Annotated in this window: 51 protein-coding genes (1 of these 51 cut by a window edge); 27 read left to right on the plus strand and 24 right to left on the minus strand. The window is 63.7% G+C overall.

All coding sequences use genetic code 11. The features are described from left to right. The 4 genes from ptsP to EN804_RS25155 all read left to right on the plus strand — a co-directional run. Positions 1 to 774, plus strand: partial view of a phosphoenolpyruvate--protein phosphotransferase gene (gene ptsP, locus EN804_RS25140; RefSeq protein WP_189524569.1) — the 3' end only. It extends 801 nt beyond the left edge of the window; 774 of the gene's 1,575 nt are visible here — the last part of the coding sequence; its start codon lies off the left edge, out of view; it ends in the stop codon at positions 772 to 774. A 9-nt stretch (positions 775 to 783) separates the two neighbouring features. Beyond that, positions 784 to 1,206: a hypothetical protein gene (locus EN804_RS25145; RefSeq protein ID WP_127278065.1), complete on the plus strand. Its 423-nt coding sequence runs from the start codon at positions 784 to 786 to the stop codon at positions 1,204 to 1,206. A 39-nt stretch (positions 1,207 to 1,245) separates the two neighbouring features. Continuing rightward, positions 1,246 to 2,232, plus strand: coding sequence for a dihydroxyacetone kinase subunit DhaK (gene dhaK / locus EN804_RS25150; protein ID WP_127278064.1), 987 nt, complete (start codon positions 1,246 to 1,248; stop codon positions 2,230 to 2,232). Between the two features lie 70 nt (positions 2,233 to 2,302). Beyond that, positions 2,303 to 3,325, plus strand: a complete 1,023-nt coding sequence (locus EN804_RS25155; RefSeq protein ID WP_135883681.1) for a nucleotidyltransferase family protein — start codon at positions 2,303 to 2,305, stop codon at positions 3,323 to 3,325. 8 nt (positions 3,326 to 3,333) lie between these two features. Here the strand turns inward: EN804_RS25155 and EN804_RS25160 are convergent, their stop codons facing one another. The 4 genes from EN804_RS25160 to EN804_RS38095 all read right to left on the minus strand — a co-directional run bounded on the left by EN804_RS25160 (position 3,334) and on the right by EN804_RS38095 (position 5,601). Continuing rightward, positions 3,334 to 4,317 (minus strand): serine kinase, encoded by a 984-nt coding sequence (locus tag EN804_RS25160; RefSeq protein ID WP_135921608.1) that lies wholly within the window; start codon positions 4,315 to 4,317, stop codon positions 3,334 to 3,336. Continuing rightward, positions 4,314 to 4,748: a lasso peptide biosynthesis B2 protein gene (locus EN804_RS25165; protein WP_127280435.1), complete on the minus strand. Its 435-nt coding sequence runs from the start codon at positions 4,746 to 4,748 to the stop codon at positions 4,314 to 4,316. The genes EN804_RS25160 and EN804_RS25165 overlap by 4 nt, the downstream gene beginning before the upstream one ends. Positions 4,749 to 4,760: 12 nt before the next feature. Then, positions 4,761 to 5,051 carry a PqqD family protein gene (locus EN804_RS25170; protein WP_127280436.1) on the minus strand — a complete coding sequence of 97 codons (291 nt, stop codon included), beginning with the start codon at positions 5,049 to 5,051 and terminating at the stop codon, positions 4,761 to 4,763. A 433-nt stretch (positions 5,052 to 5,484) separates the two neighbouring features. Beyond that, positions 5,485 to 5,601 (minus strand): DUF2259 domain-containing protein, encoded by a 117-nt coding sequence (locus tag EN804_RS38095; RefSeq protein ID WP_245464503.1) that lies wholly within the window; start codon positions 5,599 to 5,601, stop codon positions 5,485 to 5,487. A 249-nt stretch (positions 5,602 to 5,850) separates the two neighbouring features. Between EN804_RS38095 and EN804_RS25175 the strand changes: the two genes are divergently transcribed. Continuing rightward, on the plus strand, positions 5,851 to 7,758 hold the full coding sequence (locus tag EN804_RS25175; protein WP_135862304.1) for a propionyl-CoA synthetase: 1,908 nt from the start codon (positions 5,851 to 5,853) through the stop codon (positions 7,756 to 7,758). A 146-nt stretch (positions 7,759 to 7,904) separates the two neighbouring features. Continuing rightward, entirely contained in the window at positions 7,905 to 8,987 is a 1,083-nt protein-coding gene (locus tag EN804_RS25180; RefSeq protein ID WP_127279768.1) for an acyltransferase, read from the plus strand. A 123-nt stretch (positions 8,988 to 9,110) separates the two neighbouring features. Here the strand turns inward: EN804_RS25180 and EN804_RS25185 are convergent, their stop codons facing one another. From EN804_RS25185 to EN804_RS25210, 6 genes are all read right to left on the minus strand, one after another. Next, positions 9,111 to 11,492 (minus strand): polysaccharide biosynthesis tyrosine autokinase, encoded by a 2,382-nt coding sequence (locus tag EN804_RS25185; protein WP_127279769.1) that lies wholly within the window; start codon positions 11,490 to 11,492, stop codon positions 9,111 to 9,113. A 148-nt stretch (positions 11,493 to 11,640) separates the two neighbouring features. Next, positions 11,641 to 12,537, minus strand: a complete 897-nt coding sequence (locus EN804_RS25190; protein ID WP_127279770.1) for a UTP--glucose-1-phosphate uridylyltransferase — start codon at positions 12,535 to 12,537, stop codon at positions 11,641 to 11,643. Between the two features lie 74 nt (positions 12,538 to 12,611). Further along, on the minus strand, positions 12,612 to 13,580 hold the full coding sequence (locus EN804_RS25195; protein ID WP_135862307.1) for a glycosyltransferase family 2 protein: 969 nt from the start codon (positions 13,578 to 13,580) through the stop codon (positions 12,612 to 12,614). Further along, the gene (locus tag EN804_RS25200; protein WP_127281152.1) at positions 13,570 to 14,520 is read right to left on the minus strand and encodes a glycosyltransferase family 2 protein; all 951 of its coding nucleotides are present in this window, start codon (positions 14,518 to 14,520) and stop codon (positions 13,570 to 13,572) included. Before EN804_RS25200 ends, EN804_RS25195 begins: the two co-directional genes overlap by 11 nt. Further along, positions 14,520 to 15,509 carry a glycosyltransferase family 2 protein gene (locus tag EN804_RS25205; RefSeq protein WP_127872992.1) on the minus strand — a complete coding sequence of 330 codons (990 nt, stop codon included), beginning with the start codon at positions 15,507 to 15,509 and terminating at the stop codon, positions 14,520 to 14,522. Before EN804_RS25205 ends, EN804_RS25200 begins: the two co-directional genes overlap by 1 nt. Positions 15,510 to 15,524: 15 nt before the next feature. Continuing rightward, positions 15,525 to 16,697, minus strand: coding sequence for a glycosyl transferase family 1 (locus EN804_RS25210; RefSeq protein WP_127279648.1), 1,173 nt, complete (start codon positions 16,695 to 16,697; stop codon positions 15,525 to 15,527). A gap of 184 nt (positions 16,698 to 16,881) precedes the next feature. On the opposite strand from EN804_RS25210, the gene EN804_RS25215 reads away from it, so the two are divergent. Both EN804_RS25215 and EN804_RS25220 read left to right on the plus strand, forming a co-directional pair. After that, positions 16,882 to 18,378 carry a lipopolysaccharide biosynthesis protein gene (locus tag EN804_RS25215; RefSeq protein ID WP_135862310.1) on the plus strand — a complete coding sequence of 499 codons (1,497 nt, stop codon included), beginning with the start codon at positions 16,882 to 16,884 and terminating at the stop codon, positions 18,376 to 18,378. A gap of 53 nt (positions 18,379 to 18,431) precedes the next feature. After that, the gene (locus EN804_RS25220; RefSeq protein ID WP_127279646.1) at positions 18,432 to 19,454 is read left to right on the plus strand and encodes a phosphoribosyltransferase family protein; all 1,023 of its coding nucleotides are present in this window, start codon (positions 18,432 to 18,434) and stop codon (positions 19,452 to 19,454) included. 26 nt (positions 19,455 to 19,480) lie between these two features. Here the strand turns inward: EN804_RS25220 and EN804_RS25225 are convergent, their stop codons facing one another. From EN804_RS25225 to EN804_RS25260, 8 genes are all read right to left on the minus strand, one after another. After that, positions 19,481 to 20,560, minus strand: a complete 1,080-nt coding sequence (locus tag EN804_RS25225; RefSeq protein WP_135921609.1) for a glycosyltransferase — start codon at positions 20,558 to 20,560, stop codon at positions 19,481 to 19,483. Positions 20,561 to 20,626: 66 nt separating this feature from the next. Beyond that, positions 20,627 to 21,076, minus strand: a complete 450-nt coding sequence (locus EN804_RS25230; protein WP_127872987.1) for a hypothetical protein — start codon at positions 21,074 to 21,076, stop codon at positions 20,627 to 20,629. 13 nt (positions 21,077 to 21,089) lie between these two features. Beyond that, positions 21,090 to 22,532 carry a GMC family oxidoreductase gene (locus EN804_RS25235; RefSeq protein WP_135917298.1) on the minus strand — a complete coding sequence of 481 codons (1,443 nt, stop codon included), beginning with the start codon at positions 22,530 to 22,532 and terminating at the stop codon, positions 21,090 to 21,092. Positions 22,533 to 22,581: 49 nt separating this feature from the next. Continuing rightward, a complete protein-coding gene (locus EN804_RS25240; RefSeq protein WP_127872985.1) occupies positions 22,582 to 23,913 on the minus strand; it encodes a UDP-glucose/GDP-mannose dehydrogenase family protein in 1,332 nt (443 codons plus the stop codon). A 49-nt stretch (positions 23,914 to 23,962) separates the two neighbouring features. After that, positions 23,963 to 24,829 carry a family 16 glycosylhydrolase gene (locus tag EN804_RS25245; protein WP_135921650.1) on the minus strand — a complete coding sequence of 289 codons (867 nt, stop codon included), beginning with the start codon at positions 24,827 to 24,829 and terminating at the stop codon, positions 23,963 to 23,965. 143 nt (positions 24,830 to 24,972) lie between these two features. After that, the gene (locus EN804_RS25250) at positions 24,973 to 25,374 is read right to left on the minus strand and encodes a hypothetical protein (RefSeq protein WP_127872984.1); all 402 of its coding nucleotides are present in this window, start codon (positions 25,372 to 25,374) and stop codon (positions 24,973 to 24,975) included. A gap of 299 nt (positions 25,375 to 25,673) precedes the next feature. Further along, positions 25,674 to 26,696: a glycosyltransferase family 2 protein gene (locus EN804_RS25255; protein ID WP_127872983.1), complete on the minus strand. Its 1,023-nt coding sequence runs from the start codon at positions 26,694 to 26,696 to the stop codon at positions 25,674 to 25,676. 65 nt (positions 26,697 to 26,761) lie between these two features. Beyond that, entirely contained in the window at positions 26,762 to 27,892 is a 1,131-nt protein-coding gene (locus EN804_RS25260) for a nucleotidyltransferase family protein (RefSeq protein ID WP_135917299.1), read from the minus strand. 509 nt (positions 27,893 to 28,401) lie between these two features. On the opposite strand from EN804_RS25260, the gene EN804_RS25265 reads away from it, so the two are divergent. From EN804_RS25265 to EN804_RS25290, 6 genes are all read left to right on the plus strand, one after another. After that, on the plus strand, positions 28,402 to 28,554 hold the full coding sequence (locus EN804_RS25265; RefSeq protein WP_127279240.1) for a lasso peptide: 153 nt from the start codon (positions 28,402 to 28,404) through the stop codon (positions 28,552 to 28,554). A 132-nt stretch (positions 28,555 to 28,686) separates the two neighbouring features. Then, positions 28,687 to 28,986 (plus strand): PqqD family protein, encoded by a 300-nt coding sequence (locus EN804_RS25270; protein ID WP_127279241.1) that lies wholly within the window; start codon positions 28,687 to 28,689, stop codon positions 28,984 to 28,986. Between the two features lie 106 nt (positions 28,987 to 29,092). Continuing rightward, positions 29,093 to 29,485, plus strand: coding sequence for a lasso peptide biosynthesis B2 protein (locus EN804_RS25275; RefSeq protein WP_245464424.1), 393 nt, complete (start codon positions 29,093 to 29,095; stop codon positions 29,483 to 29,485). Beyond that, positions 29,482 to 31,425 (plus strand): lasso peptide isopeptide bond-forming cyclase, encoded by a 1,944-nt coding sequence (locus EN804_RS25280; RefSeq protein ID WP_135921610.1) that lies wholly within the window; start codon positions 29,482 to 29,484, stop codon positions 31,423 to 31,425. The genes EN804_RS25275 and EN804_RS25280 overlap by 4 nt, the downstream gene beginning before the upstream one ends. Continuing rightward, positions 31,422 to 32,399, plus strand: a complete 978-nt coding sequence (locus tag EN804_RS25285) for a serine kinase (RefSeq protein ID WP_135921611.1) — start codon at positions 31,422 to 31,424, stop codon at positions 32,397 to 32,399. The genes EN804_RS25280 and EN804_RS25285 overlap by 4 nt, the downstream gene beginning before the upstream one ends. Beyond that, complete coding sequence (locus EN804_RS25290; protein ID WP_135921612.1) at positions 32,392 to 34,236, plus strand: ABC transporter ATP-binding protein; 1,845 nt, start codon at positions 32,392 to 32,394, stop codon at positions 34,234 to 34,236. The genes EN804_RS25285 and EN804_RS25290 overlap by 8 nt, the downstream gene beginning before the upstream one ends. 19 nt (positions 34,237 to 34,255) lie before the next feature. On the opposite strand, the gene EN804_RS25295 is transcribed toward EN804_RS25290, so the two are convergent. Then, complete coding sequence (locus EN804_RS25295; protein WP_135862324.1) at positions 34,256 to 34,531, minus strand: exopolysaccharide production repressor exox; 276 nt, start codon at positions 34,529 to 34,531, stop codon at positions 34,256 to 34,258. A 600-nt stretch (positions 34,532 to 35,131) separates the two neighbouring features. On the opposite strand from EN804_RS25295, the gene EN804_RS25300 reads away from it, so the two are divergent. Together EN804_RS25300 and EN804_RS25305 are read left to right on the plus strand one after the other, a co-directional pair. After that, a complete protein-coding gene (locus EN804_RS25300) occupies positions 35,132 to 35,809 on the plus strand; it encodes a sugar transferase (RefSeq protein WP_127275990.1) in 678 nt (225 codons plus the stop codon). An 84-nt stretch (positions 35,810 to 35,893) separates the two neighbouring features. Continuing rightward, positions 35,894 to 37,150: a polysaccharide biosynthesis/export family protein gene (locus tag EN804_RS25305; protein WP_189524572.1), complete on the plus strand. Its 1,257-nt coding sequence runs from the start codon at positions 35,894 to 35,896 to the stop codon at positions 37,148 to 37,150. Positions 37,151 to 37,328: 178 nt separating this feature from the next. Here the strand turns inward: EN804_RS25305 and EN804_RS25310 are convergent, their stop codons facing one another. Next, positions 37,329 to 38,627 carry an O-antigen ligase gene (locus tag EN804_RS25310; protein ID WP_127872978.1) on the minus strand — a complete coding sequence of 433 codons (1,299 nt, stop codon included), beginning with the start codon at positions 38,625 to 38,627 and terminating at the stop codon, positions 37,329 to 37,331. A gap of 289 nt (positions 38,628 to 38,916) precedes the next feature. Here EN804_RS25310 and EN804_RS25315 point away from each other — a divergent pair, with 289 nt between their 5' ends. The 6 genes from EN804_RS25315 to EN804_RS25340 all read left to right on the plus strand — a co-directional run bounded on the left by EN804_RS25315 (position 38,917) and on the right by EN804_RS25340 (position 47,316). Continuing rightward, the gene (locus EN804_RS25315) at positions 38,917 to 39,687 is read left to right on the plus strand and encodes an SDR family NAD(P)-dependent oxidoreductase (RefSeq protein ID WP_135921614.1); all 771 of its coding nucleotides are present in this window, start codon (positions 38,917 to 38,919) and stop codon (positions 39,685 to 39,687) included. A 244-nt stretch (positions 39,688 to 39,931) separates the two neighbouring features. Beyond that, positions 39,932 to 41,281: a glucoamylase family protein gene (locus tag EN804_RS25320; protein ID WP_135862332.1), complete on the plus strand. Its 1,350-nt coding sequence runs from the start codon at positions 39,932 to 39,934 to the stop codon at positions 41,279 to 41,281. Beyond that, the gene (locus EN804_RS25325; RefSeq protein WP_135921615.1) at positions 41,271 to 42,800 is read left to right on the plus strand and encodes a mercuric reductase; all 1,530 of its coding nucleotides are present in this window, start codon (positions 41,271 to 41,273) and stop codon (positions 42,798 to 42,800) included. Before EN804_RS25320 ends, EN804_RS25325 begins: the two co-directional genes overlap by 11 nt. 124 nt (positions 42,801 to 42,924) lie before the next feature. After that, positions 42,925 to 43,575 carry a bifunctional DNA primase/polymerase gene (locus tag EN804_RS25330; protein ID WP_246693485.1) on the plus strand — a complete coding sequence of 217 codons (651 nt, stop codon included), beginning with the start codon at positions 42,925 to 42,927 and terminating at the stop codon, positions 43,573 to 43,575. Next, entirely contained in the window at positions 43,572 to 45,707 is a 2,136-nt protein-coding gene (locus EN804_RS25335) for a glycosyltransferase (RefSeq protein ID WP_135921616.1), read from the plus strand. Before EN804_RS25330 ends, EN804_RS25335 begins: the two co-directional genes overlap by 4 nt. 34 nt (positions 45,708 to 45,741) lie before the next feature. Further along, complete coding sequence (locus EN804_RS25340) at positions 45,742 to 47,316, plus strand: glycosyltransferase (RefSeq protein WP_135921617.1); 1,575 nt, start codon at positions 45,742 to 45,744, stop codon at positions 47,314 to 47,316. Here the strand turns inward: EN804_RS25340 and EN804_RS25345 are convergent. From EN804_RS25345 to EN804_RS25355, 3 genes are all read right to left on the minus strand, one after another. Beyond that, complete coding sequence (locus EN804_RS25345; protein WP_245464259.1) at positions 47,299 to 48,081, minus strand: hypothetical protein; 783 nt, start codon at positions 48,079 to 48,081, stop codon at positions 47,299 to 47,301. The two genes, EN804_RS25340 and EN804_RS25345, sit on opposite strands and share 18 nt — an antisense overlap. A 293-nt stretch (positions 48,082 to 48,374) precedes the next feature. After that, positions 48,375 to 48,950 (minus strand): DUF1349 domain-containing protein, encoded by a 576-nt coding sequence (locus EN804_RS25350; protein ID WP_135921618.1) that lies wholly within the window; start codon positions 48,948 to 48,950, stop codon positions 48,375 to 48,377. A 62-nt stretch (positions 48,951 to 49,012) separates the two neighbouring features. Beyond that, positions 49,013 to 50,452, minus strand: a complete 1,440-nt coding sequence (locus EN804_RS25355) for an aldehyde dehydrogenase family protein (RefSeq protein ID WP_135921619.1) — start codon at positions 50,450 to 50,452, stop codon at positions 49,013 to 49,015. Positions 50,453 to 50,713: 261 nt separating this feature from the next. On the opposite strand from EN804_RS25355, the gene EN804_RS25360 reads away from it, so the two are divergent. The 5 genes from EN804_RS25360 (at position 50,714) to EN804_RS25380 (ending at position 56,429) form a co-directional block, all read left to right on the plus strand. Further along, on the plus strand, positions 50,714 to 51,373 hold the full coding sequence (locus EN804_RS25360) for a TetR/AcrR family transcriptional regulator (protein ID WP_189343543.1): 660 nt from the start codon (positions 50,714 to 50,716) through the stop codon (positions 51,371 to 51,373). Positions 51,374 to 51,467: 94 nt separating this feature from the next. Continuing rightward, positions 51,468 to 52,721: a sarcosine oxidase subunit beta gene (locus EN804_RS25365; protein ID WP_135921620.1), complete on the plus strand. Its 1,254-nt coding sequence runs from the start codon at positions 51,468 to 51,470 to the stop codon at positions 52,719 to 52,721. Positions 52,722 to 52,748: 27 nt separating this feature from the next. Next, on the plus strand, positions 52,749 to 53,015 hold the full coding sequence (locus EN804_RS25370; RefSeq protein ID WP_135862346.1) for a sarcosine oxidase subunit delta: 267 nt from the start codon (positions 52,749 to 52,751) through the stop codon (positions 53,013 to 53,015). After that, positions 53,012 to 55,897: a sarcosine oxidase subunit alpha family protein gene (locus tag EN804_RS25375; protein WP_135921621.1), complete on the plus strand. Its 2,886-nt coding sequence runs from the start codon at positions 53,012 to 53,014 to the stop codon at positions 55,895 to 55,897. The genes EN804_RS25370 and EN804_RS25375 overlap by 4 nt, the downstream gene beginning before the upstream one ends. Further along, a complete protein-coding gene (locus tag EN804_RS25380) occupies positions 55,890 to 56,429 on the plus strand; it encodes a hypothetical protein (RefSeq protein ID WP_135921622.1) in 540 nt (179 codons plus the stop codon). The genes EN804_RS25375 and EN804_RS25380 overlap by 8 nt, the downstream gene beginning before the upstream one ends. Positions 56,430 to 56,449: 20 nt before the next feature. On the opposite strand, the gene EN804_RS25385 is transcribed toward EN804_RS25380, so the two are convergent. After that, complete coding sequence (locus tag EN804_RS25385) at positions 56,450 to 56,935, minus strand: hypothetical protein (RefSeq protein ID WP_135921623.1); 486 nt, start codon at positions 56,933 to 56,935, stop codon at positions 56,450 to 56,452. Positions 56,936 to 56,952: the final 17 nt, after the last annotated feature.

Genomic DNA, 56,952 nt, shown 5'->3' on the forward strand with positions numbered 1-56,952 from the left:
GTCGATGCCATCGACATCGCGACCTGCGATGGTGTCGGCCTGATGCGTACGGAATTCCTGTTCGGCAAGACGCTGCCGGATGAAGAGACGCAGTATCGCGCCTATCGCAAGGTGCTGGAATGGGCCGGCGAAAAACCGGTGACGATCCGCACCGTCGATGCCGGAGGCGACAAGCCGGTGCCGGGCTTCACCGTCGAGGAAGGAAATCCGTTCCTCGGCCTGCGCGGCATCAGGCTGTCGCTGGCCAGGCTGGATATATTCCGTGTTCAAATCAGGGCATTGCTGCGCGCCGCACCACACGGCAATCTCAAAGTCATGTTTCCGATGATCGCCACATCAGAAGAGTATGAACGCGCCGCCGCCCTGTTCGCCGAGGAGCGGGCGGCGCTCGCCGCGCGCGGCGTCGCGCACAAAATGCCGCCGCTCGGCATCATGGTCGAGGTGCCCTCGGTGGCCATCGCGCCGGAGGCGTTCGCCGGCGTCGCCTTCTTCTCGATCGGCTCCAACGACCTCACGCAATATGTGATGGCGGCTGCCCGCGACAATGCCGCGGTCGCGCATCTCAACTCCGTGCGCCATCCGGCCGTCCTGCGGTTGATCGGTGCGGTCGCGGCCTTCGGACAGGAAAACGGTATCCCCGTCAGCCTGTGCGGCGACGCCGGCGGCGACCCCGCTTCGATCCCGTCGCTGCTCGAGGCCGGCCTGCGCGATCTCTCGGTCGCGCCGGCGCAACTCGCCATGGCCAAGGCGGCCATCGCGGACGTCCCGGTCTAGGCGGCTGGCATGATCGACAACGCATACCAACCCGGCTCCGAGGAGGCGATCCGCGCCTACAAGACGATCCTGTCGCAGGTCATCGACCAGCGCCCGTCGGGCATGCGCCAGCGCCTCGCCGACGCGCTCGGCAAGCACCGCAGCTTCGTCACGCAGATTTCGAGCCCCGCCTATTCGATCCCGATCCCGTCAAAGCATCTGCCCGCCATCTTTTCCGTCTGCCATTTCAGCCCAGCCGAGCGCGACCAGTTTCTCGCCGCCTATCACCAGGCACATCCCGGGAAGATCTCGGTCGCCGCGGGCGCACGCAAGACAAGGCACGTTTCGCTCATCGTGCCGGATTTCGGCGATGACAAGCAGAATGCAGCGCTCGACCGCGCGATCAACGAATTCATCCAGAAGGTCACCAGCATCACCGGCAAGAGTGGCTGATCGACCCTTGATGCCAGGCTATTTCGGGAGGAGACGGCCGTGAAGAAATTCATGAACTCGGTGGACACGGTGCTGACCGAGAGCCTCGACGGTTTCGTGGCCGCCCATGCCGACATCCTCGTGCTTGGCGAGGAGCACAAATTCATCCGCCGCAAGGCCCTCGAGCCGGGCAAGGTGGCGCTGATCTCCGGCGGCGGCTCCGGCCACGAGCCGCTGCATGGCGGCTTTGTCGGCCATGGCATGCTGGACGCCGCCTGTCCCGGCCAGGTGTTCACCTCGCCGACGCCGGACCAGATGCTGGCAGCCGCGCAAGCTGTCGACACCGGCGCCGGCTGCCTGTTCATCGTCAAGAACTATGAGGGCGACGTGATGAATTTCGACATGGCGGCGGAGATGTCGGAAGGCGTCCTGCAGGTGGTGACCAATGACGACGTCGCCGTCGAGAATTCGTCCTATACGACCGGACGGCGTGGCGTCGCCGGCACATTGGTGGTGGAAAAGATCGTCGGCGCTGCCGCCGAGCACGGCCTGGCGTTGCCGGCGTTGAAGGCGCTGGGCGACCGCGTCAACGAGGCGACCCGCTCGATGGGCGTGGCGCTGACCAGCGGCACCGTGCCGGCGGCCGGCAAACCGACCTTCGACATCGGCGATGGCGAGATGGAATTCGGCGTCGGCATCCATGGCGAGCCCGGCCGCCGCCGCGACACCTTGAGGAGCGCCGATGCGATCGCGCACGAGATCTGCGCCGCGATCCTGGGCGATCTCGGCGACAGGGCGAACGGCCCGGCGCTGCTGTTCGTCAACGGCTTCGGCGGCACGCCGCTGATGGAGCTCTATTTGATGTACAACAGCGCCCGCCGGATTTTCGAGCAGCATGGCGTGACGATTGCCCGCTCGCTGGTTGGCACCTATGTCACCTCGCTCGACATGGCCGGCTGCTCGGTCACGCTGACCCTGCTTGACGACGAATTGACGGGCTGGTGGGACGCACCTGTCCACACGGCGGCGCTGCGCTGGGGCATGTAACGCTGGCTTCCCCTTGGCTTTTCTGCGACCATCCGGGCGATCCCGCTATCGGTAACACCTGTCCGGATTGATGCTGCCACCCCTTACGCCCGCCGAGGAAAAGTTGCTGCTGCGCTTCGCCGACCCGGAGGTCGCGGCGGTCGAGGACAATTTGTCGGCAAAGGCGCTGTCGGCTCTGCTCGACAATGCCGAATTCCACGGCGTCCTGCCGATCATGCTGCGCAAGCTCAGGGAGCGCGGCGACGCGCACCTTCCGTCGAACGCTGGCTTGCAGGACAAACTCGACGATCTGCGCCAGAAGGCGACGATCGCTACCGGCCAGTCGATGCTGCTGCAGTATCATGGCGACCGCATCATGAAGGGGATGGCGGCGGAAGGCATTCCAGCGCGGATCGTCAAGGGGCCGGTGTTCGCGCGAAAACTCTACCGTAACGCATCCGACCGGCCGTTCACCGACATCGACATCCTCGTCGAGCCCGCCAACCTTGCACGGGCAAACCAGGTGATCGCGGCGTCAGGCTTCGAGCTTGGCAGCAACGAGGCGGAATCCTACCAGCTGCAGGAATTCAAATGGCTGGAAAAGGAGAATTCCAGCCTGCTGGTCGAGCTGCATGGCGACCTTGTGCACGACACCGGCATGCGTCGCCGCCTGTCGCTGGGGTTTCGCGAGCTGGGCATCATCGACGGCGAGGCTATGGACACGCCGGCAGCCCTTTTGACGATCGCCATCGTGCATGCCGCCGGCGGGCATAAATTCCACCGGCTGCAGCTTTGTGTCGACGTGCTGCAAGGCGTACGCGCGCTGCGATCACCCGAATCGGAAGCCCGCCTGCTCGACGCCGCCCGCATGACCGGCATCGAACTCGAACTGGCGATCGTGCTCAACGTGACCGGCCGCCTGTTCGGCGAACCGCATGCGCTCGAACTTGCCGGGCGGATCAAACCCGACCTGTCGATACGGTTGGCCAAGAAGCTGATCACGACGAACACGCTGCTCAGAGTCAATTCCAGGGAGAAGATCGGCTCGCGCCTGCGCCGCGATGCCTTTCGCTGGATCCAGCGCCTGGCCAAGGCCAGGCCATACGCCGCTTGAAGTGGCCGTCAGTCCCGTGATGTCAACGTGGCGCTTATCAGCGCCGCCGCATCGGCCGGGCGCGCGCCTACTTCCAGCGTGAAGGTCGGCACCGACGAGACCAGTCTGCCGATCGTCGCCAGCCGGCGCTTCTGCAGCGGCAGCAGGCCGGTCGCGCCGGTTCGGACGTTGTCCATCGCCAGCGCCACCATGGCGTCGGTCCTGGCCATCGGCACGAGCCGGGTCTCTTCGTCGGCGGATCGCGCGAGATGCAGGAGCGCGGCCACCGGACGGGCGGTCGGGGTTCCGATTTTCACGATCCCGCCCAGCTTTTCCAGCGAAACAGCCTGTTCGCCATTGCGATCCCAGGATGGCCCGAGGCATGGCGCCACCTGCGGGATCATTCGCGCGGTCTTCTCATGGATCTTGACGTGGCGTGGCAAACCCCAGGCAACCGGCGTGGCGCCAGCGACGTCCAGGATCATGGCGTCGTCGGAGCACAGGCCGAAACCTTGCGTTGCCAGGGCCAGCGAGGTCGTGGTCTTGCCGGTACCGCTCGGGGCATGGATCAGCACGACGGCATCCCGGCCCGGCAGCGTCAGGCCCGCGGTATGCAGCATATGCTGGCCGCCGGCATCGAGCGCGGCGTCCAGCATCAGCATCGACGGCGTCCAGGCGGCCTTGCTGTCGGGCACGATGCAAAGCCGAGCCCAGCCCTTCTCGCTGATCTCGACGGTCTGGCGTCCTGGCAAGACCAGATGGACGCTGGCGCCGTGGGTGATCATCCGGCAGTAGCCGTCGTCCGGTATCTCGCCCTCGAAAACCAGGGATCCGGCGGGTGTCTCGTCCAATGCTTCCGCGTCGGCGATGTCGAAACGAAAATCCGCTTCGGTCGAACCTTCGACGCGCAGGCCGGCGAGCATCCTGTCGAAGTCTAGCCATAGTTCGGCCCGTTCGGCCGAAATGCCGAGCACCTGGCCGTTGAGATCATAGAAGACGCAAGGTCTGGTCAAGCGGGGCGCACCTTCGTGGCGCGGTCATGGTGGCGATAGATTTCGACCATGCCGGGAAGGCTGTGGCTGACCACCGGCCTGCCGTCGAGGCAGACCCAGCAATGCGCCGACAGCCGGGACGCTTGCAGCGACTTCGGATCGACGCCGAAACGCAACTCCGGATCGAAGCCGGCAAGGCGCAGGAAACGGTGGCCGAGCAGCCCTTCCCGCAGGCATCTGCGGTCACGCATCAGCCAGGGATGGCGGACAATGCGGTTGACGCGAGCGACAATGTAGGCGGCTGGCAAGCCACGATAGGGCGTCGGCGAGGCAAGCGGCGCCCATTCCAGCACCTCCTCGAAGCTGCGGTTGGCAATAAGGACCGGCATCAGCCGCGCGCTTGCCCAGAGATGGCAGCGGAACAAGGCGCGCAGGAGAGGACTGTCCGCCATCAAACAGTACCTTCAGCTATCAAGTCCCGGAGCGGCCAGAATGCCTTCCGAGACCAGATCGGCGGCCAGTGCCGCCATGTCCTCGTCAAGCGTGCCCTTGTCGACTTCGAACTCCTCGCAAAGCAGGCCGACGATCTGGCCGAGGCTGCGCGCGCCATCCACCTTGTCGAGAAAGGCTTCGGTCGTGCCGTTGCAGGTATAGAGCTGGCCGCTCCGGGCCAAAAGCACGACCGCGCCGTCGCCGACATGCTGGACCGAGGCATCTTCCGCCAATCTCAGAACCGTTCCAGAGGCAATTTCCATCACGAACCCCAAAAGCCATGCGAAACCCCGGAATGAGATAGCGCGGTGGTGGGGCTCTGTCTATCGACCGGCTGGGGGATGGCCCGCGCAGCTCTGTGTGAGCGACAGATCCTTGTCAGTCGCAACATCCATCCACAGCTGAAATCCTCCCAGAAATAGCCGCCGGAATGACACGCTAGGCAAGCGCGTGGACCGGCAGGACCGTTGCTTTTCTTCCCTTAGGTAAGGTAAGAACTCCCCGTATGTTGGGGAGATAGGGTATGCGTTACAATTGGGAGCGGGCTCCGACGACTTTCGAACGTCATCGAAAAGCGCTTGCGACAGCCATTTTGATCTTCGGCGGCGTCGGCCTCATGCTGGTGGCCTTGCCGATCTAGCGTGATCGACTTTTGTCCAGCAAATACGGTTCTTTAGACGGCTATCGACGGGTTGCTCAGCGGGGTTGTCCGGTCACCGCGATGAAGCGGCGATCGCGCCCCTCAAAGCCCTGGCTGAAGCGCTGCACCAGCACAACGATCACCGCCGGCTTGCCGGCCGGTCTGTTTTTCATAGGATTCCGACAGGCTGTAGCCCGGCACGGCCTTGTCCTCATGCAGGGTCTTGAACCAGCACAATCGCGGGCCCTGCCGCGATACGCCACCGATGGTGCATTCGTTCACCCCTCGATGGCGCGCTTCACGACACCGCGCCTATCAGCTCAAGACGCGGCCAACTGAGACGAAAATGCAGGGAGACAACGCCCGAAGAAACAACATAGGCTACTGGCGAGGACGGCAGATGGTTCCTGGGGAGGATATGGATGGCTTCACGCTATCACGAGGTCTATGACGGCTGGAAACGCGACCCGGAAAAATTCTGGGCCGACGCGGCCGAGGCCATCGACTGGTATTCGCCCTGGGACAAGGTGTTCGATGCAGCAGCCGGCGTCTATGGCCGCTGGTTCACCGGCGCGACCTGCAACACCTGCTACAACGCCCTAGACAGGCATGTCGCCGGCGGGCGGGCCGATCAGATCGCACTGATCCATGACAGCGCCATCACCGGAACGGTGAAGAAGTTCACCTATGCCGAACTCAAACGCGAAGTGGTGGCGCTGACCTCGGTGCTGAAGAACCGCGGTATCGGCAAGGGCGACCGCGTCATCATCTACATGCCGATGGTGGCGGAGGCGGCCATCGCCATGCTCGCCTGCGCCCGCATCGGCGCCGTGCATTCGGTCGTGTTCGGTGGCTTTGCCTCACATGAGCTTGCCACCCGCATCGACGACGCGAAGCCGAAACTGATAATCTCGGCCTCCTGCGGCCTGGAGCCGGGCCGGGTCGTCGCCTACAAGCCGCTGCTCGACAAGGCGATCGAGATGTCCCGCCATAAGCCGGACGCCTGCCTGATCCTGCAGCGCGACCAGTTGCGCTGCGATTTGAAGGACCATTTCGACATCGACTATGCCGACGCGGTCGCCCGCGAACGGGCGGCCGGCGCCAATGTCGACTGCGTGCCGGTGCTGGCCACCGACCCGCTCTACATCATCTACACCTCGGGCACGACCGGCCAGCCCAAGGGCATCGTGCGCGACAATGGCGGCCACATGGTCGCGCTGAAATGGACGATGGACAACGAGTTCGGCGTCAAGCCGGGAGAAGTATTCTGGGCAGCGTCCGATGTCGGCTGGGTGGTCGGGCATTCCTACATCGTCTACGGACCGCTGCTGCATGGCTGCACCAGCGTGCTCTTCGAAGGCAAGCCGATCGGCACGCCAGATGCCGGCACCTACTGGCGGGTGATCTCGGAGCACGGCGTGGTCGCGCTGTTCACCGCGCCGACCGCCTTCCGCGCCATCAAGGGACAGGACCCCAAGGGCGAGTTCGTGCCGAAATACGATCTGTCGAAATTCCGCACGCTGTTCCTCGCCGGCGAACGCGCCGACCCCGAAACCATCAAATGGGCGGAGCAAAAGCTCAACGTGCCGGTGGTCGACCATTGGTGGCAGACCGAGACCGGCTCGCCGATGACGATCAACCCCGCCGGGCTCGGCCTCTTGCCGGTAAAATACGGCTCGCCCGGGGTGCCGATGCCGGGCTACGACATCCGCGTGCTCGACGATGCCGGCCATGAAGTGCCCCGCGGGACGCTGGGCAATGTCGTGGTCAAGCTGCCGCTGCCGGCCGGCTGCCTGCCAAGGCTATGGAATGCCGACGACCGCTTCCGCCAAGCCTATCTCGATGAGTTCCCCGGCTTCTACAAGACGGCCGATGCCGGCATGGTCGACGAGGACGGCTATCTCTACGTGATGGCCCGCACCGACGACATCATCAACGTCGCCGGCCACCGGCTGTCGACCGGCGCGATGGAAGAGGTGCTGGCCGCCCATCCCGACGTCGCCGAATGTGCCGTCGTCGGCATCGCCGACGCGATGAAGGGGCAAATTCCGCTCGGCTTGGTGGTGCTGAACGCCGGTGTCGCGCGCGACGGCGGCGCCATCGAGAAGGAGGTCGTCGCGCTGGTGCGCGAGCGCATCGGCCCGGTCGCCGCCTTCAAGACGGTGATAACGATCAAGCGGCTGCCCAAGACACGGTCGGGCAAGATCCTGCGCGGCACCATTCAGAAGATCGCCGACAAGGAAGCGTGGACGATGCCGGCGACCATCGACGACCCCGCCATCCTCGAGGAAATCACGGCGGCTCTGAAGGCGCGCGGTATCGGCGTCTGAGGAGCACTGCCGGCAGATGAGTGGAGATTCAGTTCCGCGATGTTGCGGCGCGGCGAACTTTGTGATGGACGCATCGCACAATCGTTGATTGTGCGATGCAACATTCCGACTTACAGTTCGCGTGGGGGGCCATTCGATGGGATCGCATGGCTCAGCAGAAAACAACGTTCGGCGGCATCGACATCCTGCGGTTTCTCGCCGCCGTGCTGGTCATGGTCTACCACTACGGCTTCTGGGTGTGGGCCTATCCCGACGGCATCTCGGCGCAAGCGACCGGCGGCGTTCCGGCGCAACCTGGTATCGGCGCCTGGGTCGAATCCGGCTGGGTCGGCGTCGAGATCTTCTTCGTCATCAGTGGTTTCGTCATTGCCTTCAGCGCCGAGAATTCGACGCCGCTGCGGTTCTTCGAGGCAAGGGTCAAAAGGCTGGCGCCGGCGGTGTGGATCTGTGCGCCGATCACCGCGGCGCTGCTGTTGCTCATCGGCTTGAGCTGGCCGACCGACGCGGTGGTAAGGCTCGCCCGGACGGCCCTGTTCGCGCCCTATGGTCCGTGGGTGGACAGCGTCTACTGGACGCTCGGCATCGAGATCGCCTTCTACGCCGTCGTCTGGGTGCTGTTGCGGCTCGGCCGCTTCCATCTGATGGAAGCGGTTGCCATCGTCATCGGCCTGGTCAGCACGCTGTTCTGGTGCCTGTACTATCCGCTCGGCTGGTCGGACTTCGCCGAGACGCGCTGGCTGCAGCTCATCCTGGTGCATCATGGCTGTTTCTTCGCGGTCGGCGTGCTCATCTGGCTGATGCGGTTCAAGGCGGTGACGCCTTCGCGCCTTGGCTTCTGCCTGCTGTTCCTCGGCGGCGGCGTGCTGCAGATCGCCAGTTCCGTCGACGTCCACAGCATCAAGGTCGGAGCCATGATGCCCTACGCACCGCCAATCCTGATCTTCCTCGTGGCCATCGCGCTGATGGCATGGTCCCTCAGGCTCGACCTCAGCTGGAGCGGCTGGCGCCGGATAGGCCTGATGACCTATCCGCTCTATCTGATCCACGACGTCATCGGCGCGGCGATGCTCGGCGCCATGGTCCGCGCCGGGCTGCCATATCTCTTCTCGATGGCGATGGTCGCCGCGACCATGATCGCGGCGAGCTGGCTGGTGGCGACCGAAGCCGAGCCGCGCATCCGGCTACTGCTCGACCACACGGTTTTCCGCTACCGGCTTAAGGCAGCGTAGCCGTCCAGCTTCGCCGCCGCGCTTCTTGTCCAGCCGCATAAAGGCGGCGACAGACGGAACTTTGCGTAGTCTCGAAACAAGAAGCGCAGCGCGCTCTCAGGAGATGGTAGGCAACGGCCTATCTCAGACCGCTGTCTTCGACCGCACTTCCGACTTGTCGAGATAGTAGCTCGAGTACTTGTCGAAGAATTTCTCCGATGCGCCGAACGATCCGTATTTGGCCAGCTTCTTCAGGTCGACCTTGTTCAGCACCGCGCCGACGATCTTGTTGGCGACATAGGGTTCGGATTCCAGCATCGAGCGCACCATGGCGCGCGGCGTGCGGCCCCATTCGGTGACCAGCACGAAGCCGTCGACGAGCGGCGCGAAGGCCTTCGCGTCGACCACCGGCCCGAGCGGCGGCAGATCGACGACGATGTATTCGAACGTCTCCTTGGCGTTCTCGATGAAGCGCCGCATGCCGGCCGAGGAGAGAAGCTCGCTGGTGTGCGAGAAATGCCCACGCGACACGGCCGGGATGATGGCCAGCTTGGTCTGCCTGTCGATCTTGCCAACGGACTGCCATGTCTGGCCGCTCACCACCGCTTCCATCAACCCTTGCTCGGCTTCCATGCCGAGGCTGCGGCTGAGGCCCGGATTGCGCAGGTCGCCGTCGATGAGCAGCGTCCTGGCGCCATTGGCGGCGAGCAACCCGGCGAGATTGGCCGCGACCGTCGACTTGCCTTCGCCGGGCAGGACCGAGATCACGCCGATGACGCGGCTGCCTTGCCCTTCCATGACGACATCGAAGGCGATCTTGGCACTGCGCAGCGTTTCGGAGAACATCGATGCCGGAGCGTCGATACTCACCCGCATTCGCGCCCGCCTTTCGATGGCGGCCGGCGATCTGGCGACCTTGAGATCGGGCTCGGCCGGCTTGTCTTCCTTCGTCGGTTTGCTACCGATGGTGGGCAGGTAACCGAGGAATTTGAGGCCGACGCGGTCGCGCACCTCCTCGCCGGTCCTGAAGAACCGTTCGTTGAACTCGTTGAGGCCGCCGAAGCCCGCGCCCATGAGAACGCCGAGCACCAGCGAAAGACCGAGCACGATGATGGTGCGCGGGCTCGAGGCGGCAAGCGGGGTCGACGCATCCGAGATGATGCGGATCTTGCCGACCGGGAAGGACTGCTGCTGGGCGGCTTCCTCGTAGCGGCCGAGGAACGTCTGGTAGAGCGTGGTCAGCGCCGTCGCCTTCTGGTCGAGATCACGCAACTGGACCTGCGACTGGTTGTCGATGGAGCTCTTGCCCTGCGCGGCGGCGACATTGGCCCTGAGCGCGGTTTCGCGCGCCAGCGCCACCTCATACTCGTTGCGGTAGCTTTCGGTCAGCTGCTTCAGTTCGCCGAAGATCTGCGCCGATATGTCGGCCTTCTCCTTGGCGAGCGCCACCGCTTGCGGATGCTGCGGGCCGAAATTCGCCTCGACATCCTGCTGCCGTTTGGCGACGGTGAGGTAGCGTGTCTTCAGCGCCGCGATGACGGAGCTGCTTGGCTGGTCGCTGGATATTGCGGCGTCCTTGAAAGCGTTCTCCGAACCGCTGTCGACGATCGACTTGTATTGCTGGTAACGGGCGCTGGCACGCGCGGTGTCGGCCTGCGCCACGATGAGCTGGGCATTCAGGTCGGCGAGTTGCTTGGCGCTCATCAGCTGGCCGTCGCTGCTGGCGGACAGGCCATGTTCGGCCCTGAATTTCTCGACCGCCAGCGATGCCTGCTGCGAGCTTTCGCGCAGTTCGGTCAGCCGGCCCTGCAGCCAGACCGCCGCGCGCTCGGTGGCGTCGAAGCTGGCATCGAGCTGGTCGGCGAGATAGGCGTCGGCATAGGCCTTCGTGATGGCCTTCGCCAGCGCCGGATCCGTCGCCTGGTAGCCAAGCGCGATGACGTAGCTTCGTCCGACGCGATCCGCCTGGATCTCGTTCTGCAGCTTGAGGATGGCGTAGTCACGGCCGGATGCGGCAATCAACGCGTCGCGCGCGGCGGGGTCGAGCTTGCTGATATCGCCGACGCCCGGCATGACCGGGCTTGGCCGGACATATTGGATCAGTCCGCGGATCAAGCCGATGCCCTGGGCAAGCGCCGATTGCGGCGGGTTCATGAACGCTTCGTTCTGATCGAGCTTGAGCTTGTCGACGACCACGGCGGCGAGCCGCGTCGAGGTCAGGATCTCGATCTGGCTGAGAATCGCCGAATCGGTCTGCATGGTCGTCGACGCCGCCGAAATGTCGTCGACGATCTTGTTCAGCCCCTCATCGATCAGCACGCTGGAGACCGACACGAATTTTGGCGGCGTGGTCTGCAGATAGAGCATGCCCAGGAAAAGGCCGATGACGGCGCACACGCCAACCACCTTGGCCTGCCGTGCGGCCATGCCAAGCAGCCGCTCGATATCGATGAAGTCGTCGCCGTCTCCTGCGTCCGAATTCGGCAATGGCATCCTCTTGTCGAGAGGAAAGTTGGCATAATTCATCTTCGGTCCAATTCTGGCTTGTCTCGCTCGCAGGCCCCAGAAAGATCGGGAGCATTGGCGGACGCGACACACGCTTGGTGCCGGACAGCGCGGAGCCGGCCGGCCCTTCCGCCGTCAGCCACCCGACAATACTCCCGAAAGATGGGCATTATGCGGCTTCTTCCTGGCGTTCATGCGTCCGGACGAACTCCCGGAGCATCTCGAAAACCGGGCCCTTCATGTCGTCGCGCGCCAGCGCGAAGGCGATATTGGCCTGGATGAACCCTTCCTTGGAACCGCAGTCGAACATGCGGCCCTTGAAAGGCTGGGCAAAGAATGGCTGCTCCTGCGACAGGCGGACCATGGCGTCGGTCAGCTGGATTTCATTGCCGGCGCCGCGTTGCTGGTTGCCCAGAAGCTGGAAAATCTCGGGCTGCAGGATGTAGCGGCCGTTGATGTAGAAGTTCGACGGCGCGTTGGCCGGCGCGGGCTTTTCGACCATGGCCGTCACCTCGAAGCCGCCGCCAATGTCGGCGCCACGGCCGACGATGCCATATTTGTTGGTCTCGGTGGGATCGCAGCGCTCGACGGCGATGACGTTGCCGCCGGTCTCGGCATAGAGGTCGGTGATCTCGGCCAGGCATCCGCGACCGCCGAAGGAGACCATGTCAGGCAAAAGCAGGGCGAAGGGCTCGTTGCCGATGACCTCGCGCGCGCACCAGACGGCATGGCCGAGGCCTTGCGGCGATTGCTGCCGGATGAAAGAGGTGGCGCCGGCCACCGGCAGCATGCTTTCGAGCGCTTCCAGCTGTGTCTTCTTGCCGGTCTGCTCCAGGGTTCCGATCAGTTCCGGATGAAGGTCGAAATAATCCTCGATGACCGCCTTGTTGCGGCCGGTGACGAAGACGATGTGCTCGATCCCGGCCTCGAAGGCCTCGTCCACCGCATATTGCACGACGGGCCTGTCGACCACCGGAAGCATTTCCTTCGGCATCGACTTGGTCGCCGGCAGAAACCTTGTTCCAAGCCCCGCCACCGGTATCACGGCCTTCCTGATTTTCTTCATCGCAAATTCCTTCTGAGGAGATCGACTTCAGTCCATTCACAGGCCACGAAAAATCCCTCCATGTGCCTGCATCTTCACCTCCCCACCCCCACGGCAAACTGTGCCGCTACTCGTCGCAACCGCACGGCGATCGGCATGCCCATGTGCCTGACCGCCGCCGGGTCGCTGAGCGCCGTCCGGATCGCCTTGAGCGGGGACCGCGCCTTGATGTGCTGGACCATCGCCAGGAACGAGGCCGCCTTGCGCAAGCTGCGGCCGCGCCGGGCGAAGGCTGCCTGGGCCTCCTCGTCCATCCGATGGGTTTGCGCGAATTCGGCATCCGCCTTGCGCATCGCCTCGACATGATGAGGCTCGAGCACGCGCGAGATCGAACCACTGCGGATATGATAGGCATAGCCGATATCAGGCTCGACCACGCATCTGCCGCCCATGGCCAGGGCTTCGGCAAAAAGGATGTAGTCTTCGCCGATCCTCAGTTCCTCGTCATAACGCAGCCGGTTTTCGTCGAGGAAACTGCGCAGGAAGATCGGCTTGAGGTAGCCGAGATTGAATTTCGATTCGAAGACGACATTGCCGGCGATGTAGGTGGCCAACGAAATCTCGCCCAGGCCTTCCAGATACTGGCGCGGGAACATCGCGTCCTCGACCACGCCGTCCTCACGGACGACCTCGAGATTGTCGACGGCGATCTCGGCGTTCGCCCTTTCGGCGCGGCCGATCATGGCGGCGATACGGCCGGGAAAGACGGCGTCGTCGGAATCGAGAACCGCGATCCACCTGCCCCGGGCGGCGTCGAGCCCGGCATTCCTGGCCCCGCCGGGGCCCCTGTTCTTGTCCAGCGCCAGGACGCGCACGATGTGCTCGGGATAGGCCCGCGCCGCATCGAGCGTGCCGTCACGCGACTTGTCGTCGACGACGATGATCTCGAGGCTGACACCCTTCTGGGCGATGGCGCTGGCGATCGCCCGATCGAGGGTTGCCTCGGCGTTGTAGGCGGCAATCACAAAAGAAACATCGGGAACGGAGGAAACGTCAGGCGGCACGCTTGCCTCCTTCCCCTGGTGAAGGCTGGCCGTAGAGGCGCAGTTCGCGGACACCGACAAGGCCGCTGACGACGCCGACATGCATGATGCCGCGCAGCACGCTGCGGTTCCTGCGTATCGGGCTGGCGACAACCGGAAGGGCGGCGGCAAAGCAATAAGCGGCCTTTGCCGCGGCAAGGGCGGCCTGCTTCACCCGTGCAATGCCGCCGGCGTCGCGGCCCAGGAGATGGCCGTGCGTCTGGCCGACCCGGAAACGGCGGCGGCTGAGCCAGTCGAATGCCGCCCTGGCCCGTGGCACGGCCTCATCCACCCATGCCTCCGGCGCAAACGCGATCCGGCCGCCTGCCTTGTGCATCTGGTCGAAGAATTCGGTGTCCTCGCCGCCGGTCTGGCCGCGCGCCAGGCTGAAGCGGCGGCCGCGCAGGCTGTCCGACCCCATGCGCAGCAGGACGTTGCAGGTGTAGCCGGTGCGGATTTCGCCGCGCACTCGTACCGGCAAGGTGGAATGGAAATCGCCGCGGCGCATCCAGTCCGGCGCATCCGGACGGTAAAGCGCGCGCACCGGGCCGAGCACGGCTGTTGCACCGCTTTCCTCAGCTGTCGCGACCAGCTCGGCCAGCCAGCGGGCGGTGGCGGTTTCGTCGTCGTCGATGAAGGCCAGGAAATCCGCTTCGCTGGCATCGAGGCAAGCGTTGCGGGCAATCGAGATGTTGCGCGCCGGGCAATGCCGGTAGCGGACCGTCAGCTTCAAGTCCCGTGACAGCGTCGCCACCAACTCCCTGGCGCTTGGCGTGTCGTCATTGTCGGCGACGATGACGCCGACCTCGAAGCCGTCAGGCATGGCAAGCGCCGCAAGCGAGCGCAGCGTCTCGGCCAGTTCCGGCCGCCGGAACGTGCACACGCCGATGTCGATGCGGCGGTTCCTGGTCTCAACCGCCATCACACCGCCCTCCGCCGTGCGCCGAGGCCGAGAAGCTGCAGCCAGAAGCCGACGGACCAGCCGAAATGCATGACCATCGCCGAGACGCCGGCAAGCGCGATATCGGCATTGCGCTGGCCGATGGCCGTCACCAGGCCGTAGCCCAGGCACACCGCCACCCACAGCAGCAGCGGCAGCGCCGCAATCCAGTGCACGAACGAGAAGGCCGCGAGAAGGACCACCGGGAAGACCGCCAGCGGCACCATCTGCCTGACCTTCGGGATCACCCGATGTTTCAGCACGTTCTTGGCCCGACCGCGGCCATAGCCGAGATACTGGAAATAGAGGCCGCGCAGCGAGGTGCGCGGATAATAGACCATCTGCGTCCTGCCGCTCATCCAGATCCTGTAGCCGGCCTGCCTCAGCCGATAGTCGAGTTCCGCATCCTCGTTGTGGCTGAACGTCTCGTCATAGCCACCGACGGCCTGGAAGGCCGATATCCGCATCAGCGCGTGATGGCCGTGGTCGACCCATTCTCCGGCGGAGAGGTGGCGGTGCTTCGAGCCACCGGTGCCGAGCTTGGAATTCTGCGCCGCCGCCGCCGCTTTCTGCACGGTGCCGCTGCCGCTGGTCAGCATCGAAACCACGACCGAATCGGCACCGGTGGCCTGCGCCTCCTCGACCAGCCGGTCGCAATAGTCTTCCGGATAGCCGCCATGGGCATCGATGCGGATCAGATAGTGCGCGCCCTCGCCAAATCTGGCCACCGCCAGGTTGATCGCGGCGCTCTGGATGCGCTTTTCATTGTGAAGCAGCACGATGCGCGGATCGTTCTTCTGGCGCTCGCCGACAATGGCGAGCGTGCCGTCGGTGCTGCCGCCATCGGCAACGACGATCCGCGCGCCAAGCCGTTCCGCCGCCGGGCAGAGCTGGTCGAGCAGCGCACCGATATGTGTTGCCTCGTTGAGACATGGGATCACGATCAGGCTGGGGGCAAGCGCTTGCGTCATCGGGCGATGTCCATCCTATGCCAAGGCTTCGGCTGCGAGGGGCTCGCGCATGGTGGTCAGGCGGCGCAGTTTTTCGACCAGGGCGCTGCAGTCGCCGCGATCGTAGCTCCACATCCTCGGATTGTGGGCCAGCACGCGCATCTTCAGCCTGCCGAAACGGTGCTGCTCCATCCCGCCAAGCGCGGTTTCCAACGCCTCGGGCGTGGCCTGCGGCAACAAAACGCCGATATCGCGCTGCCGCAGGAACCGTCCGGTCTCGGTGTTGTCCATCGAGATCGGCACCGCGCCGAAGCGGCAGCCTTCATAAAGGCGGTTGGGCAGCAGCCATTCGGAGTTCTGTCCCTCCTCGAAGAAATCGATCGCCCAGGAGAAATGGACGTCCTGATAGATCGCCGCCATGTCCTCCGGATTGCGATACGGCCCGCCAAACGACAGGTAAGGTTCGGCCTCAACGAAGGCATGGAAATCCGGGAATTCGGAAAGTGCCGGACGGCCGCGCAGCACGATCTCGAACCGGCCCTCCATGCGGCGCGTGAACCCGGCAAGCAGTTCGAGCGAGCGGCGGCAGCGCAGCGCCCCGAACCAGCCGATCCGCCATGGCGGGGCTACGGGTCCTTCGACCGCCTCAGGCTCGCCAGGCAGAACAGCCGCTGCCTCGAAATATTTGTTCTCGACCAGTTCCACCGGTGCCGCGACCTGGCGGAAGGGCCTGAAATAATTGGCGATGAAGGCGGGCGAACTGGTCACCAGCAGCTTCACGTCGCGCGCCAGATGGCGCTCGGTGGCGCGCAGCGCCTTGCCCAGAGCATCATCGCGGAGCACCAGGCGGTGAATGTCGAGGCATTCATAGACGATCGGGACCGCGGCGCCGAAAGCCGACCTTGCCCGGCGCGCCAGCGCCAGCATTTCCAGATTGCGCGCGATGATGAGATCCGGCTTCGGCATGCGCTTGAGCTTCGAACCTATCGATACCGCTGCTTTCGCCACCGCCGTCAGGCGCTGCGCGAATCGGCCATCACGCGTCGCGCCAAGGTCGATGGGCCGCAATCCTTCGATATCGGCGACAGGGGCGGCGGTACGGCGGAAGCCCGCCAGGGTGACCCGGGCGCCACCTGTCCGGAGCATCGTGATCCGTCGGCGAACCGCCGGGTCGGAAATATCGTGCACCAGGTACAAGACATGCAGCATGAAAACTCGACCGCTGTTTGACCCACCCAGGGAAAGCCTAGTACAGCTCTTGCTGCATCGCAACATTTTTGGCACGGCGATCCACGTTTTCTGTTGCACTGCAAAATTATTGCCGTAGTTTGTGGTCGGCGGCGGTTGTGGATTTCGGGCCCCGGAATCCGCGCAAAGATCAGGAATCCTGAATTTGGAAGCCAATCCATTCGATCCGCCGGAAGGCTCTCTGCGCAAATCGGTCGGCCGCGGCGCCGTCGTGACCGCCATGGCGCAGTCGGTGCGGGTCGCCACGCAGATCATATCCGTCATCGTGCTGTCGCGGCTCTTGTCGCCGCAGGATTTCGGTGTCGTGGCCATGTGTGCGCCGGTGCTCGCCTTCATCGCCCTGTTCCAGGATTTCGGCCTGACCCAGGCGACGATCCAGAAGACAGGCATCCGGCACGAGGAGGTGAACTACCTCTTCTGGATCAACGTCGCCGTCAGCGCCATCCTGGCCTGCGTGCTCGCGGGCGCGGCACCCCTGGTCGCTGCCTTCTACGGCGAGCCGCGTGTCGCTGGCCTGGTGGCGGCATTGGGGCTGCAGATCCTGGCTTACGGCCTGGGCGCACAGCATCTGGCGCTGCTGACGCGCCGCATGCAGTTCGGCCGCCTGGCGATCATCGACGTCGCCGGGGCCGTGGCGGGTCTGGCGGTATCGATTGCCTGGACCTTCATCGACCGCTCCTACTGGGCGCTGTTTGCCGGCACGCTGACCGGGGCGGTGCTTCCGACGCTCTGTTACTGGGCAAGCTCGCGCTGGCGCCCGGGCATGCCGCGCAAGGTCGCGGGCATCAGCGAGCTGATCAATTTCGGCGCCGGCATCACCGGTTTCAATTTCGCCAATTTCTTTGCCCGCAATCTCGACAACGTGCTGATCGGCAAATACTGGGGCGAGGCCCAGCTCGGCCTTTACGACCGTGCCTACAAGCTGCTCCTGTTCCCGCTCAGCCAGATCACCAATCCGCTGTCGAAGGTGATGGTGCCGGCGCTGTCGCGGCTGAAGGACGAGCCGGACCGCTATCGCAGCGCCTATCTGCGCGTCATGCCGCTGATCCTTTTGGTAGCGCTGCCCGGCGTCGCTTTCGCCACCGCCATGTCCGATGTGCTGATTCCCTTCGTGCTCGGCGAGCAGTGGCGCGCCAGCGCCTCGATCTTCCTGGCGCTCGGCTTTGCCGGCCTGCTGCAGCCGCTCAACAATCCGGCGGGCTGGCTTTTCGTCAGCCAGGGCCGCTCCGGAGACTTCATGCGCTGGGGCATCATCACGGCGGTGACCTCGGTGCTTGCCTTCGCGCTCGGCCTACCCTACGGCGCGCTCGGCGTGGCGGTCGCCTATGCGGTTAGCGAGTATCTGCGCACGCCCTTCCTGTGGCTCTATGTCGGCAGGAGCGGACCGCTGCAAGCCGGCCATGTGCTGCGCGCGGCAACGCCGTTCGTGCTTGGCGCGCATCTGGCGCTGGGCGCGGTCTGGCTGGTCAAGCCGATGCTGCCGCAGCAGCATGTCGTTGCCCTGGCCAGCGGCGCCATCCTGGCCTACGCGATCACCATCGTCGTCGCGCTGGCATTCGCGGCCGGACGCGAAGCCTTGCGGGAGGCCTTGAAGATGCTGCCTGCAAGAACGCCGGCGGCGACGCCGCGTGAGGCGCAATAATTTCGGCGCCTTTGTCGTCTAACCCTATCCCACCCGAGCATCAGGCCTGATCCATGCACTACCGATCGATCTCCGACATGAACGACGCGATTGTGAGTAACCTTCACCGGCTGCCGCGCGACATCGACCTGGTGGTCGGCGTCCCCAGAAGCGGCGTGCTGGCCGCGACGCTGGTCAGCCTTGCGGCGAACATTCCGATGACCGACCTGGATAGCTTCCTGGAAGGCCGGGTCTACACGTCAGGCATCACCAAGCGCAGGGCCGCACTCGACCGCAAAGTCTCGGAAATGCGCAAGGTGCTGGTGATCGACGACAGCGTTTCCGGCGGCAATGCCATGCGCGACGCCCGTGCCCGCATCAAGGGCGCCGGCATCGAGGCCGACTACACCTTTGCCGCCGTCTTCGGTCTGGAGCCCGAGCATCAGGAGACCGATCTGGTGTTCGAGGTCGTTCCGCATCCGCGCATGTTCCAGTGGAACTTCATGCATCACAAATTCCTGGCGCAATGCTGCGTCGACATAGACGGGGTGCTGTGTCTCGATCCGACCGAGGCCGAGAACGACGACGGGCCGGCCTATGAAAAATTCCTGAGCGAGGCGCGGCCGCTTCATGCCGTGACCCAAAAGATCGGCTGGTTGGTCACCAGCCGGCTCGAGAAATACCGTGCGTTGACCGAGGCGTGGTTGGCCAAGCACGAGATCCAGTACGACAAGCTCATCATGCTCGATCTGCCGAGCAAGGCGGAGCGCCAGCGGCTTGGCGCGCATGGCAGTTTCAAGGCCGATTTCTATCGCAAATCCGATGCCATCCTGTTCATCGAAAGCGAGCATGCCCAGGCGCTGAGGATCACGGAACTGTCGGGCAAACCGGTCCTGTGTGTCGAAACGCACATGGTCAGTTTTCCCGATGCGCTGTCGCTTCCGGCCCTGGGCCAAGCCGCGCGGAACCTGCCGGCAAGGCTGCGCCAGGTCAACTCGCAAGAGGGCCGCAAGAGCGCCGCCAAGACCATCGCCCGCGCCCTGCTTGGCGCGCGCGGCTATGAAACGCTGAAGAACCGGGTCAAGCGCCCAGCCTGACGCGGCGCGATCGGGTCGCTGTTTGACTAAGCGGCCTGGCGCGCGCTCTGCTGTGCCGCCCTGTCCAATATCGAGAAGAAGGTGACGAACTGACGGTCGGGGTCGAGCTCCGGCCGCCCGGCGAAGCTGCGCGCGAGGGCCGAGACCCGCTCATATTCCTTGTTGTCATTCCACAAAAGCCTGACGGCGGCGACCCAGTCGGCGAGCGGAGCATCATAGTCGAGCACCGCGCCGCCAGGGCCGATCGCTTCGGGCAGGCCGCCGCGGCGGGAGCCGACGACGGGAATGCCGCTGCAATGGGCCTCCGAGGCCACCCGCCCCCAGGCCTCTTCCCATTTGCTGGGCGCCAGCAGGATCCGGGTGCGGCCATAGACCGTCTTCATGTCGCTGGTGCGGCTTTCCAGCGTGACATTGCCGAGCGGCGCGATCGTCTGCTCGATGCGTGCCCGGTGATCGTCCGCCAGTTTCCAGCTTTCGACGAACAGGAAAGGGATTTCGGGGCACGCGCCGGCGATGCGCACCGCAAGCTCGAAGCCCTTTTCCTCATATGGGTTGATCAGGGTGACGAACTGGCCCGACGTCGGCGTGCTGTAGTGCGTCGGATTGATGGTCGGCGGGATTACGGTTGTCTCGATGCCGAACTCCCTGGCGTAGGTGCGCGCGGTGAACTCGGAATTGGCGATATAGAGCGCCGAGCCCAATTCGCGCAGGTCGCCTCCCAGTTCGTGAAACTCGACATTGCGGAGATAGACGACCAGCGGCACGCCCTTGGCCTGCAACGCCTTGCCGAGCGGAACCGATTTGTGACACTGGACCACCGCGACATCCGGCTTCACCCTGTTGACGGCGAAGGCCGCCGCCTCCCAGGGGAACCATGCCCGGATCACCGGGTAGCCGGGAAAACTGTCGACGACCGCGGGCTGGCGCAACAGCTTCATCTTTGCACGCGCCTTGAAGCCGAAGACACCATCGCCAAACAGGGCGGCGAGCACCGCGGCCTCATGCCCATGCTCGATCAACTGCTCTGCCAGATGGTGAGTGCTCGACTGGACGCCGCCGCTGAACTCCGGTGGGTAGCCATTGCCGCCTGCAAAGAGAACTTTCATGATCCCGGCTCCTCGTCTATCCATTTCAATGCCTCGGCCCGATGAAGGCCCGCGTCCAGGGCCGCTTCAGGCAGTCTTTGGCGGATCAAGCGTCGCGAACGGATTTGTGCATGACTGCCATCCGGTGAACCGGATGGGATCATTGGGCGAACCGCGCCAGGCGTAGTCCGTCAGCATGTGGAATTCGGCAACAACCCAGCGGTCGAAATGCCCGAGGTCGCGCTGCTTCTGTTTTGGCAACAACTGGCGTGCCTGACCGAGCTTCGCCTTCTCGAGCAAGGTGACGGCATCGCTCAGTTTTTCGCTGGGAAACATTCCCGGATTGCGGTTGCGGAACTCGAGCACGAACTGCTGCAGGTGCTCGATGCGCATGTTCAGCCTGCCGAGGTATTTTTCGAGCGTGACGCGAACCAGGTCCTCGTCCGAGAACGAGGACACGGCCGCGTAGGCCACGCCCGTCGATGCAACTCCGCCTGCCATGATGGCCAGTGCCGAACGCCGCGTGATTTCGATCATCGCATACCTCCCCTCACGCCATCCGGCTCGCTGCCCGCAAGGACAGAGCTGCCGCGGTCAGGCTCGGATTGGCGCAGGAACAGCTGGGATAGGTACTGGTGCCGACGACAACCAGGTTTCTCAACCGGTGATGGATCATGTTGCTGTCGATTACCGAATCGGCCGGGCCGGTGCCCATCCGCAACGTGCCCTGGACATGCGATTCCGTTGGCCGGATCCCGCGGTCGAACAACCGCTCCACCGGTAGCGGGGCAAGCAGTCCAGGCAATTTCTCAAGCGCCCGGGCCATGCCTTTGACCGCGTAGTCCGACGGTGCCTTGAAGCTGACGAAAGCATTGTCGTCCTCGTCGAGAGTGACGAAATTCTCGTGGTCGAGCAGGTTTTCGGTGACCACGACCAGCGGCAGCGCCTGGCGCAGCCGCCCCTTCTCGGCGCGCATCCCGTGCTGCCAGCGGTTCTCGAAATAGACCAGGGCCGCCGCATGCTCGGACCGGTGCGGACCGTCATAGAGGCCGAAATTCAGGCCGGTGGTGATGGTGCTGCCGTCGAAATTGTCGACGCCGTCGAGATAGACCTCGAAATTCCAGCCATAGGATTCATGCAGGCCGCGCCCGACGAATTCATCTCCGAGGCCGGAGCGCAGCATGATCGCCGCGCTCTGGATGGCATTGGCGCCGAGAACGAAGAGGTCGCCGCTGGCCTGATATTCCTTGCCCTCATGGACGAAGGCGACCGAACGCACCGTGCCGCCGACATGGTCGAGCCGCCGCACCTCGGAGCCGAGGCAGACCGATACGTCGGGATGCTCGAAGACATGCATCAGGCCATTATTGGCGGTGAACTTGGCATCGGCCGGGCACAGCCAGCAACGCAGATTGGCGCAGCAGGAGCTGCGTTGCGCGGTCGGCACGCGGGCCCGCGCGGTCGGCATGACGAAATGCTGGTCGGGCTGGGCCGCCTTCATCATCCTGTCCGGCGTCGACATGCGATGCGGCGGCTGCGGAAACGGCCTTGAGCGCGGCAGCATCGCCGCCATGTCCGGATCGCCCGAGATCGACATGATGTCTTCGGCGTCGCAATAGAACGGCTCGACATCGTCGTAGCTGATCGGCCAGTCATTGCCGATGCCGTAGGTGCTTTTCAGCCTGAAGTCGTTGGGATGGAAGCGTGGCGTCTGCGCGAACCAGCAATTGGTCCCGCCGCCCAGCCCGATCGTGTAATTCCACGGCTTGTCGGAATTGGTCTTGTAGGTCGTCTCGTCGTCGATGTCGGTGTTGACGTTCTGGTCGAGCTGCCATTGATGCGTGTTGTGACGGCCCCATTCGAGGACGAGTATGCGCGCCTTACGCCGCCTGGCGAATTCATGCAGGAAGAAAGCCGAACCGAAGCCGGAACCGATCACGACAACATCGAAATGATCCTTGGTGACTTGCTCGGGCTTGACGTCCAGCACCATCAGTTGCAACTCCTTTCCGCGCCGGGCGCAGCCGTAGGGTCGAGCGGTCTCATGCCGCCATTCTGCCGATCGAGTGATATTCGATGCCGTGGCGCGCCACGACCTTGGGATCGTAGAGGTTGCGGCCGTCGAAGATGACCGGCGTGGTCAGTGCATCCTTCAGCGCATCGAAGGACGGTGCGCGAAAACTCTTCCATTCGGTGGCAATCAACAGCGCATCGGCGCCGCGCAGGGCCGCTTCCTTGGTACCGCACAGCATCAGGTCGTCGCGCAGCCCGTAGATGGCCTGGCATTCCTGCATGGCCTCGGGGTCATAGGCCTGCACGTTCGCGCCGGCCTTCCAGAGCGCTTCCATCAGCACACGCGCTGGCGCCTCGCGCATGTCATCGGTGTTGGGCTTGAAGGCCAGGCCCCACAGCGCGAAGGTCTTGCCCTTGAGGCTACCCTTGAAATAGCGATGCACCTTGTCGAACAGGATGGATTTCTGGTCGTTGTTGCGCTCCTCGACGGCGCGCAGCAGCTTGGCGTCGAACTTGACGCCCTCGGCGGTCTTGATCAGGGCGCGTACGTCCTTGGGGAAACACGAGCCGCCATAGCCGAGACCCGGATAGATGAAGTGATAGCCGATGCGCGGATCGCTGCCGATGCCCTTGCGCACCTCCTCGATGTCGGCGCCGAGCTGTTCGGCGAGGTTCGCCATCTCGTTCATGAAGCTGATCTTGGTCGCCAGCATGCAGTTGGCGGCGTACTTCGTGAATTCGGCGCTGCGCACGTCCATCACGATCATCTTCTCGTGGTTGCGGTTGAAGGGCGCGTAGAGTTCGCGCATCACCGCCTCGGTTTCCTCGCTGTCGGTGCCGACGATAATGCGATCCGGCCTCATGCAGTCGGCGACGGCAGAGCCCTCCTTGAGGAATTCAGGATTCGAGGCGACGTCGAAGCTCAAATCGTCGCGGCCTCTTTTCTTCAGCGTCTCGGCGATCCTGGCCTTCACCTTTTCACAGGTACCGACCGGTACGGTCGACTTGCCGACGACGATCTTGGCGGCATCCATCTCGCGGCCGATGGTCTCGGCGACCGCCAGCACATATTTGAGGTCGGCCGAACCGTCCTCGCCGGGCGGCGTACCGACCGCGATCATCTGGATTTCGCCGTGCCTGACGGCAGCCGCCGCATCGGTGGTGAACTTGATGCGGCCAGCGGCATGGTTCTCCCTGACGATGCTTTCAAGGCCTGGCTCGAAGATCGGGACGAAGCCCTGGTTGAGCCGCTCCACCTTGCTAGCGTCAATGTCGACGCAGACAACCTGGTGACCAACCTCGGCAAGCACCGCCGCCTGTACGAGGCCGACATAGCCAATTCCAAACACCGTCAAGTTCATTCGGTTTCATTCCCATCCAGGGCCTGGAGCCGTTTTCGGTCCGGCCGGTTCAATTCGTCTTTCCCAACTCTTTTAGGCTGCAGACCAGCGATTCCGGAAACTGGCAGGGCTGGCCGAGCGCGGTGAAGGCAACGCGCTCTACCTGCAGCGAAAGCTTGCGGCCCGGATCGGCGAACGCTCCCATCCAGCCCTTCATCGTCTCGCTGCCCCAAAGGCTGAAGAAAATCTTCTGCGCATGGCTGGGCAGCTTGGCGGGATCGGTGATGGTGTTCACCAACTGACCGTTGAGGTACCAGCGCAGACTATCCTTCTCCCATACGAAGGCATAGTCGTTGAAGGCACTGTCGGTGCCGCCGGCCACGTCGACCAGTTTCTCGTTCTTGCCCTTGCCGTTGATGTAGGCGTTGACCTGCACCTTGGACGTGTCCTTGGTCAGGATCTCGAAATCGATCTCATCCCAAGGCTGCTTGTCGGACGGGCCGATATAGGAGAAGAAAGCCGCGTTGAGGCCGGGGCCCGTATCGGTTTTCATCCGTGCCTCATAGGTACCATAGCCGAAGCGCTGCTTGGTCTGGATCTCGCCGCAAGCGAACTCGCGATCCTTGGTCTTCTGCTTCGCGAAACCGAGCGAAAGAACACCGTCGGAAAGCTCGACCAAGCCTTTCGACCAAGTGCAATTTTGATGGCTGCCGTTTGTCCAGCCGTCTGAAACGTACCAGCGCTCACGGTCTAAACTTTTGAAATCGTCGACGAAAGAGGGCGCGGACTGGATATCCTGCGCATGAGACGGGGTTGCCGGCAGGCTGCCAAGAGCGGCGAGCAGCAAAGCGGCCGCCAGACCGGACCGGCAGCCGAAATGCCGGATTGAAGGGGCGTCGATTGCTGTCGTGGACATGGTTTTTGGTTCCGAACTCATGACAAACTCACCTTTGCGCTGTGTCCCCAACCCAAAGTCGACGTTTGAACCGCTTCCAAACGGGCCAACCTTGACCTCTTCAATCACCCTCCCGACTGCCAAACTTGCATTACCTCCGTCGTAACGGTCCCGTGCCGCCACCTTCACCCTCGGCCGGCTCCCGTCTGCCTGGCCGATTCGACCGCAGCCGGCGAATCGGCGTCCGCATTCTCGTCGAAGACCGCATCCAGCGAATGACGGAGCTCGCGCATCATGCCGCCCTGGCGCGCCAATGCCGCGATGCGGCGCTCGCTGTTCAAGATCGACTGCGTCAACGCGCTGACCTCGGACGAGCGGCGGTCGGAGGCGGAACCATTTTCCATGGCTTCAACGAGGAAAGCCGCGTTGGTCGCCTCCTTCTGATAGCGGCTCTCCAGGCCGGTTTTCTCGGCATCGATTTCGGCCGCGATCTGCTCGAACAGCTTCGCCAGCCGGTCGAGACGCGCAACATCGGTCTGCCTGTCGCGGACCGGATCCCTTGATCTGAAGCCGAATATCGAGGCCATGAACTTAAATTCCCGTCATCGCTGGCTTTTTGGGCCGGCTTTCTGGCCGGGCCACTGGCCAATCCCCGCAACCGGGGCTGAAAACTCGTACCGCGTCGTCCACTCCTCCGCCGAAGAGAGACTTCGGACCAGTCCGATCGGGGGCCAGTTCGGCTGGTCGTTCAGTTTGCTGCACCGCAACATAGACTGCCATCCCCGGAGCCGCGAGGCAACCACCCAATTCGTAAACTCATAAATCCGATCGAAATGGTTGCGTGGTGGGCGGGCGGCGGGCCGGCAAGAGCCAACGCTCCCGCACCTTACCGTGCCTTGCCCGTGCTGGTTCCGGCCATCAGGAAACGCAGCGGCGGCACGTGTTTGTTCCTGGACACGAGGCCAACGCTGCGAAACAGCGCCTCGAGTTTGTCGGATGCCACGCCCTGGACGATGGGAAAGAAGTTGGATTGGCTTGCGAAGGCATAGGCCGCGGCCGAAGCCAGGCCCCGCTCGGCCTTCACGTCGAGGAAATTGCGCAGCCGATATTTGTCGCGCACATGCCTCTCGTGCCGCCGCAATACCGCCTTGGACCCTTCCGGCAGGCTGTCGATGGCCAGCAGCGCCAGATCGGCATCGGCCAGTCGCTTCAGATCCTGCGTCTCGTGGCGGCCGCTGAGCGAATCGGCTCGCACGATAGCGCCGTAGCCACAGGAACGGATGACCTTGAACCGGGCCCCGTGGGCGACCGCCCGCGCGTAAAGCTCATAGTCCTCACCCAGTCGCAGGCTTTCGTCGTAGCGCAATCCATGGCCGTCGAGGAAGGCACGGCTGATCACGGGCTTCAAGAAACCGAGTTCGCCTCTTTGCACGCGGCGCCTGGAGATGTTGCCTTCCACGAACCGTTCGAGATTGAGGAATTCGGGATCGGCGGCAAAATCCGGGGCGACGATCTTGGTCGCGTCGCCGGTCGCGTCATCCCTGATGAGCATGATGTTGTCGGCGGCGAAATCCCAATCGGCGCCGGCAAACAGGTTGCGAAACCGGCCATTGAGGAAGAAATCGTCGGCGTCCAGAATGCTGACGAACGGCGCTCGTGAGCGGGCGATCGCGGCGTTGCGGGCAAAGGATGGACCGCGATTGACGTCGAGGCGCATCACCGAGAGCCGGCCGCTGCCGTCGTCGGCCGAGCGGGCGACCTCGGCGGTATTGTCGGTAGAGCCATCGTCGACGACGACGACCTCCGCCACTTCCGGTTCGCGCAGCGCGGATGCGATGGCAACCGCGATCGTGCGCGCCGCGTTTTTGGCCGCGATGATCACGCAAACCTCGGATTTCGTCATCGACATGGAATTTGCCTCTTGCACAGGTTTCGTTCTGCCCTCGCCCTGTACACGTTCGATATCCATTGCCCTCATGGACTGGCCGGCCGTTCGAAGATGCGGCGGCTGATGTCCGCCGACGCGGCCCAGCCAGCCTCGGCCAGGTAGCGGACGGGAGCCCGGCCGCACAATTCCCACAACACAGTCCGCCGCTGCGGCCAGCGCAGCGACGACAGCCATGGCGCGATGACCATGTTGAGCAGGTCCTCATTGCCGATGCGCGACAGGATCGGCTTGGCCCGCTCCGATAGAAGCGTGCCGGTGCCGCCCAGCAGCACGTCGGCGGCGCGCAGGCCGAGCAGCAAGGTGTCGTCCAGTCCCTGGCCTATCGCGGCATCGAGCACACGCTGCTGATCGGCCTCGCCGAGGCGAGCGGCGCTGGCCCTGATATCGCAGACATAGCCGGCGCAGGGCTCGCGGTTGAACAGGGCCTTGGCGACGCTGATGCACGACAGCATCAGTGTGTCGGCGGCCGAAGTGAAAGGGACCTCGACGCCGGTGATCTCGACCAACCGTTTCCGCCGCAGGAACCCGTCGGCATCGCGCGGGCTGGGCGAGCCGGGCTGCTGGAGCCGGTAATGAAGATCGACCGTGGATGATCTCGGCCCGCTGCCGCGAACCATGTGCTGTTCGCCGAGGAAGCGGATCCACCAGACCGAACGCGACTTACCCGACACCTCGTAGCCAATCAAGCGCAACGCTTCGCGCGTCTTCAGGAACCCGGCCGGCGCGACCAGGATGTCGACATCGCCCGCAGGCTTCATGAAGTGATCGTCGTAAAGCAGATGCTGCTGGAACGGCCCCTTCAGGAAGACGAAATTGATCCGCCGGTCGGACAGCGCCTCGTTGATGGCCATCGAATCCATCAGGCAGGCGGCGTTCATCGAAACCGTCCTTCTGCGATAGGTTTCGAGCCACTGGAAGAGCTCGCCCGGCCTCTCATGCGCCGGCGCACGCGCCAGCGCCTTCAGAACGAAGACACCGACCTTGTTCAGCCTGGCGATATCGGTGACGGCCTCGACCGAAAGGCCCGAGGGCAACGCCTCGGCGGCCGGGGCGGCGGGCGCCGCGAAATACAAACGTAAGCAGGCCCGCACATAGGCGATCTCGTCGGCGCAGTCGGTTGCGCGCAGTCGTTCATAAGAGCTTTCCGGCAAGGCCATTGAGCGCACAGTCTCCAAAAAACGGTTTGCGCGTCGCGTATGCTGCAAGTGCGAAACAAAGCATCCTTAAAAACCGCGGCGCCGTAAAGCCTTTCCTTTCGCGGTGCAAGATTTTGCAACCATAGCGTTTGCCGGCTTCCTCCGAAGGTGACGAGGTGATGGACGGAACACCCCGTCGCGGTGCTATCGGCGGTGGCCAGATGAAAGAGGGATATAGTTTAGCGCTATCTAAAATCAATCGCTTGCGTGAATTTCCCTTCAGGAATTCCCCTTAAAAATGACCAAATCAATGATTTAAAGTGTTGTCACTAGCAAACGCCGAAGTGAAGCAGCTTCCCTTCATAAAGGGCGGATTTCTCACACGGGGAGTGACGTTCGCAACCCATAATTGATTAACGGCGGGTAAATGAGACTTGACTCATAAATGCTGCTATGCAGCTATTGCGCCGCAGCATGAAAGTGCTGACGGTAATCGACAGGCCGTTTCCAGTCCTTGATAGGAGAGTACAATGGAACAGAATGTTGAAAAGCAAGAGTACGAAACGCCAAACCTGACCGTGCATGGTTCGATCGAGACCATCACCCAGGGCGGCGGCGGCAGCACGGCGATCGATGCGTCGTTCCCCGCACATACGCCAATTGGCGACCTCACGTTCTCTTGAGACTATCCTGATCCCGGAGGATGACGTTGGAACCTCCAGTATCCAAAAATCATAAGAAGGAGCCGGGGGTGAAAATCCCCGACTCCTCCAGCCTGTCGATGCGGGGCAACGTGTTGCGAAAGAGGTTTTAGGATGAACTGGAACCCATCCGACCGCGATTGCGTAAGCGCGACCAAGGATGCCGTGGCCTGCGAATTCGGCGAAGGCCTCGCGCTTCTCAACCTGAAATCCAATATCTACTACAGCCTCAACGGTGTCGGCGCTTTCATCTGGGACCTGATCCAGGAGCCCAAGCCGGTCGCCGATATCCGCAGCGCCGTCCTCGCTCGCTACAATGTCGACGCCGAGCGCTGCAAGGGCGACGTCGACGCATTGCTGAAAGGCCTGGCGGAAAACGGGCTTGCGAGGCTTGAGCATGAGGCCGTCGTCTAGGCAGGTGTCGCAGAAGGCCATGGTTGCGCGGCAAAGACCTGTGACGCAGAGACCCCCCGCGCCGATGAAGCGGCCTGGCAGGCGGAGCCTGGCCAGGATTTTGGCCTTGAGCGGTTCGGAAGCGTTTTTCCTGGCCCATTGCCTGCTGGTGGTCGCGACCGTGCGGCTCGGGCTGACAGTGTTCTCCTACAACCGCGTCCGCGGGATGGTGACACGGCTCAACGCGCGCCAATGTGCCAGCATGGGCGAGTTGCGGCTTGTCGCCTGGGGGGTCGCAGCGGCCGCGCGGTTCGTGCCGGGCGCCACATGCCTGACCCAGGCGCTTTCGGGCCAATATCTTCTCGCGCGCAAGGGCAATGCGTCGAATATCCGCATCGGCATCGAGCGCGGCACGGGCGAGCAATTGAAGGCGCATGCCTGGCTGGTCAGCGACAACCACATCGTGCTCGGCGGATCCATTGATGGCTTCGCCCATCTGGTCGACCACGGCAGCCGATGAGCGGCGTGGCCGGAATCCTGTTGCGGCAGGGCCACGCCGTAGCGGTCCGAGGCCCAGCGCCGGCTGAGGCGGCGAGCGGCATCCAGCAGATGCTGGCGCGCATGCGCCATCGTGGTCCCGACGGAAGTTCATGGTGGCTGGACAGCGGCATCGCGCTTGGCCACGCCTGGCTGAACACGACCGACGAAGCCGGCCCCGGCCCGCTGACCATGGCCGGCGGCAAGCTCGCCATCACCGCCGACTGCCGGCTCGACAACCGCGACGAGCTGCTCGCCAGGCTCGGCATCAGGGACAGCTCAGTCGCCGATGCTGCATTGCTGATGCGGGCCTATCTGCGTTGGGGTGAAGCCTGCCCCGTGCATCTGCAAGGCGATTTTGCCTTTGCCGTCTGGGATGCCGAGCGGCAGCTTCTGTTCTGCGCGCGAGACCATTTCGGGGTCAAGCCATTCTATTACCACGCGGCGGAACGACGCTTTGCCTTTGCCTCCGAGATCGGACCAATGCTCGGCCTCGACGGGGTTGGTGCGCACCTCAGCGAGCACCGGATTTCGGGCTTCCTGGCCGGGTTGCCCGACGACCCGCAGTCCACGCCCTACCGCGACATCTTCGCCCTGCCGGCGCGTCACAGCCTTACCGTCACCGCGCAACGCCTGGTGCTGCGCCGGTATTGGCAGATCGAGCCATCGCAGCGAGTGCCGCGGTCGGATGCCGCGGAGGAATTCGCCCATCTGTTCTCGCAATCGGTCCGCAATCGCATGCGGGGAAGTCCGTCGGTCGGCGCGATGCTGAGCGGCGGCCTCGATTCCTCCTCGATCGCCTGCGTTGCCGGGCTGCAAAATGCGGCCGGGCGCAAACCGAAGCTGCCGACCTTCTCCCTAGTTTTCGAGAAGGGGTCGTCGATGGACGAGCGCTCCTTCATCGATGCCGTGCTGGATCAGCAGAAGACCGACCCGACCTTGATCCCTGTCGGCAATTATGCGCCTTTCGCCGAATTCGAACGGGTGCTGGAGGAACAGGAAGGCACCTTCCTGGCGCCGGGCCTGACGCTGACACGCGGTATCTACCGGACGGCGGGCGCCAAGGGCATCAAGGTGCTGCTCGATGGCCATGGCGGCGACGAGGTCGTTTCGCAGGGACATGGCCATCTGCACGAGCTTGCCAATGGCGGCAGATGGCTGGACCTCTGGCGCGAGGTCCGCAGCGCCTCCAACACCTATGGCGACAGCACGCTCGGCCTCTATTTCCAGTTCCTCACTATTTACGGGCCGGCCTGGCGCATCGCCAGGCTGCGGCAGTTGGGGAACCGAGCCCTGAACAAAATACGCAAACCTGCCCAATCGCGGCGTGGCCGGAGCTGGCGCGACCTGATCAATCCGGACCTTGCCAGGCGAACCGAGCTCATCGACCGGTTCCACCGAGCCGGCTATATGCCACCCGGCGTCCAGGCCAGCGATGCTCTCAGTCACCGCTGGATCCTGTCCAACGGTTATGTCCCGCACTCTTTCGAGGTTCTGGACAAGGCCGCCGCCAATTTCGGCGTCGAGCCGCGTTATCCGTTCTGGGACAAGCCGCTGGTCGAATTCTGCCTGGGGCTGCCGGGCGAGCAGAAGCTCAGTCACGGCTTTGGCCGCTACGTGTTGCGCCGGGCCATGGAGGGCATCCTGCCGGCGGCGGTCCAGTGGCGGCGCGACAAGATCGATTTCACCGCCAATCTCGTCAACGGCATGGTGCGCAACCATCGCGACCTGCTGGACCAGTTGCTGGTTTGCGACGCGGGTCGCATCGCGCCCTATGTCAACCTGCCGGAAGTAACCGCTGCCTATGCGCGGCTGTTGCGCCAGCCGGACCAGGTGGCGCCGCTCGATGTCCAGTATGTCTGGCGCTCGGCGTCATTGTCGCTGTGGCTGCGGCAGGTCCAGCATGGCGGGAGCCCGGCATGATGTCCCGCCGAGAGCCGTTCGCCGGCGATCTCGACCATCTTCCCCGGCGCGGCGGGATCGCGGGAGAACGACGTTACTACCGCGCCTACGGCCTGATCATCGCATCCGGCGTGTCCCTGCCCGAACTGGAGCCGGCGGACCCGGCGTCGGCCGACATCGAGATCGCCATCGGCCCGATCGATATGCCCAAGCCTTCGGCGGAGGCCGCGACCGTCTTCCGCTTCGAGCCCGGCCGGCAGTATTTGGCCTGGGAGGCCGTCGGCGCATTCCTGATCAGCGACGCCCGCCGCATCGATGTCCAGCCGGCGCCCGGCGTCGACGACGCCTTGCTTGCCTTTCCGTTGCTGGGGCCGGTGCTGGCGCTGCTTCTGCACCAGCGCGGCCTGCTGGTTCTTCATGCCAGCGCCATTGCGGTAACCGGCAGGGGCGCCATCTTCATGGGCGACAAGGGCGCCGGCAAATCGACGACGGCAAGCGCGCTGATCCGGGCCGGACACGATCTGCTTACCGACGATGTCGTCGCGCTCGACCTGGCAAACCCGAACCAGCCGATGATCGTTCCGGGGTTTCCGCAGATCAAGCTTGCCGCCGATGCCGCGGCGGCAATCTCGCTTGGGCAGGCGCAAGTGCGGCCGCAAGTGCATCCCGCGATCGAGAAGATGCAGCATCGCCTGCACGGCGCCTTCTCCGGCAACAGGGTGCCGGCGGCCAGGATCTACATACTCGAGCGTGGCGAAAGGGCTGGGATCACCCCCTTGCCTTCCATTGCCGCCTTGCCGGCCATCATCAAATTCTCCTACGTGACGCGTTTCGGCCGCGCGGCGCTCTCCGGCGATTTCGCCGCGATGCACCTTCGTCACTGTTCAGCAATCGCTAACCATGTCGGCGTGTGCCGGCTGGACGTTCCGACGGGCATCGACAGGATCGGCGAGGCTGTGGCGCTGATCGAAAAGGAACTGGCAGGAGATGCCTAGGTCATCGGTCTTCAGCCTGTCGCTGTTTCGCGATGTCGCGGCATTTGGCGCCGTCATTGCCCAGATCGGCGGGCGGCGGACCTGGACGGCGCTGTTGTTCCTGATCCTCGGCAGCCTGACCGAGGGCATCTCGATCCTGCTGCTGATTCCGCTGCTGCACCTGGTTGGGCGCGCCGACCAGGATTTCGCGGTCAGGCTGCCGAATATCGATCTCGTCCGCTGGCTGGTGCCCGGCGGAACGCTGCAACTGACGACGGTGCTTTGCGCGCTGGTCGGGCTTGTTGCCGTGCAGGCAGCCTTCAACCGCTTCAAGTCGGTCTATATGGCAAGGCTGCTCTTCGATTTCATCAACCGCCTGCGCATGAACCTGTTCGAGAGCATCGGCAAGGCGCGGTGGGGCGTGTTCACGCGCATGCGCGGCTCCGATCTCGACCATGCCCTGACCGGTGACATCGACCGCGTCCAGGGGGCCGCCTTTTCCCTGCTGATGTTGGTGCAGATCGCCGTGCTGCTGGCGGGCTATCTCGTGATTTCCATGTTCATCTCCCCGGTTATGACGGCGTTTGCCGTCGTCATCGGCATCGTGATGTTCATAGCGCTGCAGCCGTTTCGCTCGCGGGCCACGGCCTTCGGCCGCATCCTGACGAGCAATCGCCAGAACCAGTACCGCACGGTCTCGGAATTTCTCGGCGGCATCAAGGTGGCCAAGAGCCTGAATGTCGAGGCCAGCTATTTCGCGCAGTTGCAGGCCACGCTCGAAAAGATGAAGGCCGATAACATCGCTTATGTGCGGAACAGCTCGATCGGCACCGCCGTGTTCCAGGTGGCGAGCGTCGTGGGCCTGAGCGTCTTCATCTATGTGGCGCTGGTCCGCTTCAACCTGTCGCTGGCCGAGATTGTCGTGCTGCTCCTGGTCTTCATGCGCATCGCGCCGCGCTTCATGGACATGCAGACGCAGGCCCAGCAGGTGCTGATCAACCTGCCCGCCTATACGGCAATGCGCAGCCTGCAGGCACGTTTCGACGCCGAGCGCGAGCCGGGCCATGTCGAATCCGGGGATGACCGCAAGCTGGCCCTCGATACGGGGCTGAACATTCGCGACGTCTCCTTTGCCTATGACGGCGGCGCCGGCAAGGCGGTGGTGAGCGACGTCACCTTCGGCCTTCCGGCCGGCAAGGTCACCGCCCTGATTGGCCCGTCCGGATCAGGTAAGAGTACGATCGCCGACATGCTGCTCGGGCTGCTCGAGCCGACCGCGGGCAAGATCCTCGTCGATGGCGTCGAGGTCGATGCCGGCAACCGCCGCCGTTGGCGCGATCAGGTGGCCTATGTGCCGCAGGACGTATTCCTGCTGCATGACACGATCGCGGCGAACCTGCGGCTTGCCGCACCGCAGGCCAGCAACGACGAATTGTGGACGGCACTGCGCGCCGCGCATGCCGGCGAATTCGTGGAACGGCTTGACCTCAGACTGGAGACGGTGGTCGGCGACCGCGGCGTGCGCATGTCGGGCGGCGAGCGTCAGCGCATCGCGCTGGCGCGCGCGCTGCTGCGCAAGCCTTCACTGCTCATCCTGGATGAGGCAACAAGCGCGCTCGACTGGCAGAACCAGTCACTTATCGCCAAGTCGATCGACGGCCTGCGCGGCTCAATGACGATCCTGACAATCGCTCACCGGCCGTCGATGATCGCCTTCGCCGACTGGGTGGTGGCAATGGAGGACGGCCGTGTCGTGGAAGTTGGGCAATATCGGCGCCTGAAGGCGAAGCCGGGGAGCCGACTGTCCAGGATGCTGTCGGGAGAACAGTCGGAGACCGAACCAGCGGACGTGGCCTGACCCGGCGTGCGCCTTGCGCCTAATGCAGGCTCCGCCGGGCGCTGCCAAGTTTCTCGCCCTCGGGCACTTCGGTGGATTTCTTCTTTCTCTCGGCTTCGCGCAGCCTGTCGGCCGGCGTCGGCTCGCTCCTGGCGATCATGGCGTAGACGACCGCGAAATAGCCGGCCTGGATGACCACCGCGCAGATGATGACACGCAGCAGTGTCGTGCCGAGCGAAGCCCCACCCAGCCACGACCAGGCAACGACGATCGAGAGCGCGAAAAGCATCCCAAGGATGAATTTTGGAAGCGACATACCCAACAGCCCATAAACCGGCTCGGGTTATATCCAACGATAGCCCCACCCGAGCGCCGTCCCTTGTCATGCGGGCTTGTTAAGTCACCCGCTGCCGACCGGTTGCTTCCGGCCTTTCAACCTGTCGCCACCATGACAGGTATAATTTGCAATTCTATTAAGGCGAGCAGAAGGCGGCAAGGGCAACCGCACATATTTTTGAATCAGCTTACGCGCTCGACTCTGCCATGCTGCAACGCACACGGCCGCATTTCACTCAACCTGCAGCCGTTATAAGGTGCGAGTACAATCCATAATATTAAGCAGTATTTTATGTGAATAGTTTCAAATATGGCACCTTCCTAAAGCACTTATATGTTCCGCCCCTCGACGCCGAAAACGCGTCGCCTAGGAATCGCCTCAAAAATGTCCGGATTTTTTTATCCTTGCCCATTTATTGTCACAAATGTGCTAAAAATTTCGAAATTTGTGCAGAGCGAGCTTACTATTTAGTCAATTCATGACGCGACTATTTCAATGGGATGGGAAATTGTGTGTTGCGCTGCAGCATTTTTTTGATATCGTGCGGTCAACCATTCGTTCACCGCATGGAGTTTCCGTATGAGGGATATTGCCAAGTCGGCCACGGCGGGCTTTTCGCAGGCTGACACCGACTTTCCGCCGCCGATCGGCGGTCTCATCAAGCGGAGTTTTGATGTCGCCGGTTCGCTGGCTGGGCTGATCGCGCTCAGCCCGCTGTTCATCATGATAGCATTGCTGGTCAAGTTCTCCGACGGCGGATCGATTTTTTACGGTCACCGCCGAATCGGGCGCGGCGGACGGTTGTTCTCCTGCCTCAAATTCCGCACCATGGTTCCCGACGGGGACAAGGTGCTGGCCGCCTATCTTGCGACCAATCCAGACGCCAATGCGGAATGGATAGCGACCCGCAAGCTGAAGAACGATCCCCGCGTCACTCGCGTCGGAGCGGTCCTGCGCAAGCTCAGCCTCGATGAGTTGCCGCAGATCATCAACATCCTCCAGGGCGACATGAGCCTTGTCGGACCTCGTCCGGTGGTCCGTGACGAACTGGAAATCTACGGCAGCGCGGCCGTCTATTATCTGAAGTCCCGGCCCGGCCTGACCGGTCTGTGGCAGGTCAGCGGCCGTAACGACGTTTCCTATGACAGCCGCGTCGCGTTCGATCGCCACTATGTCGAGAACTGGTCGCTGTTCGAGGACGTTCGCATCATCATCAGGACCGTGCCGGCCGTGTGGATGTCACGCGGCTCTTACTGATACTGATCGGCCGGCCTGACCCAGGCATCCGGCGGCAAGGGCGATGGGGCTAAAACGGATCGGAACGTTCAGTTGAAAACAGATATCTTCGAAGCGTTTGGCGGCGGCCCGTTTTCCGGCCGCTCGCGGCTCGTGGCGACGTGCCTTGCGATGTCGCTCGCTTTTCCCCAGCTGGCCGCCGCCGACGACTACCGTCTGGGCTCCCAGGACAAACTCACCATCCGCATCGCCGAATGGCAGACCGTCGAAAGCACGTTCCGCGACTGGTCGTCGGTCAATGGCCAATACACGGTCGGTCCGGCCGGCACGCTGTCGGTGCCTTTCGTCGGCGAACTGCCGGCGGCCGGCAAGACCACGGCGGAGATCGCCGCGGCGATCGGCGAGGCGCTGCAGCACAAGCTCGCTTTGTCGGACAAGCCCGAAGCCTCGGTCGAAATGGCGCAATTCCGGCCGTTCTACATTTCGGGCGAAGTGCAGAATCCCGGCCAGTTTCCCTATGTGCCCGACCTTACGGTGCTGAAGGCGATCAGCGTCGCCGGCGGCATCAGGCGCAGCTCCGACTACGGCCCCCAGCTCGGCAAGGACCTGGTCACCGCCAAGGGTAATTTCGATATCTCCGACGACCTGCGTGTGCGGCTGATCGTCAAGCGCGCCCGCATCGACGCCGATATGGCCGGCAAGACGAGCTTCGAAGCGCCGAAGGAGGTCGAGGGCGATCCTCGGCTGCCGACCATCGTCAACGACGAGATGACGATCCTGACCGCCGACCAGAAGGCGCTGAAGCTGAAGCTCGAGTCACTCGACGATCTCAAGGGTGTGCTGCAGGCCGAAATCGAATCGCTGGAGAAGAAGATCGTCAACCAGCAGAAGCAGGTCGATCTTGCGCAGCAACAGCTGGCCAGCATCGGTCCGCTGGCGCAGAAAGGTCTGGTCGCCAATGCGAGACTTCTGGATTCGCAGCAGTCCGTCACCGACCTGCAAGGCAAGATCCTGGACTATGAGACGGCCATCCTCACCGCCAAGCAGGCGATCAGCAAGGCGACGCAGGACGCCATCGACGCCCAGAACACCTTGAGCTCGAGCCTCGCCGCCGCCCGGCAACAGACCGAAGCCGACCTGAACGAGGCCGCGCTGAAGGTGAATATGCAGAAAGGCCTGATCGCTCAGGCCACTGATCCGGCGACGACGGCCGCCATCACCAACGACCAGCAGCCTACCTTGCTCTATTCGCTGGTGCGCAATGTCGACGGCAAGACCAGCGAAATCGCCGCCAAGGAAGACACGCCGGTGCTGCCCGGCGATGTGATCAAGATCAAGTTGGCGCCGCTGGCGAGCCAGTAGGGACGCGGAAGTTCGCACGACCCGCCGCTTCGATCCCCCGGAGCGGTTCAGCGTTTGATAGAAACGCCGACAGGCTCTAACGCTTGTTTTCACGCAATTCCCAAGGGGAAGCGCTATGCGCTTCTCCCGGGGAAACCGTTACACACTTTCCTGGAATTGCCCTGGCGGACCCTCATCATTACTCGGCCGCCGCCGGACGGTGCGGCCAGGCTGGCTCCCCACCCTTCGCATCCGCTGGCTCGAAGGCCGGCGACCACCGCGTGCGCGTGACCGGCAACCGGGCCAGCTTGAAGAAGCTGAAATACATCAGGAAGGAGCCCATGATGTAGGGGTTGAGGATCTCGACCTCGACGAAGGAGCGGATGAGCAGCAGCACCATCACGCCGATGAGAACCACCGATTCGGCCTGCCATGTCTTGAAGACCACCGCCGCGATATGACCGAAAAGCGTGCGCAGCATAATCAGCGATATCAGCACCGCCCCGGTGAAGCCGAGTTCGACAAGGGCCTCGACATAGGTGTTGTGGAAATGGAAGCCGGTGCGGGTGGTGATGTAGAATTCGTTCCACAGCCGCTCGGCCTCGGCAAAGCCCTGCACCCAATAGGCGGCATAGCCGACGCCGAGGATCGGCGACCGCATCGCGGCGTTCCAGCCCTGCTCCCATAGATAGGTCCGCCCGGTGAGAGTCGAATCCTTGCCGAAGATGCCAAGCACGAAGTCCATGAGCCCGAGATTGAGGGCGACGATGGCCACCACGACGATCATGCCGGCGCCGATCAGGAAGATTACCCGGCGATAGCGCCGCGACAGAAGCTTGCTCATCGCAAGCAGCGCCACCAGCGCCAGAACCGCCGGTATCGAGGCCATCGAGGTGGCGGAATGCGAGACGACCAGCACATAGGCCGACAACAGCACGACCGGCACGGTCAGCATGAAGCTCAGGCGGCCTCGCCGAAGGAAAGCAAGGAAAACGACGGAGAAATAGATGCCGAGCGAGCCGACGAAGCCGATCTGGTTCTTGGAGGCGAAGGCACCGACGAAATTATAGGTGCCGTCGAGGACGTCCTCGGAATAGGCGCCGACCTTCAGCGAATAGATCAGGACGAAGAATATGCCGACCAGAGCGCCTATCGTCAGGGTGCGCACGCTGACGGTGCGTGCCGCGACATAGGCACAGGCGATATGGGAAAGGTACTGGACCGCCGTTCTGGCGGTCGTGCCGGGCGCCTGCGACCAGAACACGGAGAAGCAGACATAGGCGGCGAACAGCAGCGGCAGCCAGGCACTGGACAATTGCCGCAGGAAGCGCCGGTAGTCGACCATGATGAGCGGAAGCCAGACGGCATAGTAGGCCAGGATCAGCACCTGGCCGAAAATGACGGAATAGGAGAACGCCCAGATCGAGACGGCAACGGCAAAACTGCCATAGACCGAGTTCTTTTCGGGATCGACGAGCAGGGATTTGGGAATTTTCATCTAAAGGGTCCCGTCGACACGACCCCGAACCGCCGGGCCGCAAACCAGCCGGCATATCCGCAAACAGGGGCGTACAAGAAACGGCGTCTCCATTGTGCAGTGCAATATAACTTATCGCACCCCATGCTCAATGGCAAATCCGGTCACCTTGTCTTACAGCGAAGCGATCGCCGAGAGATCGCAACCGCATAATCCGGCCGGTGTTGGCCCAGACGATCCGGCCACATGCCGGCTTGAACTCGATCGGCGGTCACCTCACAGTTCCCGACGAGCCATCACATGAACCGGGATGGACAGGAGGAGTGACACGCCGATGAATTTCGCGGGACGATTCGCCGGCCGGTCGGCGGTGATTACCGGCGGCGCCTCGGGCATCGGCCTGGCGGTCGCGCACAGGATCGTCAACGAAGGCGGGCGCGTCAGCGTCTGGGATCGCGACCCCGCACAGATCGAACAGGCGAAAGCCGTCATTCCCAGCCTGCATGGGGTGATGATGGACGTTGCGGATGCGGCAAGTGTGGAGGCCGCCGCACAATCGACGATCGAAGCCCTCGGCGGCGTCGACATACTGGTCACCAGCGCCGCCATCACCGGGCCGAACATGACGACCTGGTCCTATTCGGCCGAGGATTGGCAAAGGGTCATCGACATCAACATCAACGGCGTCTTCTACTGCAACAAGGCGCTGGTGCCGCACATGCTGGAGCGCGACTATGGCCGCATCGTCAACATCGCCTCGATCGCCGGCAAGGAAGGCAATCCCAACGCTTCCGCCTACAGCACCTCCAAGGCGGCGGTGATCGGCCTGACCAAGTCGCTCGGCAAGGAACTCGCCAAGACCAAGGTGACGGTCAATTGCGTGACGCCGGCAGCTGTACGCACAGCGATCTTCAAGCAGATGAGCCAGGAGCACATCGATTTCATGCTGTCGAAGATACCGATGGCGCGCTTCGGCGAGGTCGAGGAGGTGGCGGCGCTGATCTCATGGATCGCCTCCGAGGAATGCTCGTTCACCACGGCCGCCGTGTTCGACGTTTCGGGCGGCCGCGCCACGTATTGAGCCGCATCGAGACGGTTCCGAGTTTGGCCCGAGCCAACTACAATTCCGCGTGACGAAGCAACGATTGGAGCTGGACAGGCTTATGGTAGCTGACGTCTGAATGAGGGTGCCATAACAGGGGTGCCATAACAGGGGAGAGCCATGACACGACGAGAGAGCCCGGCAGGTGCGATGCCCCCCGGCCATTGTGCCGATGGCATGCGATCGACGGAAGCCGCGATCACCAGGCCGGAGTTTGCTTCGTTTGCTTAGAGCAGATCCAGCCGCGCTGGCCGACGACGAGCTTCTGGACCGCTATCAACGCGCCGCCTTCGGCTATTTCCTGGAGAATGTGAACCCCGACAACGGGCTGGTCGCAGACACGTCGCGGCCGAATTCACCGTGCAGCATCGCTGTGGTCGGTTTCGCCCTGTCCTGCTATCCGATCGGCGTCGAACGTGGATGGATGGCGCGCGACGCGGCTGCCAGGCTGACCCTTGCGGCGCTGCGCTTTTTCCAGACCAGCACGCAAGGCAGCGGCCCCGACGTTACCGGCCACAAGGGTTTTTACTACCACTTCCTCGACATGCGCACTGGTTTGCGCGTCTGGCGCTGCGAGTTGTCGATGGTCGATACCGCCTTGCTGATCGCCGGCATGCTGGTGGCGGGCGCTTATTTTTCCGGCGACAATGATGACGAGGCCGAAATCCGCCAACTGGCCGAGGCGCTCTACAGGCGCGTCGACTGGCGATGGGCACAAGGCAGCAGCCCGACGCTCCGCCAAGGCTGGAAGGCCAGGACCGGCTTTCTGCACTATGGCTGGGAAGGCTACAACGAGGCGACGATCCTCTATGTGCTGTCCATGGCCTCACCGGACCGGCCGACCTCCGACGACAGCTACGAGGCCTGGACGGCGACCTACCAGTGGGAAAACATCTACGGCCACGACGTGCTCTATGGCGGGCCGCTGTTCATGCACCAATTCTCGCATGCCTGGATCGATTTCGCAGGCATCCGCGACGCTTTCATGCGCGAGAAGAATTCGGACTATTTCGAAAACAGCCGCCGCTCGACATACCTTCACCGCGACTACGCCCGGCACAACCCCTACGGCTTTGTCGGCTATGGCGAGAACCTGTGGGGTCTTTCGGCAGGGGACGGACCAGGCGGCTTCCGCGCCAGCGTGGAGCGACGGCGCCACCGGTTTTCCGGTTACGCGGCGCGCGGCGCGCCTTTCGGTCCTGATGACGGCACGATCGCGCCATGGTCCTATCCGGCGTCGCTGCCTTTCGCGCCTGATATTTGCCTGGCGGCGATGCGCCATCTCGCCGATCGTTACCCGGAGGTGATCGACAATTTCCGGCTGCCGAGCGGTTTCAACCCGACATTGGCCAACCGGCGAAATTTCGGCCGCAACGGCTGGGTGTCGGAAGGCCATTACGGGCTGGACCAGGGCATTGCGGTAATGATGATCGAAAACCACCGTTCCGGCATGATCTGGGAGCTCATGCGTTGCAATCCCCATATCCGTCGTGGGCTGGACAAGGCCGGCTTTACCGGCGGATGGCTGTCGCGGCCGGCAAGCCCGGCATCCGGGGGGCGCGATGTCACGTGAACCGACGAGAGCCGCCGCCTTCCCCGTCGACCACAACGACGTCGAGCTGGTCAGGGGCGCGCATCCTCCGCACTGGAAGAACCCGACCCCGAACGGCCCCTACAATCTCGTCGTCATCGGCGCCGGGCCGGCCGGGTTGACCGCCGCGCGTGACGCGGCGAGCCTTGGCGCGAAAGTCGCGCTGATCGAGCGCGGGCTGATTGGCGGTGCGTGCATCAATGTCGGCAGCATTCCGTCGAAGTCGATCATTCGCACAGCCAGGCTCTATGCCGACATGCGCGATGCCGAGAGCTTCGGCGGCGACCCGCCAGATCATCTTCGTGTCGATTTTCAACGGGCGATGACACGGATGCGGCAGATCCGGCAGCGGATCAGCCGTGCCGATTCCGCCGCGAGCCTGGTTTCGGAAGGCATCGACCTCTATTTCGGTGCGGCGCGATTTGCCGGCCCCGATACGGTCACGGTCGAGGAAAGCACGCTGCATTTCAAGAAGGCGCTGATTGCAACGGGCGCACACCCGGCCTTCCCTGCTATTCCGGGGCTGGTCGAAGCCGGTTATCTCAGCAATGAGACGATGTTCAACCTGACGCAATGCCCGCCGCGGCTCCTCGTCATCGGCGGCGGGCCGCTTGGCTGCGAGACGGCGCAGGCTTTCTGCATGCTCGGCGCCAAGGTCATCCTGGCGCAGAGCGATCCGATGTTCCTGCCCGGCGAGGAGCGCGACGCCGCGCAAATCCTTTCGGACGCCCTGGCGCGCGAGGGGGTGGAGGTGCGCCTGAACACCGAAGTGGTGGCGGTGCGCAGGGAAGGTACCGCCAAGTTCGCCGACCTGATGCGGGATGGTGACACGACGACGATCTCCGTCGACGAGATCATCACCGGCGTCGGCCGTTCACCCAACGTCGATGGTCTCGGCCTCGAAGAGGCCGGCGTGGCGTATGACGCCGACGGCATCAAGGTGGATGATTATCTGCGAACCAGCAACCCGCACATCTATGCGGCGGGCGACGTCTGCCTCGAATACAAGTTCACCCATACCGCCGAGGCAACGGCGCGCATTGTCGTGCGCAATGCCTTGTTTCGCGGCCGCGAAAGGCTCAGCGACCTCGTCGTTCCCTGGTGCACCTATACCGATCCGGAGATCGCCCATGTCGGCCTCTATCCCCTGGAAGCGCGCCGCAATGGCATTCCGGTCAAAACCTATACGATACTGATGCACGATGTCGCCCGCGCCGTGATGGACGGCGAGGAGGAAGGATTCGTCAAGATCCATGTCAGGGAGGGGTCCGACCGCATCCTGGGCGCGACGGTCGTCGCCAGCCATGCGGGCGAGATGATCAACGCGGTGACCCTCGCCATCCGGTCCGGCATGGGACTGCATGCGTTGGCCGACGTCATCCATCCCTTCCCGACACAGGCGCAAGGCATCAAGATGGCGGGCGACGCCTATAGGCGGACACGCCTCACCTCGTTGCGCAGGCGCCTTGCGGCGCACTGGCTGGCGTGGTCCAGACGATAAGCCCAAAGCCATCACATATGCCGAAATGCTCACAAATACGCAACCAAGTGCGCGGCGGCGCTTGACGGATCCCTGCGAGGCTAATGAAATCGAGACGACGCCTTCGGCCGCGGAACATTCGTGGATGCAGCCTTTAGTCGAAACGGAATACGCAATCGAGCTCTTGTCCAAGGGTTACATCTGTGTGCCTCTGCGCGAAGGTGGCAAGCATCTCGATCTTGAGGCGATGGAATATCATCCGCTGCATTTGAAGGCCCGTCGAAAGGATCTGAAAGAATTGGCGTTCCGGTCGATTGCCTTTCAGTTGTCGCAGAAGCCACCAACACCGGAGGAAATCCGGCGCTGGTTTCGGGACTTTGCTGGAAATGTCGGCATCATTGGAGGATACGGCAACCTTCTCATCTTGGATTTCGACGATTCAGCAGACTATCGCGCCTGGTCTGGCAAGCACGCGCACCTTTCAAGTTGCACGCCGGTCGCGAAATCACCGAATGGATTCCACATCTATCTCAGGACGCGCGAACCGGCGGTATCATCCAGCCTGTATCTCGGCATGCGGCGGATCGGCCACCTGAAGGCGCTTGGCGGTTACGTCGTTGGAAGTCCTTCCGTACTCAAGGATGGCTGCTCCTACAGCTGGTTGAAGGACCAGTCGCCATTCGACGTCGAGCCGCAGCCAGTCGAAAGCCTGGCCAGTCTTTCACTTCGCGCGGTCTCGCCGTTCAAACATTGCTATGACCGCGTTCTGAAGCGCGGTTTTTTCGTGCCGCAATGAGCATTTCGGGGCGTGAGCAACCCGACATCAGCATCGTCATCCCGGCAAGAAATGCCGCCGCGACGATCGACGCCACGCTGCGAAGCCTTCTGCCGGAGAGGGGCCTGATCAGCGAGATTCTTCTCGTCGACGATGGCTCCATCGACCAGACCACGGCGATATCGATGCAAAGCGCCCGCAAGTACGGATTGCCGCTGGAGATCCTCGCCGTGCGGCTGGGCAGCGCGGGCGCTGCCCGCAACGCCGGAATTGCGCGAGCCAAAGGCAAGTTCATACTTTTCCTCGATGCCGACGATGAGGTGATGGCGGGAGGGTTGGGACTGCTGCATGACGCGCTCCTGCGCAATCCCGAGGCCGGCCTGTCGATAGGAGCCAGCATTCGCCGCACCAGGGGGAGGCCGGACAAGCTCAAGGTTCCGCATGGGTACACGAGCGACCGGGCATTGAACGCCCGCCGCTACCTTCTTAACGAGACATGGCCGATCGCCATGGGCAGCGCGTTGGTCGCAGCCTCTGCAACGGCCACCGTCCGCTTTCCGGAAACCACCAGCCTGGATGAGGACACGTGCTATTGGGCGGCCATGGTCGCCCAGGCCGACGTGACAACGATCTCTTCTCCGGTGCTTCTCTACCACCATGACGAAGAGAGAATGGCGCGGCGATTTGTCGAGACCCCGCGGGCCACGTTTCTCGCGATAGCACTGGAGCTGGACAAGCTTGCCGGTTCAGCCATTGCAAGGGACGTTCTGCAGTGGAGGAAGGCCTGGATAGCCTTGCGGATTTCAAGACAGCTTATCAAACACAACCGATACAGCTATGCGATGAGCATGATGCGTGCCGTTCGCGCCCACAAAAGCCTGGGGCGGAGCTGGAAGGCGTCGCAATATCGCATACGGATTCGCATCGGAGCCATGATGGAACGGCCTGACCACTCGTCGAGCGCTGGCGCGGTCACGGAAAGACGTACGCTGGTCGTGTCCTTCGACCCGGCATTTCCGCCGGTTTCCGGTGCGGACCTGAGAAATTTCAACAATGCCAGCCTTGCGGCCGAGTTCGGCCCGGTCCAGCTTGCCTCGATCAGGCCGCTGGGCGACGCGCGACAACCCTCCGACTCGCGCATCAACGCGGTTGGCCTGGTGACCGATGGAGAACCGCGTTCGGCCTCACTCGGCTGGTGGAGGATCGCGGGGGAGAACCGTATCCCCCGCACGGCATTGGCGCGGCTGCGGAAACTGATGCAAACCTTCAAACCCGATACGGTCATCGTCGAAGGGACCGGCCTGTTCAAGCTGCTGCGACATTTGCGGCCGCTGACGAAGCAGCTCGTCCTCGACATGCACAATGTCGAATCCGACCTGGCGGCACAGCTGCGGCATATCAGTCCAGCGCGATCCCCGGCGGTGCTTGGCATCCGGCGGCTGGAGAGAAAAGCGCAATCCCTCGTCGACAGGGTGTGGGTCTGCTCGAACCAGGATCGCGAAAGGTTGATGGCCGCATCCCGGCACAAGGTGCCGATCGATGTCGTTCCCAATGGAATCCCCAACGTCGAGGACATTCCGCGGGTGCTGCCCGCCGAAGCCGCTACCGACAGCGGTTATCCGACGATCGTGTTTATCGGGCATCTCGGCTATCCGCCGAACGTCGATGCGGCCGAGCGCCTGACGGGCACCATATTGCCTCGCATTCGGCAAGTCTTGCCGGGTGCAAGACTTACTCTTGCCGGACGAAGCCCGAAGGCGGCGGTACGGGCGCTGACCAGATTGCCTGGTGTGGCGCTTGTCGAAGATCCCGAAAGCGTGTCGCCACTCCTGTCCGGCGCGCATCTCAGCATCATCCCGCTCAGGGCCGGCGGGGGCACGCGCATCAAGATTCTGGAGGCGATGGCCTGGGGGGTGCCGGTGATCGCGACGCCGCTCGCTGCCGAGGGGCTGGACATGGTCGAGAATGACCAGGTGTTGCTGTCGACCAGCGACGAAGGACTGGCCGACATGGCCATCGAACTCTCTCTAGACGCCGAACGCCGGGCGCGGCAGCGCAAGCGCGCGCATCAGGCCGTATGGGCAAGGTTTGGCCCGCAAGCGATCCGCGATGCGGTCCGCGCCGGACTTGCACTGGACAATGACGGCAAGTGACACCAGGCCACCTCCATCACCCCATGAGCCGTCGATGATTCCGCCGATCCTGCACCAGACCTGGAAGACCGACAGCGTTCCCGCACGCTTCCAGGCCTATGCCGACAGCTGGAAGCGGCACAATCCACACTGGACGGTCATGCTCTGGAGCGACCGGATGCTGCTCGAATTCGTGGCCGAGCACTACCCGGATTACCTGCCGATGTTCTGTGGCTACACCAACGGCGTGCAGCGGTCGGATGCGGCCCGCTACATGCTTCTGCATCACTTCGGCGGGGTCTATGCCGACATCGACTGCGAATGCGTCGCGCCCTTCGATGCGATCATGAGCGAGACCCGGGTCGTACTGTGCAAGGAGCCGGCTTCGCATGCGGCCGTCCAGGCGGATTTCCGGGGCCTGCCCTACCTTCTGTTCAACGGGACGATAGCGAGCCCGCCCGGTCATCCATTCTGGGCGCATCTCCTGTCGATGATGCCCGGGCTCGCCGCCGCCAAGGACGTGCTCGACGCGACCGGCCCTTGCCTGCTCACCTCCGCGCAGCGCGGGTACAGCGATCAGGCGGCCTTCGCCATTCATCCTTCCGCCCTGTTCGTGCCGGTGACGTCGGCCGGGAGCACGGAGCGCGACGCCGGCGACGACACGGCCGCGCTTTCGATCCACCACTGGGCCGGCACATGGTGGACCCCGGAACCGCCGCCGAACTGGTGGACCAAGCTTCGCAATCGGGCCTATCGGCTCCGGTATCACCTGACGCGCGGCGCGTATCTGGATGAGGCGCAGGCGAAAGCAGGCGTCGACAGAGCGGTCCTGTCGGGGCCGCCGCCATCGGGCCGAAACGTCGCTGTGCTGGTGCCGCTTCGCGACGCCGCCGACCTCATCCAGCCCTTTCTTGATGCGCTGGATGGGCTCGACTATCCCAAGGACCGGATCAAGCTGGTCTTCTGCGAAGGCGACAGCCAGGACGGAAGCTGGGAGCGACTGCAGGCCGCAACAGCTGGATTGGCCGGCAGATATCGTGACATCGTCCTGTTGCAGAGACAGGTCGGCACCCGCCTCGACAGGGCAAAACGGGCAAAGCCCAGAATGCAGCGCGTCAGGCGCGGCGCGATCGCCAAGGTGCGAAATTACCTGATCGATCACGGGCTCAGCGAGGACGATGACTGGGCCTTGTGGATCGATATCGACGTCTGGCGCTTTCCCGGCGATGTGCTGAACCGCCTGATCGCCACGGGACATAGCATCGCGGTGCCCAACTGCGTGAAGATCGCCGGTGGCGCCAGTTTCGACCTCAACAGCTTTGTCATCAGGCGACAGACCAGGGACTATCGCTATTACCGCGAGATACGCGGCGGCCTTCACCAGCCTCCCGTGCAAACGCCAAGCCGGTATCATCTCAGCGATGTCAGGCATCTCGACATCATCGGCCTCGATGCGGTCGGCGGAACCATGCTGCTGGTCGATGCCGCCCTGCATCGCGGCGGTCTTCGTTTCCCCGAAATTCCATACCGCGATCTGATCGAGACCGAAGCTTTTGGCCTCCTTGCCAACGACCTCGGCATCCGGCCGGTCGGCCTGCCCAAGCTGGAAATCCTACACGTCCCCTGGTAAGGCCGCCGCCCGCCGAAGCTCTTCGCGCAGAGGCTGCAGATAGGCTTGCGGGCGCAGACGCCCCCATACATAGTTCCGGTCCGTCAAATGCGCGGCCTGCCTGATCCAGCGCCCCGGGGCATCGGGGTCCCGCACCTCGCGCCAATCGTCGACGATGATGACAGGCAGGCCTTCGTAAAGCGGATCGAGCGGTGAAGTCTTGGTCACCACGATGCAGCCGAGATAAAGCAGTTCCCATGTCCGATGACAGTCCAGGCCGTTTCCGACGGTCGACAGCACGAGCGGATATTGCGAATAGAGCTGCCAGATCGAGCGCTGCGATACGCGTTGCCCTAGAAAATCGACATGCGGGCATCCGTCCAGAGCCTCAAGCAATTCCCGACGCTCGCCAGACTCTCTGCTGACGCTGAAATCGCAGAATATCCTGGCCGGACGACGATCCGCACTCCCCTGCCCGCGCAGGGTTTTCAGTTGCCTCACCAGTCCGCCAGGCGTCGCCAGGGAACGTGGGGTGTGGAGATCCAGCCCGATCGGGAACGGCTTGATCCTGGGATGACCGCCGTCGCAGTTCTGGCTGTACCAGGAGACCAGATAGGGGCTGGCGAGAAGCCGCTCGACGGTGTCCTTGGGCAGATCCGAAGGCACCGAGGAATCACCGTCGGTCGTCAGCAGGATGAAGGGAGCCTTGATGGTGGGCAGGGCTATCCTGGCGAAAATGTCGAGATCGCAATTTCGCGCAAGCCTGGCCAGGGTGCTCAGCCGCACCCAAACGATGCCATGCGCGCCGCTATAATGGTCGCGGAAAAAAGCCTCGCTTTGCGTCGATTCGGTCGGCGCCCAGCGATACCAATCGGGTCCAGCGAAGTCGCAGAAACGCCCGATCCCTTGCGACCAAAGCACGGAAGGAACCCCGAAAAACCTCAGCGCCCCGGAACGGACGGGTTTATTGAGTTTTGCCCGCCAACGCGACATGCCCATGGGCAACCCTTAGCCCAGACGCCGTTATGGCCGCAACGTCCGGCCTGCTTGCTCACACAGGCCAAGGCGGGCTCGTGGCGTCAGTCGTGCAGGTCCCGCGCAATCGGCGGGCCGACCGAAAATCCGGAGAACGTGACCTCGAAACCCTCACGCTGCGGCGAACAGCACATCATACCGACATCGACCAGCTTCGAGATCGGGAAATAGGCGAGCCGCACCGGCTTCCAACGACCGTCGGAAGCGTCGAGATACTGCACGCGGATCGCCTCGCTATGGCGGGTCAGGCGGATCCTGACGCCGTCCGGGCCGGCGGCAATGGCCACCAGCGACCAGTCTGAGGTGTCGTTGGTGACGACGACGGAAAAATAGGCAAGGCCGTCCGTGTATTCGATGCCGGCCTTGATCCAGTGCGTTTCGCCAAGCCGGATCATCAGCCCGGCCTGGTCGTAGAGCACCTTGTAGTCGCCCTTGACGGTGACCTCGGCGGTGAAATCGCCCTCGACCCGCCGATACAGGAAGTGGCCGTTGTCGCGCCAGAAGCCATAGAAGGTCTCGCGCCAGAAATCGGTCTCCTTGCCGGTGCGCACGCGCACGGCATCACCGTCGATGGCATGGTGCGGCGGCGGGTTGAGCCAGGTCAGGTCCTGCAATGTCATCGCTTGCACCGGTCGGTTTTTCGAGGAGGTGACGGTTCGCCGGCCGGCAAGCCGGCGCCGGATCATCCCGCGAACGTATAAGCGGTCTTTACCGTGGTGTAGAACTCCATGGCATAGCGGCCCTGTTCGCGCGGGCCGAAGCTCGAACCCTTGCGCCCGCCGAAGGGAACGTGGAAGTCCACCCCCGCCGTCGGCAGGTTGACCATGACCATGCCGGCTTCGGAGTTGCGCTTGAAATGCGTGGCGTGCTTGAGGCTCGTGGTGCAGATGCCCGAGGTCAGGCCGAACGGCGTGTCATTGGCGACGGCAAGCGCTTCGTCATAGTCCTGGACGCGGATGACGCTGGCGACGGGGCCGAAGATCTCCTCGCGCGAACTGCGCATGGCATTGGTGGCCTCGGTCAGCAGCGCCGGCTTGAGATAGAAACCCGGCGTCTTGCGGTCCAGCCGTTCGCCGCCGAAGGCTAGCGTGGCGCCTTCCCGCACGCCGATGGCGATATAGTCTTCGTCCTGCTTGAGCTGGGTCGCGTCGACCACCGGGCCGATCTGGGTCTGCGCGTCGAGCGCATCGCCGATCACCAGCTTTTCCATGCGCTCCTTGAGCGCGCCGACGAAACGGTCGTGGATGCCTTCGGTGACGATCAGACGCGACGAGGCGGTGCAGCGTTGGCCGGTCGAGAAGAAGGCGCCGTTCAGCGCGCAATCGACAGCGACCGCGAGATCGGCGTCGTCGAGCACGACCAGCGGGTTCTTGCCGCCCATTTCGAGCTGGAACTTGCGCATGTGCTCGACACTTGCCGCGGCGACGCGTTTGCCGGTTCCCACCGAACCGGTGAAGGAGATGGCGTTGACGTCGGGGCTGTCGAGCATTGCCTGGCCGACCACCGAGCCCTTGCCCATGACGAGGTTCAGCACGCCCTTGGGCAGACCGGCGCGATGCAGGATGTCGACGATGGACCAGGCGCTTTCGGGAACGAGTTCAGCCGGCTTGAAGACGACAGTGTTGCCGTGAGCCAGCGCCGGAGCGATCTTCCAGGCGGGGATGGCGATCGGGAAATTCCATGGCGTGATGATGCCGACAACGCCGACCGCTTCGCGCGTGATCTCGACGCCGACACCCGGCCGCACGCTTGGCACCACCTCTCCCGACAGGCGCAATGTTTCGCCGGCAAAGAAGTCGAATATCTGGGCGGCGCGGATGGTCTCGCCAATGCCCTCGGCCAGCGTCTTGCCTTCCTCGCGCGCCAGGTTGCGGCCAAGTTCGTCCTTGCGCGCCATGATCTCGTCGGCCGCCTTCTTCAGGACCGCATGGCGCGCCAGCGGGCCGGAGCGGGACCATGCCGGAAACGCCGCCTTGGCCGCCGCGATCGCCTGGCCCGCCTGCTCGACCCCCGCAGAGGCATATTCGCCGACGACGTCGCCGGTATCCGAGGGGTTGATGTTACGGGATCCGGCATCGCCGACCCATTCGCCATCGATGAGGTTCTTTCGAAACGCTGTCATGTCCTTGCCTTCCCTGGCTGTTGGCCGCGCGGCGGCATCTGTCTGAAGTGGTATTTGCCAGACAATTGCCTTGCGGGAAAGCACGCACTGGGCTCGAAGGCCGCGACAAAAGTCCCCGGGCCCGCGCTCATGCCTTCGGTGCAGCGGCGGCCGTGCCGCCTCGACAACGGTGAATAGCTCTCCGGGTCAAGGTCGAATTGCCCTGTACACATATGTCCACGACCTTGATTTGGCTGATCCAGCGTGTCATGCGTCGTGGCGATGGCAGCACTCGAGACGACGATCCAACGTGCCGGCGCCACCGGCAACATCAAGGCCACTCGCGAAGACTGGCTGAAGCTCGCGCTTGAAACCCTGATCTCGGACGGCGTCGAACGCGTCCGCGTGCTGACGCTTGGCCAACAGCTCGACGTCTCGCGCTCGAGCTTCTACTGGTATTTCAAGAGCCGCCAGGATCTGCTCGACCAGTTACTGGACCACTGGCGGCAGACCAATACGCGATTCATCGTCGAGCGCGCCGAACGCCCTTCCGCGACTGTCATTCGCGGGGTGATGAGCATTTTCGAATGCTGGGTCGACGAAAAGCTGTTCGACCCCCGGCTGGATTTCGCGATCCGGGCATGGGCTCGCCGCTCCCCCGCGACAAGGCGCGCGCTGGACGAGGCCGACGAAGAACGGGTCAATGCCATCCGCGGCATGTTCATGCGTCATGGCTACGAGGAGGAAGACGCGTTCGTGCGGGCCCGCGTGCTCTATTTCATGCAGATCGGCTACTATTCGCTCGAACTCGACGAGCCGATGAGCAGCCGCCTGCCGCATGTTGCCGCGTATCTGCGCAGCTTCACCGGACAGGAGCCTTCGGCGGGCGATGTCGAGGATTTTTCACGTTACGTGGAGGAGACCATCTCGCGGAACCGCTAGCGTTGGCTGACGCAAGCCGGGATGACCGGCAACTAGACATACGTGTCCATTACCCCTAGGTTTGCCCTGATCAACCAGGCTTGTCGCCCACACAATGACCCGCATCTATTCCGCTCTCTCGCTGTTCAAGGAAGGCCTGGCCGGCCAGACCGGCTGGAAACAGGCCTGGCGCTCGCCCGAGCCGAAGCCGTCCTACGACGCGATCGTCATCGGCGGCGGCGGCCATGGGCTGGCGACGGCCTATTACCTGGCCAAGAATCACGGCATCACCCGAGTGGCCGTGCTGGAAAAAGGCTGGATCGGCGGCGGCAATACAGGCCGCAACACCACCGTGGTGCGCTCAAACTATTATTATCCCCAGAGCGTCGAGCTCTACGGGCTGGCGCACCGGCTCTATGAGGGCCTGTCCAAGGACCTGAACTACAACGTCATGCTGTCGCAGCGCGGCATGGTCAATCTGTGCCACTCGACCGCCGAAATGGAAGTCGGCGCGCGCACCGTCAACGCCATGCAGATCAGCGGTATCGATGCGGAGCTGTTTTCGCCCGAGGATGTCCGGCGCGTCGCGCCGATCTATAATTTCTCAGCCGGTGCGCGGTTTCCGGTGTTCGGCGGCATCTGGCAAGGCAGGGCCGGCACGGCGCGCCATGACGCGGTCGCCTGGGGTTATGCACGCGCGGCGAACCGGCTCGGCGTCGACATCATCCAGAATTGCGAGATCACCGATTTCATCATCGAGGGCGGCCGCTGCCGCGGCGTCCAGACGACGCGCGGCACGATCCGTGCCGAGCGCATCGGCATGGCGGTGGCCGGGCACTCCTCGGTCCTGGCTGAAAAAGCCGGCTTCCGGCTGCCGATCAACTCCTACGCGCTGCAAGCCTGCGTTTCCGAACCGGTCAAGCCGATCCTCGACACGGTGGTCCTATCGCCCGGCACCGGCGTCTACGTCAGCCAGTCGGACAAGGGCGAGATCGTCATTGGCGGGGGGCTCGACCGCATCCCTTCCTATGCACAGCGCGGCAATTTGCCGACGCTGGAGACGGTGATCGCGGGGGTGCTGGAGATGTTCCCGATCTTCGGCCAGCTGAAGCTGATGCGGCAATGGGCGGGCATTGTCGACGTCGTGCCGGATTCCTCGCCGATCATCGGGGAATCGCCGCTGCCCAACCTGTTCCTCAATTGCGGCTGGGGCACCGGCGGTTTCAAGGCGATCCCCGCCGGAGGCACGTTGCTGGCGAACCTGCTGGCGAGCGGCAAGCACAACGACATCAGCCGGCCCTTCGATCTCGACCGCTTCGCCAGCGGGCGGCTGATCGACGAAGCGGCCGGCTCCGGCATCGCGCACTGACATGCACAAAGACCAGGACTAGGCGTCATGCAGCTCTTTCCTTGCCCGTTCTGCGGCCCGCGCGACGAAACCGAATTCCACTATGGCGGCGATGCCGGCAATACCAGGCCGGATGGCGGCGATGTGCCGATCGATCGCTGGGCCAACTATCTCTACCTGCGCTCCAATCCGAAAGGCGCGGCGCGCGAAATCTGGGTGCATATGAACTGCGGCGAGTTCTTCGTCATGGTGCGCGACACGCTCACGCACGAGGTGCTGTCCTCGTCCGCGCTGGGCAAGGAGCACGCGGCATGACCGCCTCGCGTCTTGCCACCGGCGGCAGCGCCATCGACCGCTCGCGCCCGCTCCGCTTCAGCTTCGACGGCACAAGCGTGGACGGCTTTGCCGGCGACACCATCGCCTCCGCGCTGCTCGCCAACGACGTCGCAGTCGTCGGCCGCAGCTTCAAATACCACAGGCCGCGCGGCATCTGGGGTGCCGGCGTCGAGGAGCCCAACGCTCTGGTCGATATTGGTGGCCCCCGGGCGACGCCGAACACACGTGCCACGACCGAGCCGGCACGCGATGGGCTGGCGGCCAAGAGCGTAAATGCGACCCCCAATGCATTGAGCGACCGCAACGCCTTCCTCGACCGTTTTGCGCGCTTCATTCCGGCGGCGTTCTACTACAAGACCTTCATGTGGCCGGACTGGCACATGTTCGAGCCGCGCATCCGCGCCATGGCCGGACTGGGCAAGGTCGACACGGACTGGACCTCATCAGGCCCGGCCGACCAGATCAATCATCATTGCGACGTGCTGGTGGTGGGCGCCGGTCCGGCCGGACTGGCGGCGGCCAAGCTCGCGGCCGGCGTGGGCCTCTCCGTGACGCTGGTCGACGACCAGCGGAAGCCGGGCGGGTCCCTCGGCCACCGGGCCAGCGAGATCGACGGCGGGCCGGCTGCCGGGTGGCTCGAGGAGACGCTCGCGACACTTGCCGCCGGGGGCCATCTGATCCTGCCTTCGACCACGGCCTTTGGCATCTACGACCACAATCTGGTCGGGCTGAACCAGCGCCATTTCGATGGGCGGCCCGATACGCTATGGCGGGTCCGGCCGCGCCGGATCGTGCTGGCTACCGGCGCCATCGAGCGGCCGCTGCCTTTCGCCAACAACGATCTGCCCGGCATCCTGTCGGCCGATGCCGCGCTCGCCTATCTCAGGCGCCACGCGGTGCTGGTTGGCCGGCGCGTCGTCGTCGCCACCAACAATGACAGCGCCTATGAGGTCGCGGAGGCGATCGCCGAGGCCGGCGCCGAAGTGACGCTTGTCGACATCAGGCGTGACGGGATGCCCGCCGCGCCGGCCAGGATACGGCTGTTCAAGGGGCGGGCGCTTGCCTCCGCGGCGGGCAGGCTGCGTGTTGAAGGCGTGACGCTGGACGACGGCACCAGGCTCGACGCCGATTGCGTGCTGGTCTCGGGCGGCTGGACGCCGACCATTCATCTCTTCGGCCAGGCCAGGGGCAAGCTCGCCTGGAGCGAGGCCCGCGCCGCCTTCCTGCCTGGCAATCCGGTCGAGGGCATTTCCGTGGCTGGCGCCGCCGCCGGCGCGGTTTCCTTGTCGGACGTGTTCGCCGGCGCGGAGAAAGCCGTCGCTTCGCTCGGCCAGACGAAGGCGGTGATCCCGCGCAGCACCGGTCCGGAAGCGACAGCCGGGATTGTAGCCGCGTGGCCGATGCCCGGCTCGAAGGGACGAATCTGGATCGACTACCAGAACGACGTCACGGTGAAGGACGTCGAACTGGCGGCCCGCGAAAACTTCGTCTCGGTCGAACATCTGAAGCGCTACACCACGCTCGGCATGGCGACCGATCAGGGCAAGACCTCCAACCTGCCCGGACTGGCGCTGATGGCCGGGATCACCGGCCGAACGGTGCCGGAAGTCGGCACCACCACCTATCGCCCACCCTTCACGCCGGTGCCGTTGGCGAGCTTCGCCGGCGCCTGCGCTGGCGAGTTGATGGCGCCGGTGCGCCGGCTGCCGCTGGAAAACGTCCACCGCGCCAGCGGCGCCGTCTTCCAGGAATATGGCGGCTGGCTGCGCCCGGCGCACTATGGCGGTCGCAATGCGGACGCGGAACGCGCCATCCAGGACGAGGCGTTTCGCGCGCGCCAGTCGGTCGCGCTGTTCGACGGTTCGACGCTCGGCAAGATCGAGGTGATCGGACCCCGGGCGGCCGAATTCGTCGATTTCCTCTACTACAACACCATGTCGACGCTGAAGCCGGGCCGCTGCCGCTACGGCTTCATGCTGTCGGAGAACGGCGTGGTCTTCGATGACGGCGTGCTGGTGCGGCTGGACGAGCACCGTTTCGTCGTGTCGTGCTCGTCCTCGCATGTCGCCGCCGTGCATGCCAGGCTGGAGGAATGGCGCCAGGACCGGTTCGGGCGCGGCGCCGTCTACATCCACAACGCCACTTCGGAGATGGCGACGCTGACCGTCTCCGGGCCGAACGCCGGCAAGCTGCTCGAAACGGTGGGGCTCGGCCTTTCACTCGCCGACGCCGACCTTCCTCACATGGCGATCGGCCACGGCAGCTATGCGGGAGACGCGGTTCGGATCGCCCGCGTCAGTTTCACCGGCGACAGGAGCTATGAAGTCTCTATCCGCGCCGACCGCGCCGAACCTTTGTGGGCGCATCTGCGCCAGGCCGGCCAGGCCTTCGATGCCGTTCTCATCGGGCTCGAAGCACTGATGATCCTGCGTGCCGAGAAGGGCTTCATCGTCATCGGCAAGGACACTGACGGCACCACGCTGCCGCACGATCTTGGTGTGGCGGGTCCCCGGACGAAGCGCCAGAGCGAGTTCGTCGGCCGCCGCTCGCTGTTCACCGAGGAGGCTTCGCGCGGCGACCGCCTGCAGCTTGTAGGCCTGACGGTGCCGCAAGGCGAAGCGCCTCTGCCAACCGGCGCGCATGGCGTCAAGCGGAGCGATGGCAGACTGCACAGTCAGGGCTTTGTCACCTCCAGTTATCAGAGCCCCACCCTCGGCCAGCCGATTGCGCTTGGCCTGATCGAACGGGGTGCCGCGCGGCACGGCGAAGCGATCGAAATCCAACATCTCGGCAAGCTCAGGACGGCGACGATCGCCGCTCCTTGCGCCTACGACCCGTCGGGAGACCGGCTCAATGCGTGATCTCGCGGAAAAATGGTCTGTCGCGCCGGACTGGCCGTCGGCGACCATCCATGCACCCGGCCTGGTGGTGCGCGCTGTCCCTGGCCTCGACCAGATATTGGTCAGCGGCGACCTCGACGCCTGGGCTCGCCTGTCCGACATGGACGGGACTGGCGTGGGCGCCCTTGGCGCGGCTCAGGGTGACCGCTATGGCGCGCGGCTGGCGCGCGACCGGCTGCTCGCCGTGTCGAACACGCCGCTTGCGATTGCCGCCGGTTGGCACGCGGACGGCTTCGCGGTGACGGCGATCGGCGCCGGGCTGCAGGTGTTCGAGGCCGAAGGCCCGGGACTCGATGCTTTCATCGCGCGTGGAACGACGCTCGATCCCGCGCAGCCAAGTCCCGCCGCGGCGCTTTCCTTCGCCGGCATCGGCGCCATCGTCTATCGCCATGACGGCAAGCTGCGCATCCACGTCGATCGCGGTCTCGCCGCCTATCTCTGGACGTGGATGGAGACGGCTGCCGCCAACATCGCCGCCGAATCACCGAGTTAGGCAGGCGACGACATTCCCGCTCAGAGCGTGAAAGACCAGAACAGGCAGGCCAGTGTCGCGGCGGCAAAGATCACGAAGAACAGGCTGCGCAGCAGCACATTGCGACGCAGCTCGTTCATGACGAAGTGGCAGCCGATGATCGCGGCCGCAAACAGGAAACGCCAGTTCAGCACCGCCCACAAGACATCCCGCTGACCGAAAGCCCATCTGGCGACGAGGCAGCCAAGGATAGCCGCGAACAGCACGATGACGGTCCAGAAGATCGCGTCCGCGGCGTTGGTCAGCACAATACTGGCTGCCCTGATCGGCAGGAGCATCATCAGCAGGGCGCTGAAGAAATAGACCGCGGCAAGTGGAATGAACGTGCCGGCATCGGCGATGCCATCAAGCCGTCTCACACCGATGGCGCCATAGGGATAGCCGTGCCTTGCCACCACCAGGCTCAGCGCCATGAGCAAGGCGGTCAGCACCGCGACCAGTGCGAAGGATGTGAGGGCTTTGCTCATGATGTTCCAGTCCCGGG

This window comes from Mesorhizobium sp. M8A.F.Ca.ET.161.01.1.1 (assembly GCF_004792105.1).
GTDB lineage: Bacteria > Pseudomonadota > Alphaproteobacteria > Rhizobiales > Rhizobiaceae > Mesorhizobium.

What these genes read in the sequence shown, in the direction of transcription:
- EN804_RS25175 (WP_135862304.1), top strand. Translation starts at nt 5,851, where the DNA reads ATGGCTTCACGCTATCACGAGGTCTATGACGGCTGGAAACGCGACCCG.
- EN804_RS38095 (WP_245464503.1), bottom strand. Translation starts at nt 5,601, where the DNA reads ATGAAAAACAGACCGGCCGGCAAGCCGGCGGTGATCGTTGTGCTGGTG.
- EN804_RS25240 (WP_127872985.1), bottom strand. Translation starts at nt 23,913, where the DNA reads ATGAACTTGACGGTGTTTGGAATTGGCTATGTCGGCCTCGTACAGGCG.
- EN804_RS25220 (WP_127279646.1), top strand. Translation starts at nt 18,432, where the DNA reads ATGCACTACCGATCGATCTCCGACATGAACGACGCGATTGTGAGTAAC.
- EN804_RS25250 (WP_127872984.1), bottom strand. Translation starts at nt 25,374, where the DNA reads ATGGCCTCGATATTCGGCTTCAGATCAAGGGATCCGGTCCGCGACAGG.
- EN804_RS25180 (WP_127279768.1), top strand. Translation starts at nt 7,905, where the DNA reads ATGGCTCAGCAGAAAACAACGTTCGGCGGCATCGACATCCTGCGGTTT.
- EN804_RS25335 (WP_135921616.1), top strand. Translation starts at nt 43,572, where the DNA reads ATGAGCATTTCGGGGCGTGAGCAACCCGACATCAGCATCGTCATCCCG.
- EN804_RS25260 (WP_135917299.1), bottom strand. Translation starts at nt 27,892, where the DNA reads ATGGCCTTGCCGGAAAGCTCTTATGAACGACTGCGCGCAACCGACTGC.
- EN804_RS25145 (WP_127278065.1), top strand. Translation starts at nt 784, where the DNA reads ATGATCGACAACGCATACCAACCCGGCTCCGAGGAGGCGATCCGCGCC.
- EN804_RS25365 (WP_135921620.1), top strand. Translation starts at nt 51,468, where the DNA reads ATGACCCGCATCTATTCCGCTCTCTCGCTGTTCAAGGAAGGCCTGGCC.
- EN804_RS25265 (WP_127279240.1), top strand. Translation starts at nt 28,402, where the DNA reads ATGGAACAGAATGTTGAAAAGCAAGAGTACGAAACGCCAAACCTGACC.
- EN804_RS25225 (WP_135921609.1), bottom strand. Translation starts at nt 20,560, where the DNA reads ATGAAAGTTCTCTTTGCAGGCGGCAATGGCTACCCACCGGAGTTCAGC.
- EN804_RS25295 (WP_135862324.1), bottom strand. Translation starts at nt 34,531, where the DNA reads ATGTCGCTTCCAAAATTCATCCTTGGGATGCTTTTCGCGCTCTCGATC.
- EN804_RS25325 (WP_135921615.1), top strand. Translation starts at nt 41,271, where the DNA reads ATGTCACGTGAACCGACGAGAGCCGCCGCCTTCCCCGTCGACCACAAC.
- EN804_RS25155 (WP_135883681.1), top strand. Translation starts at nt 2,303, where the DNA reads ATGCTGCCACCCCTTACGCCCGCCGAGGAAAAGTTGCTGCTGCGCTTC.
- EN804_RS25315 (WP_135921614.1), top strand. Translation starts at nt 38,917, where the DNA reads ATGGACAGGAGGAGTGACACGCCGATGAATTTCGCGGGACGATTCGCC.
- EN804_RS25380 (WP_135921622.1), top strand. Translation starts at nt 55,890, where the DNA reads ATGCGTGATCTCGCGGAAAAATGGTCTGTCGCGCCGGACTGGCCGTCG.
- EN804_RS25385 (WP_135921623.1), bottom strand. Translation starts at nt 56,935, where the DNA reads ATGAGCAAAGCCCTCACATCCTTCGCACTGGTCGCGGTGCTGACCGCC.
- EN804_RS25235 (WP_135917298.1), bottom strand. Translation starts at nt 22,532, where the DNA reads ATGGTGCTGGACGTCAAGCCCGAGCAAGTCACCAAGGATCATTTCGAT.
- EN804_RS25205 (WP_127872992.1), bottom strand. Translation starts at nt 15,509, where the DNA reads ATGACGCAAGCGCTTGCCCCCAGCCTGATCGTGATCCCATGTCTCAAC.
- EN804_RS25210 (WP_127279648.1), bottom strand. Translation starts at nt 16,697, where the DNA reads ATGCTGCATGTCTTGTACCTGGTGCACGATATTTCCGACCCGGCGGTT.
- EN804_RS25190 (WP_127279770.1), bottom strand. Translation starts at nt 12,537, where the DNA reads ATGAAGAAAATCAGGAAGGCCGTGATACCGGTGGCGGGGCTTGGAACA.
- EN804_RS25170 (WP_127280436.1), bottom strand. Translation starts at nt 5,051, where the DNA reads ATGGAAATTGCCTCTGGAACGGTTCTGAGATTGGCGGAAGATGCCTCG.
- EN804_RS25285 (WP_135921611.1), top strand. Translation starts at nt 31,422, where the DNA reads ATGATGTCCCGCCGAGAGCCGTTCGCCGGCGATCTCGACCATCTTCCC.
- EN804_RS25165 (WP_127280435.1), bottom strand. Translation starts at nt 4,748, where the DNA reads ATGGCGGACAGTCCTCTCCTGCGCGCCTTGTTCCGCTGCCATCTCTGG.
- EN804_RS25330 (WP_246693485.1), top strand. Translation starts at nt 42,925, where the DNA reads ATGCAGCCTTTAGTCGAAACGGAATACGCAATCGAGCTCTTGTCCAAG.
- EN804_RS25270 (WP_127279241.1), top strand. Translation starts at nt 28,687, where the DNA reads ATGAACTGGAACCCATCCGACCGCGATTGCGTAAGCGCGACCAAGGAT.
- EN804_RS25350 (WP_135921618.1), bottom strand. Translation starts at nt 48,950, where the DNA reads ATGACATTGCAGGACCTGACCTGGCTCAACCCGCCGCCGCACCATGCC.
- EN804_RS25310 (WP_127872978.1), bottom strand. Translation starts at nt 38,627, where the DNA reads ATGAAAATTCCCAAATCCCTGCTCGTCGATCCCGAAAAGAACTCGGTC.
- EN804_RS25375 (WP_135921621.1), top strand. Translation starts at nt 53,012, where the DNA reads ATGACCGCCTCGCGTCTTGCCACCGGCGGCAGCGCCATCGACCGCTCG.
- EN804_RS25185 (WP_127279769.1), bottom strand. Translation starts at nt 11,492, where the DNA reads ATGAATTATGCCAACTTTCCTCTCGACAAGAGGATGCCATTGCCGAAT.
- EN804_RS25290 (WP_135921612.1), top strand. Translation starts at nt 32,392, where the DNA reads ATGCCTAGGTCATCGGTCTTCAGCCTGTCGCTGTTTCGCGATGTCGCG.
- EN804_RS25200 (WP_127281152.1), bottom strand. Translation starts at nt 14,520, where the DNA reads ATGGCGGTTGAGACCAGGAACCGCCGCATCGACATCGGCGTGTGCACG.
- EN804_RS25255 (WP_127872983.1), bottom strand. Translation starts at nt 26,696, where the DNA reads ATGTCGATGACGAAATCCGAGGTTTGCGTGATCATCGCGGCCAAAAAC.
- EN804_RS25340 (WP_135921617.1), top strand. Translation starts at nt 45,742, where the DNA reads ATGATTCCGCCGATCCTGCACCAGACCTGGAAGACCGACAGCGTTCCC.
- EN804_RS25370 (WP_135862346.1), top strand. Translation starts at nt 52,749, where the DNA reads ATGCAGCTCTTTCCTTGCCCGTTCTGCGGCCCGCGCGACGAAACCGAA.
- EN804_RS25230 (WP_127872987.1), bottom strand. Translation starts at nt 21,076, where the DNA reads ATGATCGAAATCACGCGGCGTTCGGCACTGGCCATCATGGCAGGCGGA.
- EN804_RS25280 (WP_135921610.1), top strand. Translation starts at nt 29,482, where the DNA reads ATGAGCGGCGTGGCCGGAATCCTGTTGCGGCAGGGCCACGCCGTAGCG.
- EN804_RS25245 (WP_135921650.1), bottom strand. Translation starts at nt 24,829, where the DNA reads ATGAGTTCGGAACCAAAAACCATGTCCACGACAGCAATCGACGCCCCT.
- EN804_RS25355 (WP_135921619.1), bottom strand. Translation starts at nt 50,452, where the DNA reads ATGACAGCGTTTCGAAAGAACCTCATCGATGGCGAATGGGTCGGCGAT.
- EN804_RS25360 (WP_189343543.1), top strand. Translation starts at nt 50,714, where the DNA reads ATGGCAGCACTCGAGACGACGATCCAACGTGCCGGCGCCACCGGCAAC.
- EN804_RS25300 (WP_127275990.1), top strand. Translation starts at nt 35,132, where the DNA reads ATGAGGGATATTGCCAAGTCGGCCACGGCGGGCTTTTCGCAGGCTGAC.